Origin of the sequence: Amycolatopsis sp. lyj-90, assembly GCF_046549035.1 — a bacterium.
Classification (GTDB): domain Bacteria; phylum Actinomycetota; class Actinomycetes; order Mycobacteriales; family Pseudonocardiaceae; genus Amycolatopsis.
Genome location: NZ_JAJPWP010000009.1, coordinates 340,575 through 398,245, shown reverse-complemented (window position 1 = coordinate 398,245; position 57,671 = coordinate 340,575). Strand labels below are relative to the sequence as shown.

The window sequence follows — 57,671 nt, the reverse complement described above, 5'->3', positions numbered from 1 at the left end:
ACCTCCGCAACCAGATGTTCCGGCGGTCGTTCATGCTGCGCTGGATGCTGTGGGTGACCGACAGGTTCGCGACCGACATCGCCTTGGAGGACTACCCCGCACTCGCGTACCGTGCGTGACCATCTGACTTCGGCGTGCGCTGTCCGCTGTGACGTGGTCGGCTGGACCGGGTTTCCCGCGTGACGTTTCCGGGGAAGACGTGTCTTACGGGAGTCACCCGAGATGGTGGCGTGAAGGGAGCTTCGGATGGCGTCACTGCACAGGTGCGGTGGATGACGACGTCAGCGAGAGACGACGCACCGGCCGCCGGCGAGACGGTGCTGGACGACGCCACGCTGGTGGCGCGGGCCCGAGACGGTGAAATCCGCGCGTACGAGCAGCTCGTCCTGCGGTTCCAAGGGCCGATGTACCGGCTGGCGCTGCGGATGCTGGGGAACAAGGGGGATGCCGAGGACGTCGTCCAAGAGGTGTTCCTCCTCGCCTGGCGGCGGCTCGACCAGCTGCAGGAGGACGCGGCGTTCGTCGGCTGGCTCTACCGGATGACGACCAACCGGTGCCTCAACGTGATCCGCGCCAGGAAACCGGTGGCCGACGTCGAACTCGACCTGCGGGAGTCCGAAGGGTCGGCCGGACGGCCGGACCGCGCCGCGGAGACCAGCGCGCAGATGACGGCGCTGACCGGGGCACTGGACCAGCTGACCGCCGAGCAACGGGCCTGCTGGCTGTTGCGCGAGGTCCACGGCCGCTCCTACGAAGAGATCGCGAAGGCGATCGGGGCGACCACCACCGCGGTGCGGGGACGCATCGCGCGAGCACGAGCACAGTTGGCGGAGGTGATGGCGCCATGGCGATGAACCACGCGACTCAGGACTACTTGCTCCCGTGCGGCAGGGACGTCGAACAGGTCTGGGAACGACTCGACGAGGTCGACGCAGGCCGGGCGGACGCGCACGAACTCGACTGCCCGCACTGCCGGGCGACCCGCGAGAGCCTCCGGGTGCTGCGCGGGCTGACCAGGGAACTGGCCGACGACGACGCCGAGCCGTCGGCGGATCTCGCGGGCCGGATCATGTCCGCGGTCCGCGCCGAGGTGCGGCGCCGGGACCTGGTGCCGCTGGCCAGCCCCGAGCCGGGCGAGGTGCAGGTGAGCGATCAGGCGGTCGCGGCGGTGCTGCGGTTCGCCGCGGACTCCGTCGACGGCGTCCGCGCGCGGCACTGCCGGGTCCGTCGTTCGCCGGAAGACACCGACGCGCTGGCCGTGGACGTGGAACTGAACCTCGCGATCGCGCATGATTTCGACGGTGACTCGCTGGACGTGGTCCGGGAGCGGGTCACGGCGGCGGCGGGTGCCAGGATCGGTCTCCGCCTGGCGCGGCTCGATCTCGTGGTGGAGGACATCTATGACGCGTGAGCAGGCACCGGCCGGCCAACTGGTCGAAACGGTGATCTCCCCGCCGGTGATCGCGGCGGTCGCCGCGCATGCCGCGGCGAAGGTCCCCGGCGTGGTGCGCCTGGAACCCGGGTTGCGCGGACTGGCGGGCTCGCTGACCCGGATCGCGCGGCAACGGATCAAGGGCCTCGAACCGGCACCGACCGAAGGGGTCCGCGCCTTCCTCGACCACGATCCGCCCGGGGTGCGGGTGGAGATCGACGTTTCACTTTCCGGGCTGGACCAGGCGGCGGCGACCGCGCAGGCGGTGCAGCGTGCCGTCAGCCGGGCGGTCACCGAGGCGACCGGGCTCACTCCGTCGGCCGTCTCGGTGTCCATTTTGGACATCGAAATCCGTGGAGGACTGTTGTGACCGCACGTTCCGAACTGACCGCGTCGCTGCTGAGCACGCTCCGCGACATCCCCGGGTTGCGTGCGGCGACGCCGTCCACCACGGCCGCCGCTTCGGCGGTGCCGTGGGATCTCGACGTGATGGCCGTCGACATCTCCGAGCACGTCGTCGAGATCCGCGTCGTCGCGCTGGAGGTGCCGATCCCGCCGCTGACGGAGGTCGCCGGCGCCGCGTTGCGCGCCGTGCTGACCGGAACCCCTTGGGAGAACGCGAGTCTTCGGCTCGTGGTGACCGATGTGGACGCCGCCGCGCTCGTTCCCTGATCTTCCTGGCATACGACGATCGCGGTGGCCGCGCCCGAGGGCGTGGCCACCGCGATCGTGGTGTGGGGACCTTAGTTCTTGTTGGTGCCCGGGGTCATCACCTTGTCGATGACGAACACGGTGGCGTTCTTGGTGGGGATGTTGCCGCACAGGATCTTGGCGCCGTTGACGGTCATGTTGTCACCGGTACCCTCGATCTTGAGCGGGCCGCCCGCGGTGTTCAGGCTCTCCAGCGTCTTGGCCGACTCCAGGCCCTTGGCGTCGTAACGCTTGCCGACGACGTGGTACTGCAGGATCGGGGCCAGCTCGGCCGGCTTGCCCGCCAGCTCGTTGAACTTCGCGTCGCCGAGGGCGGCGAAGGCCGGGTCCGCCGGGGCGAACACGGTGATGGCCTGCTGGCTGTTGAGCGTGTCGACCAGGTCGGTGGCCTTGACCGCGGCGACCAGCTTGGTCAGCAGCGGGTTGGTCGAGGCGGCGCTGGCGACGGGCTGCGGGCCCATCGAGTCCAGCGAACCGGGCGAGCTGCCCTGCGGCAGCTGCGAACAGGCCGGGCCGAACACGTCGGCGTTGGTGGTGACGCCGTCACCGGAGGCGGCGCTGGACATCGGGGCGGACATCGAGCTCGAAGGCGCCGGGGCACTGCTGGAGCCGCCCGCCGAGGGGGTGTCGTTGCTGCTGCAGGCGGTCAGGGCCAGTGCGGCGACCGCGGTGAAACCGATTCCTGCGACGCGAAGCTTGCTCACGGAAAATCACTCCATTTGTTTTTCGGACTCTTACCGGGTATTCGGAACTGCTGCGGAATCGGATTGCCACTCTTTCGGGTGACGCCGATCACCGTGCGGTGAAACTGATGACGTGCCAGCCCGTCGCACCGTCCGGAACGGTTCCGGCGCGCGCGTCGGTCTGGGTGTAGCCGGATTTGTCGACCGCGCGGACGGTGACCTGGTGACTGCCCGCCGGAACGTCGAATTCGGTCCACCACATCCGCCAGGTGTTGAGACCCACCTCGCGGGAAAGCGTTGCGGGCTGCCAATTCCCGTTCGCGCTGAGCCGGACTTCGACCCGCTCGACACCGGTGCGCTGCGCCCAGGCGACACCCGAGATCCGGACCTTGCCTGCGGGTACCGTTTCGAATCCTTTCGGACTGTCGATCCTGGACTGCGTTTTGATCGGGGCCTGTTCGCCCCAGCCGCGATCGAGCCAGTACGCGCGGCGTGCTTTCCAGGTGGTGATCTCCAGGTCTTTGACCCATTTCGTCGCCGAAACATAGCCATAGAGACCCGGGATGACCATTCGGGCGGGAAAACCGTGTTCGACCGGCAGCGGTTCCCCGTTCATCCCGATCGCCAGCATCGCTCCCCGCTCCGGATCGAGCGCGGCCACGACCGGGCTGCCCGCCGTCCAGCCGTCGACGCTGGTGGAGAAGATCTGCTCGGCACCGGGCAGGACCTCGGCCTCCCGCAACAGATCCCCGAGGTCCACGCCGATGAAGTTCGCCGTGGAGACGTAGGTGCCGCCGACCTCGTTGGACACGCACGTCATGGTGATCGTGCGCTCGATCAGCGGGCGGTTGCGGATGTCGTCGTAGCTGAACCGCTTTTCGTTGCGCACCATCCCGTGCAGCCGGAGACTCCAGTCCTCGGCCCGGACCTGCGGGAGCGACAACGCGGTGTCGACGCGGTAGAAGTCACGGTTCGAGGTGAGGAAGGTCGGCGTGCCCAGTTTGGCGAAATCCGCGTCGGCCGGGATCGGCGGCGCCGCCTCGGCGGGCACGAGCCGCCCGATGGCGGCACGGGAAGACTCCGCGTCCCGCGTCCCGGAGATCAGCTGCCCACCGGCGCCCGCCGCACCCGCGGCCACGACAGCCCCGGCTCCGGCCAGCAACACCGACCGGCGGGACGGAGCCCCACCGGGGGTCTCGTCGGTGACGCGCGACCTGGCCGTGGCCAGCCGGTGCAGCCAGAAGAAAACGCCGACTCCGGCGATCAGACTGGCCAGCGGCGCGAGCAGGGCCACCGCGGTCAGGTCGGGCCGCTGCGACACGGCGAAACCGCCCAGCAACCCGAAGGCCGCGATCAGCACGATCCCCGGAACGGGTGACCGGCGCGAGGCGATCCCCGCCGCCGCGGCGGCGAGCACCATCACCACGGCCATCCCGCCGAGCAGCACGAGCTTGTCGTAGACCCCGAACGTCCGGACCGCGAAATCCTTCAATTCCACCGGGGTCAGGTCGATCGCCCCGTTGCCGACCGCCAGGTACGGCGAGGCGTTGAGGCTGATGAACCCGGCCACCAGATGTCCGGCCGCCAGTGCCGCGGCGAGGGCCACGACACCGATCAGCGCCGCCCCGAAGAAGGGGAGGCGTGGTTCCCGATCGGCTCGCGAAGTCTTCATGCCGGGTATTCGTGGCCACTGGCGCTTCGGACTGGTTTTCTTTTCCCATAAGGAAAATCGATCAATTCACAAAGGGCCTCGCCCAGTATTCGTGGCGGAGGCGCCCGCGGACAGGTCACAAAAGGGACACGGTCCCTGAAGTCCACAGTGGACGTACGCCCTGGAGGCATCAGGAGGGGTTGCCCGCCTGCCCATGTGCCTGCTTCGGGTGTCGCGAAAGCCACTTTCGGGACGTCTGATGTCCCGAAAGTGGCTTTCGCGACACCGCCACCCCGCCCAGTGCCGCCCGGAGGTGGCCCAGCCACGTTGCGAAAGCCACGTTCGCAACGTTGAAGGTTGCGAACGTGGCTTTCGCAGCACCTGCCGGAGGGACACGACCAGGAGGGCGTCGGTCCGACTGGTCGTGAGTGGCGATTCGGGTTAGAGCCAAAGGGGTCTTAGGTACCTGCCGGTTGCGGCTGGAGTTGGTCGCAGGTCCGTGAAGGCCTCCTTGCCTACCCTGAAGGTAGGGAAGGAGGCCTTCACGGACTACCTGCTCGCCCTCCGCAGCCTCGGGCGGCGGCGCCAGCCCGGCAGTCACGGGCGGCGGCGCGTGAAGGACCCCTTCCCCAAGTACATGAAGGCCCCCTTCCTGTACCTAGGCGCAAGGAAGGGGGCCTTCATGTACTGCGGGGGCGAGCCAGAGCGGCAGTGGCGTGGCGGGCCGAGTCGTCGCGAGGGCCGCGCCAGCCAGTCCGGGTGTCGCGAACTTGCGAACACTCGCACGCAAAATCCAGCAGGTACCCAGGGCGCCCTTGGCTAGAACCCGAATCGCCACTCACGACCACCGGGACCACCCACCAGAGTTGCCCTGCTCACCCCGGCTTGCATGGTCATACACTCCTATGCATATACTTCCATCATGTCCAAGGTACTCACCTCTCTGCCTGTCGGCGAACGCGTCGGGATCGCCTTCTCCGGCGGCCTCGACACCTCCGTAGCGGTCGCGTGGATGCGCGAGAAGGGTGCGGTGCCGTGCACCTACACCGCTGACATCGGCCAATACGACGAACCCGACATCGCGTCGGTCCCGGGCCGGGCGAAGGCCTACGGCGCCGAGATCGCGCGGGCCGTCGACTGCAAGGCCGCGCTGGTCGAGGAAGGGCTCGCGGCGCTGGCCTGCGGCGCCTTCCACATCCGCAACGGCGGCCGCACCTACTTCAACACCACCCCGCTCGGCCGCGCGGTCACCGGCACGCTGCTGGTGCGCGCGATGCTCGAGGACGACGTCCAGATCTGGGGCGACGGCTCCACCTTCAAGGGCAACGACATCGAGCGGTTCTACCGCTACGGCCTGCTCGCGAACCCGTCCCTGCGGATCTACAAGCCGTGGCTGGACGCCGCGTTCGTCAGCGAGCTCGGCGGCCGCAAGGAGATGTCCGAGTGGCTGCAGGGCCACGGGCTCCCCTACCGGGACAGCACCGAGAAGGCCTACTCGACGGACGCGAACATCTGGGGCGCGACCCACGAGGCCAAGTCGCTCGAACACCTCGACACCGGCATCGAGATCGTCAACCCGATCATGGGCGTCCGGTTCTGGGACTCCGAAGTCGAGATCGCGCCCGAGGACGTCACGATCGGCTTCGAGCAGGGCCGCCCGGTGACGATCAACGGCAAGGAGTTCGCCACCGCGGTCGACCTGGTCCTGGAGGCCAACGCCATCGGCGGACGGCACGGGCTCGGCATGTCCGACCAGATCGAGAACCGGATCATCGAGGCCAAGAGCCGCGGGATCTACGAGGCGCCGGGCATGGCGCTGCTGCACGCGGCGTACGAGCGGCTCGTCAACGCGATCCACAACGAGGACACCCTCGCCAGCTACCACAACGAAGGCCGTCGTCTCGGCAGGCTGATGTACGAAGGCCGCTGGCTGGACCCGCAGGCCATGATGCTGCGCGAGTCGCTGCAGCGCTGGGTCGGCGCGGCCGTCACCGGTGAGGTCACCCTGCGGCTGCGGCGCGGCGAGGACTACTCGATCCTCGACACCACCGGCCCGTTCTTCAGCTACCACCCGGACAAGCTGTCGATGGAGCGCACCGAGGACTCGGCGTTCGGCCCGGTGGACCGGATCGGCCAGCTCACCATGCGGAACCTCGACATCGCCGACTCGCGCGCCAAGCTCGAGCAGTACGCCGGGCTCGGCATGGTCGGCGGCGGGCACCCGACGCTGATCGGCGCCGCGCAGGCCGCGTCGACCGGGCTGATCGGGGCGATGGACGCGGGCGGCGCGCAGGTGATCGCGTCGCGCGGCAAGGCTTCGGGCGACGACGAACTGCTCGACCACGCCGCCATCGAATCCGGAACGGACTGAATCGACACGGACTGACCCGAACAGAAACGGGACGCGAAAGCGCCGGGCGCGCGGCATCGAAGCCGTTCGCCCGGCGCTGTTCTTTCAGCCGGTCAGGGATTGCGTCCCGAGCACGGTGAGCAGCGCGAGCCGCTCGGCGGCTTCGGAGCCGGGTTCGGCCGTGTAGACCATGATGTGCAGGTCGCAGCCTTCGACGGTCAGCACGTCGCAGTCGAGCTCGACCGGCCCGACCGAAGGATGGTCGATGATCTTGCGTGCGGACTCGTGCCGTCCGACGGCACCGGAATCCCACAGCCGCGCGAACCGCGGGCTCCCGTCGCGCAGTTCCGCGATCAGCCGGGTGAGCCGCTGATCGGCCGAGTAGCGGGCGGCCGCCGAGCGCAGGTCCGCGACGAGGACCGCTTCGAAGGTCCGCAAGGATTCCGGGGTGTGCCGGGCACGCGTGCCCTCGCCGAGGAAATGCCGCCAGACGGCGTTGCGCTCGAATCCGCGCGCCTGGGACGGATCACCCATCAGGGCGGCGTACGGCGGGTTCGCCGACAGGAACGTCCAGGTGGCGTCGAACACCGCGACGGGGATCCCGGTCATCCGGTCGATCAGCCGTTGGACACCGGGTGTGAGGTACGCGGAGGCGACGTCCGGTCCCGGCACCGCCAGCCCGGCGAGACCGAAAAGGTGGGCGCGTTCGGGTCCGGAGAGCCGGAGCGCCCTCGCCAGCGCCTCGACGACCTGATCGGACGGATGCGACGCGCGGCCTTGTTCCAGCCGGGTCACGTAGTCGACGGAAATCCCCGCCAGCATGGCCAGTTCCTCGCGGCGCAGGCCGGCCGCGCGCCGCTGACCGCCCTCGGGCAGGCCGACGTCCGACGGGGAGACGCGGTCGCGCCAGCGTCGTACCGCCCGCCCGAATTCCGTCGCCGCCATGACCGCCAGTCTGCCCCGATCCCCCGGAAGGTGCCTGGTACCGCGAGTCCCAGGAAGATCGGTCGACTGGCTGTCCTGGTCTCGCCGGGACGACGCTGATCCCATGACCACGACACTGATCACCGGGGCCAACAAGGGCCTCGGCCGCGAGACCGCCCGTCGCCTCATCGCCGACGGCCACACCGTCTACCTGGGCAGCCGCGACGCCGAACGCGGCCGCCGCGCCGCGGAAGAACTGGGCGCACGCCTGATCCTGCTCGACGTCACCGACGACGCCTCCGTCGAGGCGGCCGCGAAGACCATCGAAGCCGAGGGCGGGCTGGACGTCCTGGTCAACAACGCGGGTGTGGAAAACCGGCCCATGCTCGGCGCCGCCGACCTGACGGCGGACGAACTGCGCACGACCTTCGAGACCAACGTGTACGGCACCGCCCGGGTGACGCACGCGTTCCTTCCGCTGCTGCGGCGCTCCGCAGCACCCGTGGTGGTCAACGTCAGCAGCGGCCTGGCCTCCCTCACCGGGCTGACCATGCCCGACTCGCCGTCGTACGCCTATCCGGGAGTGGCGTACCCGGCGTCGAAGGCCGCGGTCAACGTGCTCACCATCCAGTACGCCAAGGCGTTCCCCGGGATGCGGATCAACGCCGTCGAGCCGGGCTACACCGCGACGGACCTCAATGGACGGTCCGGGCATCAGACCGTCGAGGAGGGCGCCGAGATCATCGTCCGGATGGCCTCGATCGGACCGGGCGGCCCGACCGGCGGCTACTTCGACGTCTCGGGGTCGCTCCCCTGGTGACTCCAAACCGCCTCGAAATCGGCGCAGACCACCACGATCGACCCGCCGATCAGCTGGATCTCGTGACGGCAGCCCCGCTCGTGCGGCAAGGTCTCGTCGAGCTGGACCGGCCCCTCGCCGGACTCGAGACGCAGTTCTCCGACCCGGTCGTAGGTGATGGTGAGGACCACGGGAGTGCCTTCGTGCCAGGAGAACCGGGCGGTGACCGTCAGTTCCCGGTTCTCCCGCGCGAAGTCGACCGAGACGAGGTGCAGATCCTTGACGCAGCGGTCGCCGAAGAAGCTGTAGTGGTCCGGGTCGGTGGCGAACCGGGCCGCACCCGGCGGCAGTTTCGCCGCCAGGTCCGGCAAGCGCTCCAGGTAGGCGGTGGGGTCGAGGAAGAACCCCGTCGGCTCCGGAACGATCTTGATGTACTCCATCCCGGCAGTTTCCCAGGTCACTTGCCGCCGAGCTTCGACCGCCGCTCCGTCAGCTCGTCGACGAGCCGGGTGATCTCGACCTGCCCGATCGCTTCGGCCACCACGGAAACCGACGCGATGCTCTCGATCCGGTACTGGACCGGCACCCCGCCCGAGGCCCGCGACTGCGCTTCCGCGTCCGCCTTCTTCTCCGCTTCGACGGACGCGAAGACCCCACCGGCCCCGCCGTTGACGCAGCTGATCGAGCCCGAGCCGTTCAGCGGCAGGGTCGCCGTGTTCCGGCAACTGCCCGCCGAGCGGCCGCCGATGGTCACGTTCGCGGTCATCGTGGCGTTGACCTGGCCGGTGACCTTCCCGCCGCTGTTCGCCGACGCGGAGTTGGACACGTTCGCGGTCACCGTGCAGCCCGAGGCGCCGCACTCGACCGTGGCCGCGCCGTCCATGTCGAACCGGACGCCGGTGTCGACGGCGTTGGACAGTTTCTTGGTGTTCGACGTCAGGTCTTCGTAGACGGCGTCGGTCTCTTCGGGCGACAAAGCGTCCACATCGGACTCACCGAGGGCGGCGCCGGAAGGCATCTGGGGCCGCGATTCCGCGTCGGGCATCGTCGGGAGCTTCGGAACCGACGGCGTCCCGCCGGGCACGCTCACGGAGTAGCGGAGAAGCCGATGCGGCGCTTCCTTCGAGACGTACAGGTCACCGGCGGGCGTGCTCGCCTTGATCGCCGGGACGTCTCGGACGGTCTCGTTCTGGTCGTCCTCGATCTCCTTCGCCCGTTCCAGCGCCTCGCGCAAGCGGCCGGCGAGTTTCTCCGGGGACTCGAACTGCTGCACGACCGGGCCGAACAACGCGTCCTCGCCGGTGATCCACCGGTCCTTGAGGTCCTCGGCTTCGGACGAGTCCGCTCGCGACCCGGGCAGCATGCCGTCGGGCGCCTTGAAGTAGACCTTGCCGCCGACGACCAGGATCTCGATCTTCCTGCCCTGGAAGGACATCGTGCCGGACGTCTCGCCGAACGCGGTGGTCTTGACGTCCGTCTTGATCATCCCGCCGACCGCGGAGGTGCTGTTCCGGACCGCCGGTGCCGAGGACAGCGCAGTCAGTGCCTGCTCGAAGGGCTCGCGACCGGCTTTCGAGGGCCACAGCAGCCAGGTGGTCAGTCCGGCGAGGAGCACCAGCACGAGCCCCGCGATCCCGCCGAACAGCAGCCACCGCCGGGGTTTCCGGACGGGCGGCGCCGGGGCCGGTTGGGGTACCCAGCCCTGCGGCGGCGGCCACTGCGCGCCTTGGGGTGGGAATGAGTGCTCCACGTCGCCTCCATCGCTGAATTCACCAGACGACCTCACGCTAAGGAGGGATGATGAAAACTTGATGAAACGCGATCAGGTGAAGCGGTAGGGCGCGGGAGCCGGGGCGCTCAGCGCGTACCGGACGGCTTCGGCGCGCGAGTGGAAGCCCGCTTTCGCGAACAGGTTGTTGATGTGGGTCTTGACGGTGGCCTCGCTGATCACCAGCCGCGCGGCGATCTCCGGATTGCGCAGGCCCTCGCCGATCAGCCCGAGGATCTCCGTCTCCCGCGAGGTGAACCCGAACCGGTCGCCCTCGTCCGCCGCGCGGACCCGGCGTGACGCGAGGGTGAGGAGCCGTCGCTGGACCTCCGGGGCGAGCACGACCTGCCCGTCGGCGGCGGTGCGCACGGCCTGTTCGATCTTCGCCCGGTCGGCTTCCTTGGTCAGGTACCCGCTCGCACCGGCTTCGAGCGCGGCGAGGATCGATTCGTCGTCGTCGAGACTGGTCAGCACCACGACCTGGACCTCCGGCGCCTCGGCCTTGATCCGTCCGGTCGCCTCGACGCCGTTCAGCACCGGCATGTGGAGGTCCATCAGCACGACGTCCGGCGTGTGCCGGGAGACCGCGGCGAGGGCCTCCTCGCCGTTGGTGGCCGTCGCGACGACGGTGAGGCCGTCGGCGAGGTCGAGCATCACCGCGAGGGCTTCCCGCACGGACGCCTGGTCGTCGACGACGACGAGCGAGACGGTCACCTCGGCACCTCCGATCAACGTCGGGTCATCCTGGCCTGCAGATCGTCGAGGAACGGAGACGTGGTGTGCGCCTTACCGTCCTCGCCCTTCTTCCAGACGATACGGCTGTCGGTGCGCATCGCCCTGGCGAGTACCACGACACCCTCCACGAGCATGCCCACGCCGATGGTCAGCATGACACTGTTGCCGCCGGAGGGGACTCCGGTGATCAGGCCCAGCAGCAGGTTCGCGCCGACCTTGGCGGCCACGTTCAGCGCCCACAGCACGATCGTGAGCCAGGTGTAGCGCATGTGCGCGACACCGTCTTGCCGGTAGAGCCGGATGCTCACGCCCCGCAGCACTCCGAACAGGACACTCACCGCGAGGGTGACGACCAGGAACACCACCGCGGTCGCGGATTTCACGCTGTCGTCCACATCGGACAGCCCGATCACGGCGAGGATCGCCGGCAGGAGCAGCATCCGCTTGGCCTCGGCGACGTCCCCGGCCAGCCGCCGGATCAGGATGTATCCGACGGCGGCGACGATCAGGACTATTTCGACAGGTGTGCTCACGTTTACCCCCTCGGGCCGGTTTTCGAAGACACTCCGACGCTAGGGCGGTGATCGCGGGAAGTCGTGCGGCGGCGGCCGTATCTTCGGGTGGAGAACCGTCTCCACCCAGGGAGCATCGATGACCGGAAGCGCGACGGTGCTACGCCGCGAATGGATCGCCGACAGGCTGATCCGGCCCGTCCTGATCACGGCGGCGATCGGGGTGACCGGGGTCAGGATCTTCACCCATGAAGTCCATTTCCGTCCTTGGACGACGGCGCTCTTCTTCGTCGTCGCGCTCTTCGCCGTGGTCTCGCTCATGCCCTGGAACCGGATTCCGGCGCGGACGCAGACCACCCTCGCGAGCGGATACGCCGTCTCCGCGGCCGTGCTCCTCGCCTTGGCCCCGCAGACCTTCGCGCCGATGTTCGCCTACCTCGCCGCCGCGGTCGCCGGGATCAAACTCGCCTCCCGCACCGCGGCGATCTGGATCGCGGTACTCGACGCCGTCTGCTGTGCCGTGGCGGTCGCCGTGGTCGGCGCGGTGACTCCGGCGGCAGACGACTGGCCGTGGTGGCTCGCGCTTTCGGTGGGCCTGCCGGTGCTGCTGGGCATCGCCCGCCGAGACCGGCGTAACGCGCTCTTCAACGCCGAACGCGCCGCCTCCGAAGCCCGGCGGGCCGCCGCCTCCGAGTCGCGGGAGGCCGCGCTGCTGGAACGGACGCGGATCGCGCGGGAACTGCACGACGTCCTCGGCCACTCGCTGACCGGGATCGCCCTGCAACTCGACATGGCCGACGCCCTCGGCACGAAGGGCAGGGACGCGGAAGCCGGCGAGGCCGTGCGCCGCGCGCGGTCACTGGCGGTGGACGGTATCGGGCGGATGCGGCAGGCGGTGCACGAACTGCGCGAGGGCGCCCTGCCGCTGGAGGAGACCCTGGCCGCGTTGTGCGCGGGCGAGCAGGTGCCGTTCGAGGTCGAAGGCTCCGCCGGACCGCTCGGCGGCGGCGTCGCGCACACCCTGGTCCGCGCGGCGCAGGAGGCGCTGACGAACGCGGCCAAACACGCGCCCGGCACCGGACGCGCGGTGAAACTCGTGTTCTCACCGGAAACGGTCACGCTCGTCGTCACGAACGGCCCCGCCGGACGACGCGCGGCGCCGGACACCGGCGGCGGGATGGGACTGGTCGGGATGCGGGAACGGGCGACCGCGCTGGGCGGGTCGGCGCAGGCGGGCCCGGCGCCGGACGGCGGTTGGACGGTCGAGGTCCGGCTGCCCCGCGCGGAGTGAGCCCTCGGCCGCGCCGGGCGGACGCGGCCGAGGACCGGGGTCAGCCCTTGCGCGCGAACGAGATCCGGTGCAGTCCACCGGGCGTTTCGTCGGCCAGGTACAGCTCGCCGTACTGGTCGGTGCCGAACGTGGTGGCGTCGAGCGGGAACTCGCCGATCCGGGCGCTTTCGTAGGTGCCGTCGGTCTTCTTGCGGACGGCCCACGCCGTGCCCTGGCAGAAGTCGGTGGCGATGTAGGTGCCGCCCGCCAGTGAGGCGTACTTCTTGCCGCGGTAGGCGTGCCCGCCGATCACCGCGCAGCCCTCCGCGCCGGAGATGTAGTGGAAGACCGGTTCGGTGAACGTCGCGCCCTCCTGGCACCGCGTCTGGTCGAACACGACCGGCCCCTCCTTGCAGGACCAGCCGAAGTTCGCGCCGCCCTTGCCCGCGGCGAGATGGTCGACCTCCTCGAACCGGCCCTGCCCGACGTCGCCGATCCACAGCGAGCCGTCGGCCGGGTCGAAGGAGAAGCGCCACGGGTTGCGCAGCCCGTACGACCAGATCTCCGCCCGCGCGCCCGCGACCCCGGCGAACGGGTTGCCCGCCGGGACGCAGTACCGCAGCGGACGGCACGCGCGGTTGACGTCGACGCGCAGGATCTTGCCCAGCAGCGTGTCCAGCCGCTGCCCGCTGGCCAGCGGATCGCCCCCGCCGCCGCCGTCGCCGATCCCCCAGTACAGATAGCCGTCGGGGCCGAACGCCAGCTGTCCGCCGTTGTGGTTGGGGAACTCGGAATGAGGCTGGGTGATCAGCTCGGTGAGCTCACCGGTGTCCGGCCGGACCCGCGACAGGGTCACCGCGCTGTCGGACTTGCGGGTGTACGCGACGTAAACCCGCTTGTCCTTGGCGATCGCCAGCCCGAGCAGTCCGCGTTCGACGTCCGCGCCGTTCACCTTGGCGCTGATGTCCAGGAACGGTTTGGCGGCGAGCCCGGTCCTGGGATGGTAGGCGCGGACGACGCCCCTCTTCTCCACGACGAGGATCCGGCCGCTCCCGTCGTTGAGCGCCGTGATCGCGGTGGGGTTCACCAGGCCGGACGCGACCTGGGTCGCCGTGGCGGTCAGCTCGCCGAGCGGAACACCCCGCGCTTCCCGGGTTTCCGCGCTGCTCGCGGCCGGGAGCAGCGCTCCGGCCAAGGCGAGCCCGGCCACCAGGGACAACCCCCGGCGTAGGTGCCGTCGCGTCATGTGGACTCCAATCACCGATGAATGGTCTGGTCCAATTCAACAGCGGCCGGAGCAGTGGCGGTACCTCCATCCGCGAGCTTTTCGTCGGTTTGTTTCCGCCACCTCCGAGCGATGGATTTGCGGCCGGGCACCACCGGAATGGACACCATGCGCCGCGCGAGTTCTCGGCGACATGCCGGTGAAGGGCAACACATTCGAGTGAAGTACACGGTCAGCGGTGTGAGACTGGGCGCCCATGCCTTTGTCTGGAGGATCGGGATGGAGCCTGGACGACCAGGATCCTCATGTCGGGCGACGATCGATCAGCTGTGCGGGCGGCGATGATCCGGTGACCGAGAACGACGACAGCGCTGGCGAACCAGCCGATTCCGAGGAGGACGGGGATTCCCCCGGTCCACGGGAAGCCGAGCTCGTTCGTCTCTACAACGACGGCGCGACGATTCACAGCCTGGCTCAGCGCTACGGGCTGAGTTACCAAAAGGTACGAACCACTCTGCTGGCCGCCGCCGTCGCCCTGCGACCTCCGAAGATCCAGCTACCGCCCACGCCGCCAGGTCTCGTCAACGCCTACCTGTCAGGCAGGAGCATCCGGCAGCTGGCGGACATCCATGGCATGAGCTACAACCAGACCCGCCGGATCCTGCTCGCGGAAGGCGTCGCCCTCCGCCCCCGAGGGCGACAGTAGTCACACCTCGCACCATGCCCAGGGCCGGCTCTCCGGGCCGCGCCACGCCCGGAGAGCCCAGATCCCTACGTACGGCGCATGACCTTGTCGGTCACGCTCCGTACACGATCCAAATGCTGGGTTCAATCACGGTCGACTGCGTCCTCTCATGTCGGGTATCGTGTGTCGACTCCGCAAGATCAGGTCGAATCTTTAAGGTTTCGAGGCGCTCTTTCATTTATTGAGCAGGGTTTGACCGATGTTCCTCAGAGTGACGGCGGCAGCCTACAAGCAACTCAGAGCGGGACTTTCAGCGCCCCATCACACGACCGTGCACCCAGGGTCAGCGACACGCCACTCGAAGGTTTGACATGCAGGTTCTCTTGCGTCCACGGAAGTTTCGACACCGGACGCCCGGTGACACGAGCCCTCACGATCGACCACTTGATCCCACATGACGCGCGCTCCCCCTGAATCTACTCTTCAGTAGTCACGGAAACGGCCTAATTCGCGAAAAATATTCATCACCAGAACGTGTCTTACTCAGTCCGAAGTCATCCCTGAGTAGTTTTCCACGGGAATGGATTCACACTTTTCAGCGGTTACCCACCGGTACCATCAGGTGCGATCCGCGCGGAGAATGCGGAGATGCGGAGACGGCATCGCCACCGTGTCCCCCGCGCTTTCGCGCGCCACCGGGACGAGCGGCCCGCGCGCGTCCAATTCGGCCAGCCGGGCTTCGATCGCGGCGACCCTCGCCATCCGCGCCCGTCCGCGGTAGAGCTCCGCGGCCTCCCGCCACAGCTTTCGCGCGTCGTCGGGATTGCCGTGGTCACAGACGATGTCCGCCAGGACGGACAGCGCCCGCGCCTGTCCCGTCGCGGTCTGAGACCTGTTCGCCAACTCGACCGCCTGGTTCGCGTGCCGCAACGCCGCCCGATCGTCTCCTTCGGCATGCCGCAACCTGGCGAGCGCCGTATTGAGTTTCATGACCGTCGGAAGGTCCTGACTGGCCTCGACCAAGACCGACCCGGCAGCACATTCCGCCGATGCTTCGGACAACCTGCCCAGCCGGACCAGCAGTTCCCCGAGTGCGACGTGCGTCCGCAGCAGTTCGGTGGCATCGCCGACCTCCCGACGGCGTCGCTTGGCTTCCCGATACAGACCGAGCGCCTCGTCGTCGTGGCCGCCCACGTCGACCAGCGCGTCGGCGAACCGGTGTTCCGCGTTGGCGCACAACGTCGGCTCGCCCAGTTCACGAACGGATGGGAGCACCTTCCGGTACTTCTCGACCGCTTCGGCCGCGCGACCGGCATGGAGATGCACGCGGGCGAGATTCAACCGGACCGTCGCGCTGCCGACCGCGATCCCGTGGGCGTCGACCAGTTCGAGTGCGCGCAGCAGACACTCCTCGGCCGCGTCGTCGGCGCCGATCAGCATGTGCACGACCGCCAAATCGTTCAGGCAAGAAGCCAACGAACCCACGTCGCTCTGCGCCGCCGCCGCGCGGACGGCGATGGTCAACCCCTCGACCGCGTCGGGAAAACACCCCTGCAGCATGAAGAATTCCGTTGTCATCGCGGGGAGAACGCACGAGATACCGTTCAGGACACCCTCTGACGCGGCGATGATCGCCATCAGTGAAGTTCTTTCCCTCAACACCCATTGCCGCGCTTCGGCGACGGTGGCGAATCCAGGCACCGGCGCCGCAGGCACCATCGGCGGCATTTCCAGCAGTTCTTTGTGCGGGAACTGCAGCCGGTACGCCTCGATGACCATTCGCAGGTAGAACTCGAACATCCTTCTCCGCGCAAGGTCCACATCGGACAGTCGAGTGGTCAGAGACGCGGCGTACAGATGCAAGAGATCATGGACGCGATATCTGTCGAGATCGCCAGGGTGTTCGATCAGATGCGCCGCGACCAGGACGTCGAGCGAGCGCCGCACCTCCGGCGCCGGGCGCCCGTCCGCGGCGGCGATCACCTCACTCGTCATCTCGGTACTCGGATGCAGGCCGATCAGCGCGAAGACGCGCTGCTCGGCAGGATCGAGATCCTGATGGGAAAGAGTGAAGACGGACCGCAGGCTCGTCCCCGGCCAGTCTCCCTCGTCGCCGAGGTCCAGCAGCATCTCGGCCGCGCGCAACTGGCTCGCCAAGGTCCGCATCCTGGTACCCGCGCGCGAGACCGCACGTTCGGCCACCAGCGTCAGCGCCAAGGGGTTGCCTCCGCACAACCGCACCAGCTCTTCGACGCCCTCCGCGTCGTCGCGCGCGCGGGGGCCGATTCGCCGGGCCAGCAGGGCCGAGGAATGCCTGTCCTCGAGGGGAGCGACCTTGATCACCGGCGGGGTCAGCTTCGCCGACAAGGACTTCAGCCGCCACCGCGAAATGATCAGCACCGTGCAAGACGACAGGACACCCAGCAGCGGGGCCACCTGATCGGTACTGCGCACGTTGTCGAGGATCACCAGCATCGAACGCCGGGCCAGCAGGGCGGCCAGTTTGGCCGCGCGTGCGATGGGGTTGACCACCTGATCGACCGGAAAGTCGAGCAACGACAAGAGAGTGTCGACGATCTCTCCCGCGCCGGCCCGCGCGGCCTGACCGTCACCGCGAAGATCCAGCATGACCGCACCGTGCCGATAGCGTCGTTCGGCGCGGTGAGCCCATTTGGCCGCCAAGGTCGTCTTCCCGACTCCGGGCCCTCCGTTCACCACCACGACGCCGCGCCGCGGCGCACCCGCCGAATCGGTCGTGCAAGCGTCGAGCAGGGCGATCAGGTCGGCTCTTCCCGCGATATCGTCGACGTCCGGGGGCAGATGCCGGATCACCTGGTCCGCGGGCTCGGCGGAATCGGGAATCGCCGGCCTCTGCCGCGGAATCATCCGGTCCGGCCGGATGAGTACTTCCTCGTTGACGGTTCGCAGTTCTTGCGCCGCCCTTGTCTCCCCCGCTTCCCGGTAGCGGGCATAAGCCGCCCGGAAGAAGTCGGCGGCTTCGGCAGGCTGGTCGGCCTCGGCCAGCGCGCGAATTCTCAATCTCGCGAAGCTCAGCTCCATCGGATGCGACTGCTCGAGTTCCGCCAGTTTCCGCACCGCGGCCTCCGCCTGCCCGGTCGCCAATTGTTCGGCGACGACGAACGCGTTGGCCGGGATCCAGTCGCTGCGGACCCATCGCGTGCGCCATCCGTCGGCACGCTCCGTCCGCAGATCGGCCAGGGCTTCGTCGCGGCACAATCGGACGGCCGCCAGCGCTTCGATCAGCGCGCGGTCGCGCTGACCGAGTCCACGGAAACGGCGGGCCTTGTCCATCATGGCCAGGAATCCGACGTGGTCGATCAGTCCGGGGTCGATTTCCAATAGACAGTGCCCTTTTCCCACAATCACCTTTGCGGGCACGGATTTTTCGTGGAACGCCTGGCGCAGCTTCGTCGCGTTCTGGTGAAGTGTGGAGAGGGCGTTCCGTGGTGGTCCCTCGTGTTCTTCCCAGACCCAGTCCACGACGACGTCCAGCGGCAGCCGCCGGTTCGGCGCGGTCAGCAGCGCGGTCAGCACCTGCTTCGGCCGCGGAGCCGCCCAGTTCACGTCCACATTCCCGTGCATAAGCATGGCCGTTTGCCCGAGAATTCCGAATGCGATTTCCACGAGTTCTCCCCTTCCCCATGGCGAACCCGGGTTCGCCACCCCTGTCCCGCCGGTCATTTTTCCATCCGGCGGCGCATAAGGCCAGGTCATCGACATAATTGTCAAACATGAGCGATCACCGTTGATCGATTGTCAATGAACCGAGAACGGCGCGAAGCCGTTTTCTTCACGTGCACTCCCACGCTGGCTACGGATACCGACGTTGCGGCGAGGGGAAATGTCATGACCGAGTTATCGTGGGTCCGTAGTCCGGTGGGAAGTCCCGACCGGCACTGGGCGACACGCAAGGGCGTCAAATCCGTGCTGGTGCTGATCCCGCACATCGTCGCCGGAAACCGGCTTCTCGATCTGCTCCCGCTCCTGGAAGCCGACCACCGGCTGCAGGTCGTCTTCACCCTGGCGGAACCGTGGGAGTCTTGGCGCGCCACCGACGACTTCGTGAACGCGCTCGGCGGGATCGTCCTGCCCTGGGCGCAGGCCCGGCGAGGCGAGTACGACCTCGTCCTCGCCGCCAGCCAGCGTGGCATCGACGAGGTCGCCGGGCCGGTACTGCTGATCCCGCACGGCGGCGGGTTCGGCCAGTACCGGCCGTGGCGGCCTCCAGGGGCCGGAAACGGCTGGAGTCCCCAGATCGGGCTCGAAGCGGGCCAACTGATGCGGGAAGGACGGGTGCGCGCCGACTCGATCGTGCTCGTCCACGACCGCGAGATGGACGTCCTCGCCGAGACCTGCCCCCGCGCCGTCCCCGCCGCCGTCGTCGCGGGTGACATCGCCCTGGACCGGCTCACCGCGAGTCTTCCGTTTCGCGATCACTACCGGCGATGCCTCGGAGTGCCCGACGACCGGCGTCTGGTGGTGGTCACCTCGACCTGGTCCGACCGCTCGGCCTTCGGGCGCCACCCCGACCTGTTCGAGCGGGTACTCGACGAACTCCCGCCCGACCGGTTCCGGGTCCTCGGGGTCCTTCACCCCCAGATCTGGTCGCACCACGGTGCTTGGCAGATTCGCTCGTGGCTGGCAGACAGCCTGCGGGCCGGGCTCACCCTCCTGCGCCCCGAAGGAAGCTGGCGGGCCGCCTTGATCGCCGCCGACCACGTCATCGGCGACTACGGCTCTGTGACCGGCTACGCGTCCGGCATCGGCAAACCGGTGCTCCTGGCCGTGGACGGCACTCAGCCGCTCCTGCCCGGCACCCCCAGCGCGGTCATCGCCGAGAAAGCCCCGAGGTGGGATCCCCACCTCCCCCTCGTTCCTCAGCTGGGCGAGGCGGAGTCCCCCGGCCTGGCCGACCGTGTCCGTGCGTCGCTTTCGTCCAGGCCGGGCCGCGCCGGATCGATTCTGCGCACCGAGATGTACCGGCTCCTCGGCTTGGCCGAACCCGCCCGGAAGGTGCCGGTGTCCCCGGTCCGGCTGGCGGAGGTACTGCCGTGCTGATCTCTGGTTCGCTTCACGGCGGCGTCGACGCCCGGGAGACCTCGTTCCTCTTGTCCACTGCCGGCGACGGCGTCCCAGCTTCTCTCGCCGACGTGCTGGTCCATTCCCGACAGCTCCGGGTCCCGACCGCCCGCACCGCGATCGCGAACGCTTTCGGCAGGCTGCCCGGTCTCACGGTCGTCGCTGTCGCGTGTTCGCACGGGCGCTGCGTTCTCGGTGACCGCACGGGAGACATCGTCGTCATCCGATGCGAATCCGCCGAACTGGCGGGCGCGGGCGCCTGTCTATGGGTGCTCGCCCGCCGCAGACTCCGGCTGCTGCGGTCGATCACGTTCGTTCAACACGTCCAGCCGGGCCTGCGTCCACTCGACCCTCAGTCCGCCGACCGGACGGCACAACTCCAACGCCTTGATCAGATGACGGCGAGCGGTGTCGGGATCACCTTCGAGTTCGGCGACTTCCGCGAAGGCCAGCAGCACGTCGGCTCGGTAGACGGCCGAGCCTGACTTGTCGAGCACCGCGGCGGCGCGTTCGAGCTGTTGCTTCGCCGCGGTGAACTCCCCTACCTGGGCGTCGAGCCGCGCCAGCAGGACAGTGACCTTGGCCTCGTCCTTCACGTCGCCGATCTCCAGGAACATCTCCCGTGCGAGGCGCAGGTGCCGAGCGGCGTCAGCGCCCCGGCCCGCCTGCAGCAGCGCTTCGCCGATCCGGCGATGACGCTGGGCGACGCCGCGATCGATCCCGAGTTCTCCTTCGATCACCAGGCTTTCGTTGAAGAACTCGACCGCCCGGCCGAAGTCACCGCGTCCCTGGGCCGCCATGCCCAATTGGTCCAGTGCCACGGACTCGTTGTGACGGCTTCCGGCCCCTCTCGCCAGCTCAGCCGCCTTCAGGCATTCGCTTTCCGCGGCCTCGAACCGGCCCAAATCCAGGTAGGCGCGAGCCAGTTGACAACGCAGCCGCGCTTCGGCCACCGCTTCACCGCACCGGCGTGCCGCGGCGACGCCTGTCTCGTGCGTCCGGATCCACAGCTGATAGTGCTTGCGATGGAGGAACAGTTCCCAGAGTGCTTCGCACAGTTGCCAGGTCAGTTCGTCGTGCCGCAGCGCGAATGCCTCTTCCAGCACCGCGACGATGTCCGGCAACCGGTCGTCCAGCCAGCGCAGGGCTTCAGCCCCCGTGGCGAACAGCGGCGGTGAATCCTCATACCGGGCGCGGACCGTGCTCACCCGCCAGCGCAGCGGGATCACCACCAGGTTCGCCCGGGTCATCCGGTGCAGATACCAGTCCGCGATCCGGGGGACGACTTCGAACCGTTCGTCGTCGGGCAGCGCCCGTGCGTGCAGCCGCACCAGATCGTGGAAGCGGTAGCCGTCCTCGCCGATCTCCTCGAGGAGACTGGCGTCCGCCAGCACCTGGAGCCCGTCCGCGGCCTCGTAGTCGGAAACCCGGACCGCGGCGGCGGCCGCTCCCACTTCGACCGTCAGTCCCGGATGCTCGCTTACGAGCCGGTAGAGCCGGGCGGCGTGGGGTGGCAGCGCCGAGTACGACGAATCGAAGGTGGCCGTCAACGACGCCTCGCCCACCGGCGACAGCCTCGTCAACCGCACTCGTTCGTCCCGGAGCTCCGCCACCATCCTGGCCACCGGCCACTTCGGCCGTGACGCCAATCTCGCACCGGCCACCCGGAGCGCGATCGGCAGCCGCCCGCACAACACGGCCAAGGTCGTGACGTCTAGCAGCTCGTCGGCCACCCTTGACTCCCCCACCGATCGCATCAGCAGCTCGACCGCGTGTTCCTGCGGCAGGGGCGCCATGTCGACGAACCTCGCGCCCTCCGCGTGCAGGCCGTCCAGCCTCAATCTGCTGGTGACCACCACGACGCAACCCGACGAGGCCGGGATCAACGGCCTGACCTGGGCGGCCGAGATCGCGTTGTCCACCACCAGCAGCAGGCGCATCCCCGCCGTGGTGGTCCGGAACAGTGCCGCCTGCTCGGCCAGCTCGACCGGCACCCGCTCGGGAGGGACGCCGAGGGCACGCAGGAACGCTCCGAGCGCGTCCTCGGGCGGGACGGCCGTCTCCGGGGAAAACCCACGCAGATCCGCGTACAGCTGCCCCTCCGGGAAACGTCCGGAGTTCCGGACCGCCCAGGTCACGGCGAGCGCGGTCTTGCCCACTCCCCCGGGGCCGACCACCACGGTCACCGCGGGCAGCTGATCGACCGAGTCGTCCTCCTCGCCGGCGGCGGCCGAGTCTAGCGCCGCGAGTTCGGCGGTCCTGCTGGTGAAATGCGCGGGGATCGGGGGCAGCTGCCGGGGGATCGGGGCACCGGGGGACGGTCTCTCGACAGCCGCCGCACCGAGATCATCTCCCATGGCCGTACCCCGACCGGTGGCGATTCGGACCCGAATTGTATCGCCGCAATTCTTCACGACCGATAAAGCAATTCCGTTTCAAGCGCAATCGTGAATTGATCGCCGAAGATCGCATGCTCGTGATTCCCCCGCACGGGCCTATTTTGTTGTGCACACAGTACCCGGACGCGGACCCACCTCGTGCCGAACTCTCACGCCTCATCCGAGAACTTCCGACAAATCCTCGAACCTCCCTGTCTACCTCGCTACCGGGAGCTTTCCCCTGCACGACAGGAAGATCTACCCGAAAGAACCAAAAATTCCGGCATGCGGAAGCGTCGGATACACCTGAACGCGGGAGGATGGGCAGCGTCACCACGTACTGTGACATCCGACACCGTCCCCCATCTTCGCCTGCCGCACTCACGAATACGCGGAATCCACGGATGCGGCGAGCCGGATGTCAATCGATAAAGAACGCTACCGTGACCGATTTCGAATCCATCGCGGGACATGCCGGGGCGGAGAATCAATTTCGAGTGATCTTCGGGCCGAATGCCCGAACGGCACCCTGCCCGCCGACCTGGCGCTGCGAGGTGCCCGCCCCGGAAGGTCATCTACTCGCCCAAGATCATTCTCGTGGCGTTCACTCTTCTTTCGGGGCAATTCGGACATCAGCCATACCCCGGAGTAGCCACATGTGTGGCCTCTGTATGCTCCGCTCTCGCTCGATGGGATTACTGATCCCCCATGTGGGCGAGCCGTTGCGGTCGGGGCCTGTGGTCGCACGCGGCACTGGCATTCGTGGTCCGTATCGGATGGGAGACACATGCACGGCAGGTCAGTTCTGGTTCGCGGCGGGATCGCGGTCGCTACCGCGGCCGTCGCGCTGACGATGGCCGCTCCGGCCGCACTCGCCGAGGACGGCGCGGCGCGGGGCCGGGTCATCGACAAGGCCGGCGAGAGGGGCTACAGCGTCAACTTCGGGGACCCCAAGCACTACGTCCCGGAGCTGTTCGAGCTGAAGCTCTCCGACGGCAGCAAGCTCAAGATGTACTGCGTCCAGATCGAAGTCAACATGCGCACCGATCAGGACATGATCGAGCGCCCGTGGAACAAGTACCCGGATGCTTCGTCGCCGTTCAACAAGAACAACTCGAAGATCAACTGGGTGCTGCACCACGGCTACCCGTCGGTCGGCGTGAAGGCCATCGAGAGCACGCTCGGCAAGAAGTCGGTCAAGTTCAACGACGGTCTGTCCACCGGCGAGGCCGTCACCGCGACTCAGGCGGCCGTCTGGCACTTCAGCGACGGCAAGGACTTCGACCGCGACAAGCCGCTGATGGACGGGGACGCCAAGGCGTCGGCCGACGTGCTCGCCCTCTACGACTACCTCACCGGCAAGGACAACGTCGGCATCAGCGCGCAGCCGAAGCCGACCCTCGACATCGGCCCGGCCAAGGCCTCCGGTGCGACCGGCAGCAAGATCGGCCCGTTCAGCGTCGCCACGACCGGTGACATCACCGAGCTGACCAGCAAGCTGCCTGAGGGTGTCAAGGTCGTCGACGCCGACGGCAAGGAGATCAAGGCCGCCGCCATCAAGGACGGCACCAAGGTCTTCATCGACGTTCCCAAGGACGCCAAGGACGGCAACGGCTCGTTCTCGCTGAAGGTCAGCGGCCACCTCGACACCGGCCGCCTGTTCGTGGGCGAGAACTACGACAAGGTCCCCGCCCAGTCGCTGATCGTCGCGGACTCCGAGAAGACCTCGGTCACCGCGAACGCCACCGCGAGCTGGAAGCAGGGCGGCGCGCCCGAGACCCCGGCCCCCACCACCACCCCCGGTGGCGCCGAGTCGGGTGGCGGTGACGAACTGGCGAACACCGGTGCTTCCGCGACCCTGCCGCTGGTCATCGGCGGCTCGCTCCTCGGCGCGGGTGTGCTGATGGTGCTGCTGGTCCGTCGTCGCCGCAGCCAGGCGTAAGAAACGAACCCGAAGCGGGGCCGGTCCATTGTGGACCGGCCCCGCTTTTTCGTGACCGACGGCGTTCGGGTCTCGTGAGTGGTAAGGACGGTTAGAACCGTCCTTACCACTCACGAGGCGTTTCGGTCACCGGTCGTAGTGCGTACCCGGCGTGTGCCCGAAGGCGCGCCGGAAGACGTCGATGAACGCGCTGGTGGACGACCAGCCGCAGGCATGCGCCACCGCGGTCACCGGAGTGTTCTCGGCCAGAAAGACCAGCGCGTGACAGAGCCGCAGCTGCGTGCGCCACTGCGGGAAGGTCATGCCGAGGTCGGCCTTGAAGAGCCGGGCCAGGGTGCGATCGCTCGCGCCGACCCGGGCACCGAGGGCGGCCAGGGTCCGGTTGTCGGCCGGATCGGCGCTCAGGATCTCGCACAGGGCGCGCAGCCGCGGGTCTTGCGGCGTCGGCAGGTGCAGAGGCTGCTGCGGTGAGGCGCGGAGCCGATCGAGCAGGACCGCACGCAGCCGACGGCGTTCCGGGCTGTCGTCGTGCGGCGGATCGGTGTAGGCGCGAATCAGCTCGCGCACGAGCGGGCCGACGGCCAGCACGCTCGGTTCGTGCAGCCTCAACGGGTTCTCGGTGGCCGGCAGGCCGACCAGACGGAGTTCGAGGTCGCCGTGCGCCTGATGGGCGTGCACGGTCCCTGCTGGCACCCAGATGGCCCTGGTGGCCGGAGCGACCCACGAGCCCTTGTCGGTGGTGATGGCCAGGACACCACGGGCCGCGTAGACGACCTGGTGCTCGTCGTGGCGGTGCGCGTCGATGACCGCGCCGGAGGCCAGGGACCGGACCTGGGTCGGCGCCGCGGGAAGGTGGCGGATTTCCGTCATCGGTTGTCAATTTATCGGAAGCGCGACACCGCCGCTCAAGGCGAGCATGACGGGGTGTCAAAGAACAAAGCGATCATCCTGTTGTCGGCAGGGCACGCGTGCGTGGACGTGTACCAGGGTTCGGTGGCCGCGCTCGTGCCCTTCTTCGCCGCCGAACGCGCCTATGGATACGCGGCGGTGTCGGGCATCGTGCTCGCCGCGTCGCTGCTCTCGTCGGTCGCGCAGCCGTTGTTCGGCGCGTTGACCGATCGATGGGCGATGCCCTGGCTGCTCCCGTCGAGCACGATCCTCGGCGGGCTGGGCATCGGACTCGGCGGGCTCGTCGACTCCTACGCGCTGACGCTCGTTTTCGTCGCCGTGTCGGGGATCGGGGTGGCCGCCTACCACCCCGAGGCGGCTCGGGTCGCGAGGATCGCCGGAGGCGGCAGGCATACGGCGATGGGCTGGTTCTCCCTCGGCGGGAACATCGGATTCGCCGCCGCCCCGGTGCTCGTCACCGCGGTCATGGCCCTCGGCGGGCTCCGTATGTCGCCACTGCTCGTCCTGCCCGCCCTGGTCGGTTCCGTGCTCTGCCTCCCCGTACTGCGCGCACTCGCCAGGACCGCCCGCACCGGCGGCCCGGCGGCGGACGTCGTGGGGGTCGACGACTGGAGGTCGTTCACCAAACTGTCGCTGGCCGTCGTCCTCCGTTCGATCGTGTTCGTCGGGCTGAGCACGTTCGTCTCGCTCTACGCCCAGCAGCGCACCGGCGGCGGCACGACGACGGGCAGTGCCGCGCTGTTCCTGCTCTATCTCGGCGGGGCCGGAGGCACCCTGCTGGGCAGCAGACTGGCCGGACGATGGGACCGCGTCACCGTGGTGCGCCGCTCGTACCTGGGCACCATCGCCGCCGTCGCCGGGGTCGTGCTGGTGCCGGGTCCGGCGTTCTTCCCGTTCGTCCTGCTGGCCGCCGTGGGCCTGTACATCCCGTTCTCCCTGCAGATCACGCTCGCCCAGGACTATCTCCCCCACCGGGTCGGCACCGCCAGCGGTGTCACCCTCGGCCTGACCGTCAGCATCGGCGGTCTCGCGAGCCCGGTCCTCGGCACGATCGCCGACCACACCTCGTTGCGGACGGCGTTGATCCCGTTGATCGCGCTGCCGTTTTTGTGCTGGATCACAACCAGGACCCTGTCGGAGCCGTGCTCCGTCCAAATCGGAACGTCTCGCCGGGAGGCGATATCAAAGTCGTGACAATAAATGGTGTACGCCTCTGTACATCATCAGTTACCGGCTGGTAGGTTCCGAACATCCAAAACGTGATCCACTTCATGATTCAAAGGGGAGTCATGACCCGAAAGCCCGCTCGCCTGCTGGCCGTCGCGATCGCTCTCGTCGTCACTTTCGCCGCCGCGCCCGCCGCCTCCGCCGCCCCCGCGACCGATCCGTTCTACAGCTACAGCGGCAGCGAACCGCTGTCGTCGTTCAGCCCCGGAACCGTCTTGAAGACCCGGACGCTGAATTACCACGTGATCGGCATTTCCACGCCGCTCAAGGTCACCCAGTTGCTCTACCGGACCACCGACGCGCTGGGGAAACCGTCCGCCAACGTCACTTCGGTGGTGCGCAGCCTCACCGGTGACAACACCAAAGCCGTTTCGTACCAATCGTTCTACGACTCGCTCAACCCCGAGCACGGCCCGTCGAGGGCGATCGCCGGCGACGTCTCGTTCGGCGGACTGATCGCCAACGCGGAGGCGCTGTTCGTCGCACCCGCGCTGCTGCTGGGCTACAACGTCGTCATTCCCGACACCGAGGGCCAGAAGGCGAACTTCGCGGCCGGTCCGGAATACGGGACGAACACCCTGGATTCGGTCCGCGCCGCGACGCGGGCACCGGAAACGGGAATGAACGACAAGACCAAGTTCGGTCTCATCGGCTATTCGGGTGGTGCCATCGCGACCGGCTGGGCCGCCGCGCTCGCGCCGACTTACGCGCCCGAGGTCAACAAGAATCTGGTCGGATTCACCGAAGGCGGAGTGCTCGTCAAACCGTCGCACAATCTCAAGTACGTCAACGGAAGCATCGCCTGGACCGGCGTCATTCCGATGGCTCTCATCGGGGTCTCGCGATCCTTCGAGATCGATCTCAAGCCGTACGCGAATTCTTACGGCCTGAAGGTGCTCAAGGACCTGGAGAAGGCGTCGATCGCCGACGCGCTCGGCCGCTATCCCGGGCTGACGTGGGAGAAGTTCGTCAAGCCCGAGTACACCAACCCGAACAAGGTGCTGCCGTACGTCGAGGCCGTGAACAAGATCAACCTCGGCTCCGCGCCGACACCCACCGTGCCCGGTTACATCGCGCAGGGCAACAACGGCGTCGTGGAAGGCACTTTCGGCAACCCGCCGGGGATCGGGACCGGTGACGGGGTGATGGTCGCCGGTGACGTGCGCTCGCTCGCCCGGCAGTACTGCGACACCGGCAACAAGTCGATCAAGTACGACCAGTACAACACGCTGAGCCACGTCGGGGCGGCGGTCGCCTGGGCGCCGCAGGCCATCGGCTGGCTCAACGACCGGTTCGCGGGCAAGCCCGCGCCGTCCACCTGCGGAAAGATCGCACCCGGCAACTCGCTCGCACCGGAGGTGCCGGTCAGCTAGAACGACGCTCCGTCCGTGAAGGCCTTCTTCGCTGCTCTGACAGTAGGGAAGGAGGCCTTCACGGTTGTCTGGACCGGTACCGTGCTGCACGTGACCGAGCACCGCAAGCTGCCGAAGGGGCCGCACAACCTCAGCCGTGACGAGGTCGCCGGAACCCAGCGGGCCCGGCTGATCGACGCGGTACTCGAGAACACCGGAACGCGCGGCTACGTCGGCACCACCGTCGGCCACATCACCGCCACCGCGGGCGTGTCCCGTACCTCGTTCTACCAGCAGTTCGCCGACAAACAGGACGCGTTCCTCGCCGCCTATCGCGAGATCACCACCGAGTTCATCGCGCAGGGGGTCGCCGCGGGCGCCGAGGCCGCGACCCCGCTGGACGCCGTCGCCGCCTGCTGCGACTTCCTCGTCGACTACGTGCACCGGCGGCCCACCGCCGTCCGGGCCGCCCTGCTGGAGATCTACGCGCTCGGCGACGCGGGGCTCGAAGCGCGAGAGAACACCTTGCGCGCCGGGGAAGCCGTCTTCGACCGGACGGCGAAATGGCTGCGTGCCACCGATCCCGCGCTGCCGCCACCGCCGCCGTTCACCGCGCGGACGGTCGTCGCCGCCACGATCGAACTGATCACGCAGGCCATCTGGAACGGCACCGAAGACGCCTACGGCCAGGCACGCGAAGCCGTCCGCTACACCTGGCTACTGGGCTTGTTCGGGCACCGGAGCGTCGACGCCTGATCACTTGCGGGCGAAACGCCGCCGTTCGAAGTCGACGATCAGCTTCGGGTAGAGCCGCGGGAGCAGCCGGACGAGCCTGTCGACCAGTTTCGCGTCGTTTCCGACCAGCACGCGCGCTTTCCCGGCCTCGACCCCGTCGACGATGATGCGGGCGGCCTGATCGGCCGGCATCTTCAGCAGCTTTTCGTTGTACAGCCGGACGCGTTCGAGCTGCTCGGCGGTGGGCTCGATACCGCGCGCCTGAGCTTCCTTCAACGCCGACGAGGCGATGCCGGTCTTGACCCCGCCCGGGTGAACGACCGTCACGCGCACCGGATGCCTGCCCGCGATCATCTCGGTGCGCAGGGCTTCGGTGAAGCCGCGGACACCGAACTTGCTGGCGCAGTAGGCACTGAGGGTCGGCTGGGCCATGAACCCGTTGAGGCTGGAGACGTTGACGACCTGGCCGTCGCCGGAGTCGATCAGGTGCGGCAGGAAGGCCTTGGTGCCGTTGATGACGCCGAAGAGGTTGACCGCCAGCGTGCGGTCGTAGAGCTCCCACTCGGCGTCGAGGACGGTCTGCCCGCCACCGGCGACGCCGGCGTTGTTGTAGATCTGGTGCACCACACCGAACTGCCCGGCGACCGTGGTCGCGTACTCCTGGACGGCCGCCCGGTCGCTGACGTCCAGCGTGGCGCCCTGCACTTCCGCGCCGAGGGCCTTGACCTCGGCGACCGTCTCGGCCAGCCCCGTTTCGTCCACATCGGACACGGCGAGCCGGGCGCCGCGTCGCGCGAGTTCCAGCGCGAGCTGACGGCCGATGCCGGAACCGGCACCGGTGACGACGGCGACCTTGCCGCGAACGCTGCTCATCGGGATTCTCCTGCCGGGTCGAGGGCCAGTTCGGCGGTGAGTTCGACGAGCCTGTCCACGAGGTCGGGGGCGATGTGGTGGCCCATGCCGGGGATTTCGACGTAGCGGGCGCCCTTCACGGCTTTCGAGGTCGCCCGTCCGCCGCTGTGGTGGACCATGCGGTCGGCGTTCCCGTGGACCACGACCGTCGGACAGGTGACGCGGCCGAGTTCGGCCGTCCGGTCGCCGCTGGCCTGGATCGCGCCGATCTGGCGGGCGATGCCGCTGCGGGCCCGCCTGCCTCCCGCCCGTTCCCACAGGCCGGTGGCCCAGGCCGTCTCGATGTCCTTGTCCAGCGGGAACTCGGCCGAGCCGAGGTGACCCATCATCGCCAGGTGGCCGACCACCGATTCCTCGACCGTCCGCGCCGGACGCCTCGCCATGCGCAGCAACGTCGACCGCGCCGGCTGCCCGACCCGGCGATGTCCGGTGGTGGAGAAGATCGACGTCAGCGACAGGACCCGGCCGGGATTCCTGGCGGCGACGGTCTGGGCGATCATGCCGCCCATCGACATACCGACCAGATGCGCTTGTCCGACGCCGAGGTGGTCCAGCAGGCCGACGGTGTCCGCCGCCATGTCCCCCAGGTCGTACGCGTCCGGCAGGGGCCGCGCCAGTAGTTGCCGCAGCTTGCCGGGATTCGGCGCCTTGATGCGATCGGAGCAGCCCGCGTCGCGGTTGTCGAACCGGATGACGCGGAAGCCGCGGCCGGTGAACCCCTCGATCATCGGCCGCGGCCACGACGTGAGGTCCAGGCCGAGCCCGGCGATCAGCACCAGCGGGACACCGTCGGCGGGCCCGTCCTCGCGATAGCAGATCCGCGGGCCGCCGGGCAGGTCGGCGAAGCTGTCGGTCACGAGCCCACCGCTTCCCGGACCTTCGCGTGGGAGAAGTGCAGCTCGGGATCGGTGATGTCGTCCGCGCGCAGCAGCTTGATGTCCGAGTGGTAGCTCATCGAGGTCAGCCACGGCATGCGGTCGCCCTGGCGCGGCAGCTGGCCGAGCGCACGCTGCACGTACCCGGCGGCGAAGTCCAGGAACGGCTTCGTGGGCATGTCCGGGTCGGCGAGGACGGGACGGCAGACGTCGTAGTCGTGGGTGTCCATATGCGCCAGCAGGCGGCAGAAATGCTCGCACAGCAGGCCGATCTTGAGCGTCCACGACGAGTTCGTGTAGCCGATCGCGAACGCGGCGTTCGGCACGTCCGAAAGCATCATTCCCTTGTACGCGACGGTTTCCGGCAGGATCACCGGCTTGCCGTCGACGCTGAGGGTGGCCCCGCCGAACACCTGGAGGTTCAGGCCGGTGGCGGTGATGACGACGTCCGCCTCCAGCTCACGCCCGGATTCGAGCAGGACTCCCTTTTCGGTGAAGGTCGCGATCTTGTCGGTGACGACGTCGGCCTTGCCCGTGCGGATGGCGGCGAACAGGTCGCCACCGGGCACCGCGCACAGCCGCTGGTCCCACGGGTCGTACGGCGGGTTGAAGTGCTCGTCGACCGGATAGCCCTTGGGAAGCTGCTTCTTGTTGACGTAGCGGATGAGCGAGCGGGCGAATTTGGGGAACTTCTGGCAGAACTGCCAGACCGCGAGGCCCTTGCGGATGTTCTTGCGGCGGGTGAGCGCGTACGCCCGCTCGTCACCGAGGATCTTGCGCAGGCCGTTGGCGAGCTTGTCCTCGCGCGGCACCGGCATCACGTAGGTGGGGGTGCGCTGCAACATCGTCACGTGCGCCGCCGTCGGCGCCATCGCCGGGATCAGGGTGACCGCGGTGGCGCCGCTGCCGATCACTAGGACGCGCTTGCCCGCGTAGTCGAGATCCTCCGGCCAGTGCTGCGGGTGCACGATCGTGCCGGTGAAGCGGTCCCGTCCTTCGAAGTGCGGGGTGAAGCCCTCGTCGTAGCGGTAGTAGCCGCCCGCGTTGAACATCCAGCCCGCGCTCAGCCGGGTGCGCTCACCGGTGTCGGTCCGCTCGATCTCGAGCAGCCACCGCGCCTCGTCACTCGACCAGGCGGCCGAGAGCAGCTTGTGGTGGTAGCGGATGCTGGGCTCGAGCCCGTTCTCGCTGACCGTCTCCCGCAGGTACGACAGGATGCGGGGCGCGTCGGCGATGGACTGCTTGTCCCGCCACGGCTTGAACTCGTAGCCGAAGGTGTGGAGGTCGGAGTCCGACCGGATGCCCGGGTAGCGGAACAGGTCCCAGGTGCCGCCGGACGCGCCGCGGGCCTCCAGGATGGCGAACTTCTTGCCCGGATGCTCGGTCTTGAGGTAGCGCGCGGCCCCGATCCCGGAAATCCCGGCACCGATGATGACCACGTCGAGGTGCTCGACGGGTGTGCTCGTCGTCATGCGGTACTCCAGCCTCGTCTCGGTTCCCCTCACCATGCGGGTCGGCCGGGGAATTGCGCTAGCACTATCTGCACCATCATCATGGACCCATGGTGCAAAGTGCCGCAGCGCGATGGCCGACGCTGTCCCCCGAAGCGCGCGATCTCTTCCGCCGTGGCGCGGAGATCGTCCTGCATCCGCGCGCCGAATGGATCGAGGAGCTGCACGAAGCCTCGCTCGGCGGCGACAGCATGCGCGCGGTCTCCGAGGACCCCGTCCTGACCGAAGGGACGAAGCGCGCGAATCTGGCGAATCTGCTGCACTGGGCGGCCGCCAACGTGCAGCATCCCGGCAGGCGGGTCTCGGCCAACCTGAACCAGGAAGTGCTCGACGGCGCCCGCGACATGGTGCGGCGGGGCTTCGACTCCGGCGGTCTCGACGCCTACCGGCGGGCGCAGGGGGTGGCCTGGCGCCGGTGGATCGAGATCTGCTTCGACCTCACGTCGGACCCGGTCCTGCTCCGCGAACTGCTGGACGTCTCGTCGCTGTCCATCACCACGTTCATCGAGGACACCGTCTCCGCGGTGTCCGAGCGGATGGCCGCCGAACGCACGGAACTGACCCGCGGCGCCCACGCCGAACGGCGGGCCACGGTCACCCTGCTGCTGGAAGGCGCCCCCATCAGCCGTTCGCGGGCCGAGGCGCAGCTGGGCTACCCGCTCGCCGGCCCGCATACGGCCGCGATCGTCTGGAGCGGCTCGGTCACGCCGTCGTCCCAGCAGCTCGAAACCGCCGCCGAAACGCTCATGCGGGCCAGCGACGCTTCGCACCGGCTGACCGTCGTCGCCAGCGCCGCCGCCCTGTGGGTCTGGCTGCCCGGCCGGACCCCGCCGCGAGCGGACCGGCTCGCCGAAGAGCTCGCGCCGCACCCCGACGTCCGGGTCGCCTTGGGACGTCCCGGCAGCGGCATCGACGGCTTCCGCCGCAGCCATCTGGACGCCGCCGCCACCCAGCGGATGCTCGCCCGGCTCACCTCACCGCAGCAGATCGCGCACTACCAGGACATCCAGCTGCTCGCCCTGCTCACCGGCGATCCCGCGCAGGCGAGCGAATTCGTCGCCGACACCCTCGGCGAACTCCGGCACGCAGACGCCGAAACCCGGGAGACCGTCCGGACCTACGTCCACGAACTGGGCAACACGACGCGGACCGCGGAGCGGCTCTACACCCACCGGAACACCGTCGTCCGGCGGTTGGCGCGGGCCGACGAGCTGCTTCCGCGACCGTTGGCGGAGAACGCGGTGGCGGTGGCCGTCGCGCTGGAGACGTTGCGGTGGCTGGGAAGCGGGGCTTGAGCCCGGGTCAGAACTGCTCGTTGGAGGAGGACGAAATCCGGAAGCCGCGCCCCGTCCGGTCATGGGCACAGCGCACCCCGTTCTCGGCGGACTGGCAGGTGTAGCCGAGAACGGAAAGTGAACTCCCGTAGGGAAGGACCTTCGGCTCGACCGCGAACCCGCTGCCGTAGAGGACACCGCCGGTGCAGATGAAGGCCGAATGGCCGGTGTCGTCGACGAACATCCCGCCACCCCAGGAAATGTTCTCGTCGCAGCTCGACGGCCGCGGCGGAACGGGGGTCGTCGGGCCGTGACAGCCCGAAGAAGTCGGTTCCGAGCCGACCTTCCCGAGGATTCCACAGTGGAACTTCCCGGACGGTGACTGGAAGTAGTAACGCTCGCTGCCCACTCCGTTCGCGAAGAGGTAGTCGCGAGGATTCACCTTCGCTCCGGCACCCGAGCCGGACAAGGTCAGCTGGATCGTGCGATCGGCGTCGCTCGTGCCGCTGTCGGCGGCCACCTGGCCGAGCGCTCCCACGAGCTTGGCGATCGTGTAGAACTTCAGGATCTTGCCCACCACCCGCAGGCCGTTGGCGACCTTGTCGACCTGGACCGCGAACCCCTTCTCGGACACCGCGATCGACTCCGAAATCCCGTTGAGCGCGGCGACCGCCGACGTCGCCGCGGCCGCCGCCCCGGCCGGGGTCGTCAGCGGGCCGAGACAGTCGATCAGCACCTGCAGTGCCGCGCCCAGCAGTTCCGGGCTTCCCAGCGACCGCAACGTCTGGTTCTGCGCCGCCGAGCATTTGGCCACGAAGGTCGCCAGGGCGAGCAAGGTCGAGGAGTCGTCCGCGCCCAGTGCTTCGGCCGCCACCCCGGGCAGCACCGACGTGGCACTGAACGCCGCCCGTACCGCGATTCTCGTTTCGCGGGCGGGTCTCGCCCAGTCCAGGACCAGTTCCTGTCCGGACAGCAGGAGTACCTTGTCCGGGCCCAGCAAGGAACCCAGCACCTGGCGGACCACTTCGGGCTGGCCGTCGACGGAAATCGCCGACGTCCCGGGTGGAACGGTCAGTTCCAGTGGCAGGCCACGGTTGTTGCGCACCCGCAGCCGGGCTTTGTCGCCCTCCGCGGTCAGGCAGGATGTCACCAGGTCGACCTTCGAAGCGGCCATCCGCGCCCACGGCGGCGCTCCCGCCGGGCAGGACGGCGGACCGCCGCGCCCCACCAGATGATCGGTGATCCAGCCGACTGCGTCGGTGATCCAGCCCAGCGCGAACGGCGACAGACTGGTCCGGTCCGCCGTCACCGGCTTCCCCGGATCACCGGCTTCGACCGGGTACCACCCGGTTCCCGGGTCGTGGTGCAGCACGACGGGTAGCGCGCCGGGCGGACCACCGGCGCCGTCGAACTCGAGCCGCACCGGCCTGGACAAGGGTGCGTCGACCGACACTTCCACCGGCGGGGACGCCAGGACGAAGCCCGGCCGCTCGGGCGGCGCGACGTCGGTGGGCACCACCGACAGTGTCGCCGGGCGGTCCACCGCTCCCTCGGGCACGCTGACCTTGAGATGGGGCGCGGTGTCCACGGTCGCCCCCGTCGACGGCGAGACCGGCTTCCGGTCCTCGCCGAACGCGCTCGCGACCGGCGCGCTCGTGCAGCCGCTCACCGCCAGGACCAGTGCCACCGCCACCACCGCGAAACGCTTCACCGGCACCTACTCTCCCTAGCCGCACCGAAGTCGCGGAAACGGGGGAATGTGTTACGGCGCCGGGGATTTCCTGCTGCTCACTCGACGTCCTCCGGACGGGCCAGCGGGAGATCCAGGTTCCGGAGCATGGCACGTTGTTCGCCGGTCAGGTCACCTTCGATCGTGATGGTGAACGGCGGTGTTTCCTTGCGGGAGTGGAGAAAATTTCCCCACGCGATGCCGAGGTTGGCCAATCCCGTGAGCGAGCCGATGGACATGCGAATGACCTCGAAGGCTCCCAGCTGACCCGAATCCGTCGAGCTGATCGTCGCGGACCGGCCCACGTCGTCGTCCTCACGAAGCCAGTCATGGAATTCTTTCAGCCCTTGTTCGTCGCCGCCGGCGTTGATCGTTAGCTCCACGAGACCTCCACTCGAACGTGCATCCCTACAGATCGCGGCGTGGGCTCCAGGCGTAACAGGAATTCTGTCCTGAGACCTGACCGGTGGTTCCCGTTGACCGGCCGGTGATCAAACCCGGATCATGAAAGCCATCCCAGATCCGGTGCTTGGCCGATCCCGAGGGCGGACAACGATGTCACCGCTGCTCCATCTCGCGCTTTCCCTGGTCCTGACAGCGATTCCCGTACCGGCGGCGGAACCGGTCACTTCCGCGGCGACGGTCTGCGTGCTCTCCTGCGACACACTCGACCCTTCTCACGCACGGCAAGACACGTTCCCGGTTCCGGACAAACTGCTCAACGGACGCCAGATTCGGCTGCACGTCTCCGATGCCGACGGGATGGCCTGGGGCAGCATCGATCGCGGCGCGACGGGCGACTCGGTCTGGCTCGACCGGTCTTGGGACGGGGGCGCGTCCTGGGAAGGATTGCTGGGCAAGGCGAGCATCCCCGGCTCGTGGACCGGCACGAGAACCTTGATGTACAACGTGACCGACCCCGGCGAGCACCGGCGCGGCCTGATCCGCGCGTGCGGGGACGCCGCCGGGGTCACCTGTACGGAATGGATTTACCCGAAGGTCTGCGATGTCGTCTGCGACGGCACGACCCAGGCGAACGGCGACACCCAGCCGGTTCCGCCGACGACGTTGTTCGGGCGCACGATCCGCCTGCACGTCGACCGGAACGCGATGGCTTGGGGCACCATCGAATCCGGCGCGCGGGGCGACGAGATCTGGCTGGATCGCTCCTGGGACGCGGGGGCGGGCTGGGCGGGTGGTTCGTCTCTCGGCCGGACGTCGGTCGCCGCGGGCGCGAGTACCGGTGTGACGGCGTTGTTCGCGACCCGCGATCCCCGTGGCCGTCACTACGGTGGCGCCGTCCGCGCTTGCGGCAGGGAAGCCGGGCACCAGGAAGGATCCTGTACGGCATGGGCGCGCCCGGCGCCGACGCGGGCACAGGCGGCGGCTGACGCGCTCTTGTACTCCTACGATCCGTATCCGGGCTGGTGGCCGAGCAGCTGGTGGAACTCGGCGGCGACGCTGACGGCGGTCATCGACCACGGGGATCGCCGCCACGACTGGATCATCGCGCGCACCTTCGAGCAGAACCGCGGCGTTTTCCCCGCCGGTGAGCGCAGTTCCGACGCCATCGAAGGGAATTTCGAGAGCCGCGCCATCGACGACAGCGCCTGGTGGGGCTTGGCGTGGGTGGCCGCCTACGACCACACCGGCGATCCCCGTTACCTCGCCATGGCGACCAGGATCGCCGCCTACGTGCACCAGTACTGGGACACGGGATCCTGCGGCGGCGGTGTCTGGTGGGACCGGGAACGGACCTACAAGAACGCCGTCACCAGTGGTCTGTACCTGCGGCTCGCGGCTTCCGTGCACCGCCGGACGCCGGGCGATTCGCTTTGGCTGCAACGATCCCGGACCGCCGCGGACTGGTACCTGGCCAGCGGGATGATCAACGCGGCCGGACTGGTCAACGACGGCCTGACCCGCGACTGCCGCAACAACGGCCAGACGGTCTGGACGTACAACCAGGGCCTCGGCGTCGGCGGTCTCGTCGAGGTCTGGCGCGCCACCGGTGAAACCCGCTGGCTCGACGCCGCCCGGCGACTGGCCGACGCCGCGGTGACCGGCCCGGTGCTGACCAAAAACGGCGTGCTCACCGAATCCTGCGACGTCGGGCAGAACTCCTGTGACGACAACCAAAAGCAGTTCAAGGGTATCTTCATGCGCTTCCTCGCCGACTTGGCGAACGCGACGAACTCCACGGTCTACCGGGACTTCGCGCGGCGGCAGGCCGACTCGCTGTGGATGTCCGATCGCGACCCGCTGAACCGGATCGGGCAGCGCTGGGCGGGCGGGACGCCGAACCAGGCCGACTGGCGGACCCAGGCGAGCGGGCTGGGGGCGCTCACCGCGGCTTCTTGAGTGCCGCGCGCGGTGAGGCTTGGGGCGGGTTGGTCGTGAGTCGCGCTTCGGGTTCTAGCCAAGGGTGCCTACTGGATTCTGCGTGCGCGCTTTCGCGAGTTCGTGCTGCCCAGGGGTCGTGTCGCGAAAGCCACTTTCGGGACATCAGACGTCGCGAAAGTGGCTTTCGCGGCACCCGGGCTGGCTGGCGCGGCCCTCGCAACGACTCGACCCACCACGCCACTGCCGCCCAGGCTCGCCCTGCGGTACATGAAGGCCCCCTTCCTTGCGCCTAGGTACAGGAAGGGGGCCTTCATGTACTTGGGGAAGGGGTCCTTCCCTACCTTCAGGGTAGGCAAGGAGGCCTTCACGGACCTGCGACCAACTCCAGCCACAAGCAGGTACCTAAGACCCCTTCGGCACTAACCCGAATCGCCACTCACGACCACCTGTACCGACCGCCCACCGCCGCATCCCCCGCCCACCCGCTCACAACCTCTAGATTGATGGCATGGTTTCCATCGCCGAGAAGGCCACCCGGCTGCAGGAGCTGCACGCCGCCCCCGAACTGCTGCTCGTCGTCAACGTCTGGGACGCGATCACCGCGAAGGTCGTCGCCGAAACACCCGGCACGCAAGCGCTCGCCACCCCGAGTCACGGCATCGCCGCCGCCCGCGGTTACCCCGACGGCGAGGTGATCCCCCGCGACGAAATGATCGCCGAGGTCGCCCTGATCGTCCGGACCGCGGGCGATCTGCCGGTCACCGCGGACCTGGAAGCGGGCTACGGCGACCCGGGCGGCACGGTCGCCCGGGCGATCGAGGTCGGCGCGGTCGGCTGCAACCTCGAAGACCAGATGAAGCCACTGGACGAGTCCGTCAAGGCCGTCGAGGCCGCGGTCGCCGCCGCTCAGTCCGCCGGTATCGACTTCGTGCTCAACGCCCGCACCGACGCCTTCCTCAGGGCGGGCGACCGTGACCCCGAGGAGGTGCTGGCCGACGCGATCACCCGGGGCCGCGCGTACCTGGACGCGGGCGCGTCGAACGTCTTCGTACCCGGCAAGCTCGACGAGACCCAGGTCGGCAGGCTGGTCGAGGCGCTGGGCGAGCGCAAGGTGAACCTGATCGGTGTCCCGGGCTCGATCTCGCTGGCGACCGCGCAGGAACTCGGCGTCTCCCGGGTGTCCTACGGGCCGTTCGCCCAGAACGTCGCGCTCACCGCGCTGGCAAAGCTCGCCGAGGACGTCTACGCCGGCGGCGGCCTGCCCGCCGACATGCGCAAGCTCAACTGACGTAACCGGGAAGATCGATGGCGTCCGAGGGCGGGTTGGTGAAGCGAGCCGCGACACGACCGGCCCTCGGACCCGCCGCGAGACCTGCGAGAGCGTGAAGCAGGCCGATACCGGCGCGACTCTTCGGAGCCGCCAGCCGCGGCGCGATCCACGGGACCTTCTGCGCCTGCGCCACGTACGGACGCATGATCGTCTCGTAGGAACGGAAGGCGTCACCGTGTCCGGCGTGACGGCCGAGTTCCCCGGCGAGCACGTACGCGCCGACGAGGGCGAGGCTGGTGCCCATGCCGCTGAGCGGCGAGGCACAGTAGGCGGCGTCCCCGACGACGGCGATCCGGCCGCGCGACCATTGTTCCAGGCGCATTTGGCCGACCGATTCGAAGAAGTAGTCGGGTGATTCGCCCAGCTCGTCGAGGACGCGCGGGGTCTCCCAGCCGACACCGGCGTAGTGACGGCGCAGGAATTCGTGCTGTGCTGGGATATCCAGCCGTTCGAGCCCGGGACGCGGGAGCAGGAACGACAGCGAGGCACGCGTGGTGCCCTGGTTGTCGGGGCGCAGAAGGACGACCCGGCGGCCGGGAGCGTTGTACCAGCGGGCCCACCGGCCGTCGGATTCCTCGCGCGGGACGGTGAAGTAGGCCGTGTAGAGGCCGAACGACCGGATGCGGGCGAGGTCGGCGAAAACGAGATCGCGGGTCCGTGACCGCAGGCCGTCGGCGAGGACGACGAGGTCGAAACGCCGTTCGAGACCGCTGCGGAAGGTGGCCTCTACGCCGTCGCCGGTGTCGGTCAGACCGCTGATCTCGTCGCCGAAGACGTACTCGGCGTCGTCGCGGGTGCTCTGGTGGAGCAGGTCGGCGAGTTCACCGCGCAGGAGTTCCAGTTCCGTGACGAACCCGTCGCCGTCGAGGGAATCCGTACCGAACGACGCCCGGACGCGGCCGCGACGGTCGATGAACCGCAGTCCCTCCTCGTGGGTGACGCGATCGCGGGCGGCTTGTTCGAGACCCATGCGTTCGACGACGGTGCGGCCCGCACCCCGCAGATCGACGGTCTGCCCGCCGAGACGTGGCTCCGGCGCGCGTTCGACCACGGTCGGGTTCATGCCGTGCCGCCGTAGCCAGAACGCGAGCGCGGGTCCGGCGATGCCCGCGCCGGAGATCAGGACGTTCCTCATCGCGCACCGGCCTGCGCCACGACGACGGCCTCGGTTTCCTCGGGCCGGGCCCGGCGCGGGAACAGCGGGGAGATCAGCAGGAACAGCCCGATGACCACCGTCTGGACCACGAGCGCGTCGCGGAACCCTTCGGTGGGATGGGTGATGTCGGCGAAGAACACCGTGCTGAACACCGCGACCCCGACCGAGCCCCCGATCGCCTGGACGGCGGTGAGCACTCCGGACGCGGAGCCGACCTCGTCGTCGGCGACGGCGCCGAGCACGGTGTTGAACACGGCCGCGATCACGATGCCCGCGCCGATCCCCGCGACGACGCCACCGGGCACGATCCGCCAGATCGTGAACTCACCGGTGCCGGACAAGGAGATCCACAGCCACGCGACACCGGCGAGCTGGACGACGGCCCCCGTCTGCAGGACAGTCCTGCCGAGTTTGGCGGCGAGCAGTCCCCCGCTGATGCCGCCGCCGACGGCGGTGCCGAGCGCGACCGGGAGGTTGCCCAGCCCGGCCTCTCCCGCGGTGAAGCCCTGGCCGATCTGCAGGAAGAACGTCAGCACCAGCTGGGTGCCGATCATCCCGCCGAAGAACAGCGCGACCGCGGCCAGTCCGACGGTGAAAGCCGGCTTGCCGAACAGGGCAGGGGTGACCAGCGGAGCCCGGCCGAAGCGCGCGATCCGGCGCTGCCACAACGCGAAAGCCACGTAGCCGAGCGCCGCGACCGTCAGGGAGAGCCAGGTCCACAGTGGCCATCCCGCCGCCTGTCCCTCGTTGAGCGGGAGGACCAGCAGCGCCGAGGCGGCCGCGACGAGCACGGCTCCGGCGATGTCCACGCGCAGCCCCGGCGTCCCGGTGCCGCGGGGAACCAGCCGCCGGGCCAGTACCAGCGCGACGAGCCCGACCGGAACGTTGACCAGGAACACCAGCCGCCAGCCGAGACCGAACAGATCCCAGTCGACCAGCGCGCCGCCCAGCACCGGCCCCAGCACACCGCCGAGCCCCAGCACCGGCCCGAAGACGGCGAGCGCCTTGGTGAGGTCGCGAGGGGCGAGGTTGTCCCGGAGGATGCCGAGTCCCTGCGGCAGCATCATCGCCCCCGCCACGCCCTGGACCAGTCGGAAGGCGATCAGCAGACCGGCGCTCGGCGCGATCGCGCACAGCAGGGACGCGAGGGTGAAGGCCACGAGCCCGAACAGGAACATCGGGCGGCGGCCGTAGCGGTCGCCGAGCCGCCCGCCCAGCACGAGGCCCGCGCCGAGGGTGAGGGCGTACCCGCCGATCACCCACTGCAGGCCGACCGGGCTCGTGCCCAGCGATCGTTCCAGCGACGGGCCGGCCACGTTGACGATCGTCGAGTCGAGCAGGTCCATCAATTCGACGACGAGCACCGTGGCCAGCAGCCACCAGACCGCTCGTGGAGACGTCTTTTCTTCGGGTACCGACATGGTTCGTTCACTCCGAATCCTGGCGCGTTCGTACGCCGGGGCGCACGGGCGCTCCGGTCTTGGGCGGGGAAGATCAGCTTTCGGGCAGGGAATCCGCGGTGCCGGTGTAGATCCGCACGACACCGGTCAGGAAGTTTTCGACGACGTCACGGTCTCCGGGGCTCAGTGCCTCGACGAGCCCTTCCACACCGCTGAGCAGCGGATGAAGCTGCTCGAAGATCCTGGTCATCGACTCCTGCACCGGTTCGACCAGCACCTTGCGGCGGTCGGTGGCGTGCGGCTTGCGGAGGACGTGCCCGGCTTTCTCGAGCCTGTCGACGATATGAGTGCTCGCCGCCGTCGAGACCCGCAGCCGATCCGCGAGTTCCTTCGCGGTCAGCGGTCCCTCGCTGGTGAGGTGTTCCATCGCCGACAGGTCGGTGGAGTTGATCCCCAGTGCCCCGCTCAGGCGCTTCTCGATCACCCGCGTGAGCGTCCCGACCTCCTGCAGGCGCTCCATCACGGAGTTGCCCACGCCGGGGGAATCGACCTGCCACGAGTCTGCTGACGTCATGCCAGGAAGCTTACTAGATAAGTCACTAACCAGGTTAGTGAAATACTGTGGCAGTCGACACCGCCTACCGCGCGGCTCCCCCGTACAGCGCGTCGATCTCGGCGGCGTAGGTCTTCGCGATCGCGGCCCGCTTGAGCTTCATCGTCGGAGTCAGTTCGACACCGCCCGGCTCCCAGCAGACCGGCAGGATGGTGAAGTCCTTGATCTGTTCGACGCGCGAAAGCCTGCCGTTGGCCTGCTCGACCACGGCGGCGACTTCCTGACGGAGAACCGCGTTCCCGGCGAGGGCTGCGGGATCGGTCGGAAGCCCGTGACGCTCGGCGAACGACGCGGCCGCGTCCGGGTCGAGGGTGATCAGGGCGACCACGCAGGGCCGCCGGTCGCCGATCGCGACGGCCGAGCCGATCAGCGCGCCCGCCGACTTGAGCATGTTCTCGATGTTGGACGGCGACATGTTCTTGCCCGCCGCGTTGATGATCAGCTCCTTCTTGCGATCCACGATGGACACGTAGCCGTCCGCGTCGATGGTGGCGATGTCGCCGGTGTGCAGCCAGCCGTCGGCGTCGATCGCCTCGGCGGTCCGCTCGGGGTCGTTCCGGTAGCCGCGCATCACCGCCGGACTGCGCATCAGCAGCTCACCGTCGTCGGCCAGCCGCAGTTCCGCGCCGTACTGGGCTTGACCGACCGTGCCCGGGCGAATGGCGTGCCGCGGGTTGATCGTGCCGTGCACCGAGGTCTCCGACATCGCCCAGCCCTCGCAGATCGGCAGGCCGACGGCCATCAGGAAGTCCAGCGTGTCCACCGCGATCGGGGCGGCGCCGCTGATCGGGATCACGCAGGCGTCCAGTCCCATCCTGGCGAGCACCCGGTCGAGGACGAGCCACCGCGCCAGCCGGTGCCGCCATCGCGAGCGCTTGCCCGGACTGTGCACTGTGGACAGTCCGACGGCGAGCGCCCAGTCCGCGATCGTCCGCCGGAGGCCGGTTTGCGCCGCGAGGGCCTGCTCGATCCCCGCCTTGATCTTGTACCAGAGCATGGGCACGCCGAGGAACACCGTCGGCCGGACGGCGGGCAGCGTGGCCACCACGGCCTTGGGGTCCGCGACACAGGTGACCGTCGCCGCCGAGACGATCGGGAAGTAGTGCGCGAAGTACCGGTTGGCCAGATGTGCGTCCGGCAGGAACGAAAGGACGCGTCCGCTGTGGACGGCGTCGGCGATGTCGGGTGACTCCAGTGCCGCGCCCATGCTGTAGGTGAGGTTGCGATGCGTGAGTTCGACGCCCTTCGGGGGCCCGGTGGTGCCCGAGGTGTAGATCAGCGTCAGCACGTCGTCCGGCTCGACGGCTTGCCACGCGGCCTCGAAGTCGAACTCCGGTGACTCGCTGTTTTCCAGCTCCACCAGGGAAATCGTGCCGCCGGGAGCGCCGTCCACACAAACGACGCGATCCACGTTCCGCACCCGCGGCAGAAACTGCTCCTCGCAGACCACGACGCGGTTGCCCGCGTTCGCGAACAGGTACTCGATCTGCTCGGCGGAACTGGTGTTGTAGACGGAGAACGGGATCGCGCCCAGGTGGATCGCCGCCACGTCGACGAGGTGGAACTCGGGCCGGTTGGTCAGCATCAGCGCCACAGTGTCCCCGCGCCGGACGCCGAGCGCGTGCAGCCCCTCGGCCAGCCGCCGCACTCTCGCGCCGTACTGCCGCCAGGTCAGCGACACCGCGTCGTCCGGCGTCCGCAGCGCGACGACGTCGCCGGACTCCGCGACCGTGCGCTGGAAGACCTGGCACAGGCTGGAGATCTCCCGCAGTTCGGCCGCGCCGACGCTCATCCGCTCTCCCCAAGATTAATACAAACGTATCAATTAAGAGTGAGACGTTAGTATCGGTTCGACCGAAGGGGAAGTCAATGACCGGTAGTCGCGGCAAGCAGCAGGCACGGAGCCGGGAGCGCCGGGAACTGCTGCTCCGGGCCGCGATGCGGCTGATCTGCGACAGCGGCGTCAAGGCGGTGACCCATCGCGCGGTCTCGGCCAGCGCCGGGCTGCCGCAGGCCGCGGCGGGCTACTACTTCGCGACCAGCGAGGAACTCATCGCCGAGGCCCTGCGGTTCCACATCCACGAGCGGATCGAGGTCGTGCGCGTCCTGCTCACCGACGTCCTGCGTGACGCGGAGTCCGTGCTGGAAGTCGGCGAACGGCTCACCCAGGCGCTGGTGGCGGGCAAGTTCGGCGTGACCGTCGCCCAGTACGAGCTGTACATGGAAGCCGCCAGGAACCCGGCCATGCGGGCCGTGGTCGACGAGGCGATGGGTGCTTTCGAAGCCTCCGCCGCTCCCCTGCTCGCCTCCCTCGGCATCGCCGATTCCCGGCGCGCGGCCAAGGCTTTCATGGCCCTGCTGGACGGCCTGGCACTGCACCGGCTGGCCAACCCGCAGCCGGCCGAAGAGGACGTCGAGCTCACGAAGCGCTCACTGCAAGGCCTCTTCCTCGCCTTCTCCATGGACGCCGCCGACCTGCGACGGCAGACCAGCGTCCCGCTCGCCGATTGACACGCTCCCCATAATTGATACACATGTACTAGTTCAGTCGATGGGGAGGCCTCTATGACCGGACGCGTTCGCGGCGTCATCGCCGCGACGATCGTGATGGCGGCGGCCTTCACCGCCCCGGTCGCGACAGCGGCGGCCGCGCCGGGCTGCACGCCGTGGCAGGTGCGCACCGTCGCGACGGGACTCGGCCTGCCACTGGAAAACCTCGCCTTCGACGGACGGGGCGGACTGCTCGTCTCGAAGACCCTGTTCGCGGGCAACGGATCCGTCGAACGCGTGACCCCGGACGGCGCGGTGAACACCCTGCTGCCGGTGTCCGGTCCGGGCGCGCTCACGGTGCGCGGCAACGAGTTGTACGTCAACACCGGGCACAAGACGCTCGACGGGACACTCGGTCTGAAGACCGGCACCATCGACATCTTCGACCTCGACACCGGCAAACGGCGGACCTGGGCCACCGGCCTCACGATGCCCGACGGCGGCACGGTGCTGCCGAACGGTGACGCCGTGATCAGCACCCTCATCGGCCCGAAACGCGGACTCTGGCTGGTACGCAAGGAGAATCCGTCGGCGCCGGAACGGTACGGACCCGATCTGCTCGGTCCCAACGGGATGGTCGTCAGCGACGACGGGCGCACCCTGTACGTGGCCAACACCGGCGGCCCGGACTTCCAGATCGCCGCGATCGACCTCGCGAACCCGTCCGCGCCCGCGAAGAAGATCCGGCTCCAGGCGCCGTGGCCGCTGAACATCATCGACGACCTGGCCCTCGGCACCGACGGTCGGCTCTACACCGCGGGCGAGCACGGCATCGTGTACCGCGTCGACCCGGACTCCGGCGCGACCTGCGCGATCGCCACGGGCGTCCACCTCGGCTCGTCCGTGCGGTTCGGCGCGGGACCGGGCTGGGACCCGGAAAGCCTGTACAGCACCGGATTCGACGGCGCTGTACGACGACTGGTCCCACCGGCCTGATAAGCGGTGGGTCTCGTGAGTGGTAAGGACGGTTATTGAGGGGTAAGGCAAACGTGTCGTGTTCGCGGGTGGGTCGTGCCGGACTGAAGGCTCCCTTCGCTGCGTCCGATGCCGAGCGGCCGTGTCTCGAAAGGCACTTTCGGGACGTCTGATGTCCCGGAAGTGGCTTTCGCGACGTCCCGGGAGGCTGGTGCGGCCCTCACCGTGGCGTTGTGGGCTGAACCCAAGGTGAGCGAAGGCGTGACTCGCGTGATCGGAGCCGGATCTCGCGTGATCAGAAGGCGAACTCCGTAAACGTCTCCCGATCACGCGAGATCCGGCTCCAAGCACACGTGATCCGTCTCTGATCACACGGCCGGCACTTCCAGCCCCGGCCAGGAACAGCGTCACCGAGGACAACAGGGTCGTGAAAGCCACGTTCCCAACCTTCACCGTTGCGAACGAGGCTTTCACAACACCCACCCCACGACCGACGCCAAAAACGGCATGGCGGCGGGTCTCGTGAGTGGTAAGGACGGTTAGAACCGTCCTTACCACTCACGAGGCTGACGAACCGGCGGCAGGGCGGACCCCGCTGTAGGGTTTTCCCATGGTGCGCGGAGTCGGCCGGACCGAAGGAATCCTGCTGGCCGGCGTGGTGCTCGCCGTTCTGGTGGCGACCGGGGTCCAGGCCAGGTCACCCGGCACGTGGCTGCTGGAAGTCGTCTGGGTGCTGATCGGGCTGCCGCTGGTTCTGGCGCTGCGCAAACGCTTCCCCCTGACCCGGTTGCTCTGCTGGCTGCTCGTGCTGCACGCGATCGTGCTGTGTTACGGCGGGCAGTACACCTACGCGGAAACGCCCGCCGGGGAATGGGTCCAGCAATTGATGGGCACGCAGCGGAACAACTACGACCGGTTCGCCCATGTCGTCCAGGGTTTCGTTCCCGCGATCGCCGTCCGCGAAGTGCTCCTGCGGCGGACGCCACTGCGGCCCGGCGGCTGGGTCGCCTTCCTGACGGTGTGCGTCTGCCTGGCGATCGCCGCCGGTTTCGAGTTCGTGGAATGGTTCAGCGCGCTCATCGCCGGGTCCGGCGCGGACGATTTCCTCGCCACCCAAGGAGATGTCTGGGACACGCAGTGGGACATGTTCCTCTGCCTGTGCGGCGCGGTGCTGTCCCTGCTGGTCTGGCGCCGGGTGCACGATCGGCAGCTCACCCCGGGTTAGAGTGGCTCGCGTGACTGGGGGAACCTTATGACGCCGCAGGTCGGCGAAGACTTCGGCGGCTTCCGGATCGACGGGATCATCGGCCGCGGCGGCATGGGCGTGGTCTATCGCGCGTGGCAGCACCGCATGCGGCGGCCGGTGGCGTTGAAGGTCCTGCCTCCCCACTACGCCGAGGACCCGGTCTATCGCGAGCGCTTCGGCCGCGAGGCGGCGGCACTGGCCCGGCTCGACTCGCCGCACGTCGTCGCGATCCACGACCACGGCGAGGTGGACGGCTGCCTGTACCTGGCGATGCAGCTGGTCGACGGGCCCGATCTGGCCAAGGTGCTCGAAACCGGGCCGATGAACCCGGACCGGGCGCTGGCGGTGGTGGACCAGGTGGTCTCCGCGCTCGGCGACGCGCACGCCATCGGCGTCGTGCACCGTGACGTCAAATCCGGCAACGTCCTGCTGCGGCCCCGGGCCGCGCACCACGATGAGGACTTCGCCTATCTGTGCGACTTCGGCATCGCGCGGTCGGCCGAGATCGACCAAGGCGCGGAGACCAGCGGGGTGATCGGCACCGTCGGTTACCTGGCGCCCGAACGCCTTCGCGGCGAGCCCGCCACCGCCGCTTCGGACGTCTACGCGGTGGGTTGCCTGCTGTGGGTGGCCTTGACCGGCGAACTCCCCTATCGCGGCAGTCAGCCCGAGGTGATCGTCGCGCACGACAGGGCGCCCATCCCGCAGCTCATGGCCGGCGATCCGCGCACCGCGGCGGTCAACGATCTGCTGAAGTCGTTGCTGGCCAAGGATCCTCGTGACCGCCCGACGGTGCGCGACGTGCGCGACCGCATCCGCGCGATCCGCGCCGACGCACCGGCGGCGGCGGCCGTCGCCGTCGAGCCGTCCCGCCGACGCCGGACCGGTTTGGTCGCGGGCCTGGTCGCCGGTGCCGCGCTGGTGGTCGCGATCGTCCTCGCCGCGATCTTCCTGGTGTCGCCGGGAGTGCCCGCCGCCGACCGGGTCGGCCGCAGTACCCCCACCGGGCTCACGTGCGCACCGGTGGCGGCCTCCGACGAGGCCGTCCGCGCGCAGGTCGTCTGCCCGACCGGCGGCGAGACCGGCGAGCTCAGGATCTCCGCGCTCGACGACGCCGACGCGGCCACCGCCTACCTGCGCACCGGCGCGGGAACGGATCCCGCCGGGCTCACCGCCGGGAAATGTCCCGGCGACCTGCCCGCGAAGCAGTCCTGGTCGCGTGACGGGCACCGGGGCACGCTCGTGTGCACGGTGCTCGGCACGACCACCCGGTACGCCTGGACCGACGACGAGCACGCGACCGTTTCGGTGCTCGACGGCCGGGTCGGCACGCCCTACCCCGCCGATCTGCGCGCCGTCGAGGATTTCTTCGCGGCGCTCCGCTTCGGCTGAGTCACCGCGAGCCGCGCTGCCAGCGCTCCAGCAGCGCTTCCGGAGAAGAACCCGGTGCGCCGAAGTAGTAGCCGTAGACCAGTTTCGCGTCGTCGTCGAAATAGAGGGACGGGCTGCGGTCGTCCGCCGTGACGAACCGGATGAACTGACCGATCACCGGGCCGCCGAGCCGGTTCCAGGTACTCACTTCGAGGGTGCCGGGCACCACCCCGCCGTTGGCGGAGTTCTCCGCGCGCAGGTCGATCAGCGCCTGGTGGTCGGACGCGGTGCTGAACACCAGCATCGCGCCGTCGGCCAGCGGGCATTTGACCGTCTCGGCCGTGCCGGTGGTGGCGGGCACCGACTTGCAGTCCGCCGACCGCTCGTTGAGGACGTGCGCCTGCGCGAGCTCCCACAGCTTGCCGGAGGAGAACGCGGCCCCGGGGACCTCGGGACGTTTCAGCACCCCGAACTGGCGCGCGTCGTAGAACTCCGCCAAGGCCGGGAGCCCCGTCTTGCGTGCGGTCAACGTCGCGCTGACCGCACGAGGGCTGTCGACGTCCCAGTAGATCGTCGATTCTCCGGAGGCCAGTTCCCGCATCGCGAACGCCGCGCCCGAGCCGGCGCTGCTCGCCGAGCGCAGCGCGCCGGCGGCGTCCGCGAGTTTCCGTGACTCGGTGAGTCTGCCCGGCACGTCGTAGGTGACCAGGGTGAGCGCGTACAGCCCGGCGTCGCAGTCGACTCTCTCCGTCTCGCCGGGCTTCGCGGGCTGCTGCGCGCAGCGGACCGCGCCGTCGAGCAACCGGGCGCCGAGTGCCCGGTAGCGGCCGGCGACCTGGTCGAGCGCGTACCGGTCCGGCGGCGGTGCCGCGGTCTCTTCCTTGCCCTGCAGGAAGAGCACCGCTCCGGCCGCGACCGCGGCCACCAGCAGGACCGCTCCGCCGACGAGCCACCACTTCCGCGCGCGCGAAGACATCTGCCGGGTCGGGCCGTTCTGACGGCCTTCCCAGGTGAGGCGGTTCTCCGCGAGCGTCGGGTTCAGCGGCGGCCCTGTCGGTTCGGGATCGTGAGGCAGAGCCGCTTCCAGTGTCCCCGAAGTTTCCAGCGCGGCTACGAGAGCGTCGATTTCGGCTGGGCTGAAGGAGTTTCCGGACTGCGCCAGCGCGGAGCGGAGCGCCACCGGATCGGTCAGCGCGTGGCGTCCGAAGCGGCGCGCGACTTCGGCGAGCCGGGGATCACGGTCGTCCATCACGCGTCCGGATCCGCCCAGAACTTGCGGAGCACCTGCTGATCGTCGGTGCCCGCCTGCATGTAGACGGCGACCCCGGTGGAGTCCTCGTCGAAGTAGAGCCGGGCGTAGCCGTTTTCCGGCTCCAGGAAACGGATCCGCGTGCCGTCGCCGGTACGCGGGGTGCCCACCGGGATACCGGCGCGGATTCCCGGCCGCCCCGGCACGTGCTCCCAGCGCAGCGTCCGGATCGAACCGGGCCGGGCGCCGTCGTTGTCGGTCTGCAGCACCTTGCGCAACGAGGTGAGCTGCTTCGGGAAGAACAGCACGCGGAAACTGGCGATGATGCCGGAGCCCAGGTCGCAGTTGACGGTTTCCCGGACACTCACGATGGATTCGGCTCGTTTGCACCGGACATCGGGGCGATCGAGATACGGCTTCGCCGCGGCGAGCAACTCGGGATCCTGGAAGGCTGCGATCGCTTCCTCGGGAACCGGCGCCGGGGACGGTTCCGCCTGCGGCGCCGATCCCAGCGGTCCCGCGGAGGGCGCGGACGAGGACGGCTGGGTGGCCGGTGGCCCGTCCGCGGCGAGCGGCTCGTCACCGCCGCTGAGCGCGAAAGTCACTCCTGTCGCGGCGACGGCGGCCACCACGACGACGGCACCCGCGATCACGGCGATCCGCTTGCCGCGCTTCGGCTTTTCCCCGGACAGCACGGTGGTCGACGCGGTGGTCGGCTCGTCGGCCCCGGTGTCCCTGGGGAGATAGCCGAGTGCCGCGCCGAGTTGACCGCACGCCCATTCCGCACCGGCGCCACAGGCCGCCGTCGCCGCCTGGAGGGCCTCGGCCGGGCTGCCGCCGCCTTCGAGGACTGCGCGCATCCGTTCGGCCGCGCCCGCACCGGCCGCCGCGGCGAGCGCGCCGATTTCGGCGTCGGGCGGCGGGTCGGGAAGACTGCGCAGAGCGCCGGTGAGCACGATCGGATCGGACAGCGCTTCGCGCCCGTGCCGGTCCACCACGTCCTCGAGTGCGGTCAATGTGGTCATGGCGGTCAGTTAAGCCCATCCCGCTTCAAGCTCGCTTCAAGCAACCGGAGGAACCTGGGATGATCGCCCCGTGACGGTGGAGGTGCGCTTGCTGGGGCCGGTGGAGCTGGCCGTCGACGGCGTGCCCGTCACCCCGGGAGGTCTGCGGCCTCGCGCGGTGCTCGCCGTACTGGCCGCCTCCGGCGGGGCCCCGGTGAACGCGGCCAAACTGGCGGAGGCGATCTACTCCGACACCGGCAGGCCCGCGTCCCGCGGCACCGTCCAGGTCCATGTGCACAACCTGCGGCAGATCCTCGGTCCGCACGGGGAATCGCTGCAGCACGGGACGGCGGGCTACCGGCTTCTCGGCGTCCGCGCCGACATCCGGGAGGCGGAGGACCGGATAGGCCGGGCGAGGGCCGCCGAACGGGCACGCGACACCGGGGGCGCCGCGGCCGGATACCGGCGGGCACTCGAACTGTGGCGGGGCCCGTTCTGCGCCGACCTGCCCGACCACACCGCTCTCGACCCCGCACGCTCCCTCTACGCGGAAATGCGCTGGGAGGCACTGGAGGCGCGGATCGCCGCGGACCTGCGCGCGGGCGACGTCCCGGGGCTGGTGCGCGAGCTGGAGGAACTCGTCGAGAATCATCCGCTGCGGGAACGGTTCTGGGGCCAGCTCATGGTCGCGCTCTACCGGGAAGGACGCCAAACGGAGGCGCTGGACCGCTTCCGGCAGGCGCGGCGGGTGCTGGCCGAGGAAGCGGGCGTCGACCCCGGGCCGGCGTTGCGGGAACTGGAACGGGCGGTCCTCGCCCACGCCGGAACGGCGACCCTGCTGCGGGTCGCGGCCCCCGGCGCCGCCGGATCCGGGCAACCGGCCTTGACCTGGGTCGACGGCGCCGGGCGGGCACGACTGCGTGAACTGCCCGCGCCGGGACGCCTGGTCATCGGCCGGGACGCGGGTGCCGACGTGGCACTGCGCCACGACGGGGCCGTGTCGCGCGAGCACGCCGAGATCACCGCCGGCGCGGGCGGGCCCGTCCTGAAGGATCTCGGTTCCCGCAACGGAACCTTCCACAACGGCGAGCGGATCGCCGGACCGGTCCCGCTCTCCCCCGGCGACCTCGTGCGCTGCGGTGACACGGTCCTGGCGGTGACGAACGGCGGCGCGCCGGTCAGCGCGGTGGACGGGACCACCCGCTCGTGAAGGGCTGCTCAGTGCTTCGGCCAACCGCTCTTCACCCTTGCGAAACTTGATCGTCCAAAGGGGTTAACGCACCTTTTCGAGCGTCCGGGATCACTGCGGGCCGTCCTTGAGCGGACACCGTCCGCATGGATAATTCCGGCATGACGAACGCGGCCTTGGGCAACGGTTCCACCACCTTCAAGGCACTTCTGCACCACTACCGCGTTCGTGCCGGACTCACCCAGGAGGAGCTCGCGGAAGGCTCCGGCGTCAGCGTCCGGGCGATCAGCGACATGGAGCGCGGCGTCGCCAAAAGCCCCCAACGTCGCACGATAGAAGCTCTCGCGGCCCCGCTGGCCCTGACCGACGACGAGCTGACCCATCTGCAGAAGGTCGCGAAGCAGGGCCGGGCCCGGGCGGCGGTGCCCGCGCCCGACGTCGCACCCGCTCCGCTCTACGGCCCGCCCTCGGCCGGTGTGCTGCCGCCCGACCTCGACGATCTGACCGGACGCGAGCACGATCTCGGCGCCCTGCGCGCGCTCGCCGGTGAACTGGACGGCGGCAAACGGCGATCCGGGCACGTGGCGGTGCTGAGCGGGCCTCCCGGCACCGGGAAGACGAGCCTCGCGGTGCGGACGGCCAACGATCTCGCCAGGCACTTCCCCGACGGCCTGCTCTTCCTGAAGCTGCGCGGGATGTCGTCCGAACCGGGCGAACCGGCGGACGTCCTGCATCTGGCGCTGCGGTCACTGGGTGTCGACGCGGTCCAGATCCCGGCCGAGCTCGACCATCGGGTGAGCCTGTGCCGAGCGTTGCTGAAGGAACGCGCCACGCTGATCGTCCTCGACGACGCGGCCGACGAAGCGCAGGTCCGTCCGCTGCTGGTCGGCGGGCGGCGCTGTCTCACGCTGATCACCAGCCGCCAGATGCTCGTCGGCCTCGAAGGGACCAGCCGGATCCCGCTCGCCGTGCTGGACCGGGAAGACGCCGTCGCGCTGCTGACCAGCATCATCGGGCAGGCACGGGTGGCGCGGGAGGGCGCCGCGGCGATCGAACTGGTCGAACTGTGCGGACGCCTGCCGCTCGCGCTCCGCATCGCGGGCAACCGGCTCGCGAGCCGTCCGGTGTGGCCGCTTTCCCGGCTCGTCGACCAACTGCGGGACCGGGGCAGGCGGCTGACCACGCTCACCGCGGGCGACCTCGACGTCCGCAGCGTGTTCGAACTGTCCTATCGCCAGCTCACCCCGACCGCGGCCAAGGTCTTCCGGCGGGTCTCCCTCGTCCCGGCCGCCGACTTCTCGGTCGGCGCCGCGAAGGAACTCGTCGACGCGCCGGACGAGGACGAGGCGGCGATCTTCCTGGAGGAACTGGCCGACGCCAGTCTGCTGCAGACGTCGTTCCACGACGGCCGGTACCAGTTCCACGACCTCCTCAGGGTCTTCGCGACGGAACGGCTCACCCGGGAGGAGCCGCCCGAAGCGGTGCAGGAGGCCGAGGACCGGCTCAACCGCTGGCTGGTGCGGACGGCGACGGCCGCGGGCCGCTACTTCCAGCCGTCCGACGAGATGAACGCGCCCGCGGTGTCGACCTCGTCGTTCGACGGCCACGCCGGCGCGGGCCGCTGGCTCGAGGTCGAAACGAAGAACTGGTCCGCCGCGCTGAAGAGCGTCGCCGCCCGCGGTGAACACCGGCAGGTCCTCGAACTGGCCGAGGCCATGCACTGGTACTCGGAGATCGGCGGCAACGCCGCCACCTGGCACGAGGTGTTCGGCCTCGCCCTGAAATCGGCGCTCGCGATCGGCAGCAAACGCGACGAAGCGGTGCAGCGCAACTATCTGGCCTGGGTGCTGTCCACCCTCATGGGGCACACGAACGACGCCGTCCGGATGGCCCAGCTCGCCTGGGAGGCCGCGGTGGACGCGGGCGACCTGCGTGAACAGGGCTGGGCGCGGGTCTATCTGGCGAACGCGCGACTTCAAGGCGGCAGCCCGCCGGAATCGCGGGGACCGTTCGACGAAGCCATCACGTTGTTCGCCGAGGCCGACTACCCGCTCGGGCTGCACGTGGCGCGGTCGATGCGGGCCACGTACCGGCACGCGAGCGGGGACTTCGACGAAGCGGCCACCGAGTTCGACCTCTGTGTCCGCTACTTCAGGCAGCCTCGAGAAAGCCCCCGCACGCCCGTCGACGACACCAACTACTCGTACCTTTTGTTGCGCTCGGCGAAGAACCTGGCCGCGCTCAACGCTTTCGGCACGGCGCTCGGCCAATGCGAAGAAGCACTCGAGCTGTTCCGCAGCCACGGCGCGATCATGGGTCAGGCACGCGCGCTCCAGGCCAGCGGCAGGCTTCTGCACCGACAGGGAGATCACGCGACCGCGCGTGACAGGCTAACCGAAGCCCTTTCGCTGTTCGAGCGCGTCGGCCAGCCACAGTCCCAAGTGGACACTCTCTGCGATCTGACGGCCCTGTCCGAGGAAGTGGGCGACCCGGCGTCCGCCCGCGACTCGCGGGCACACGCACTGTCCCTTTGCGACAGTCTTGGCCGCTCCGAAGCCGCCAAACTGCGCGAAAGGCTCGCCGGGCATCCCAACGCGTCGTGACCGAGCCCGGTCAGGCCGACGAACGGGTCAGTTCCTCCCAGGTGATGTTCCCGAGCAGCACGTCCTGGATGGTGTAACGGGGCGCGGGTTCGAATTCGGCGATGGTGGTCCGCTCCGGTCGGCCGGCGGCCGCGGCGATCCGGACGCCGAGCTCACTCGCGTCCATGCCGCGGATCTCTTCACGGGACACGTAAACGGCCACCATGTCCTCGTCCGCGCTGGCGGGGCGACCGGTGAGACCGTGGATTCGTAGCGACACGTCAACTCCTCTGGTTGAGCGGTTCAGGACAACGACCGGCAGAAGGACCGGAAGGAAGATCGGGGCTCAGCCCTGGCTCCACACCGGACGGCGCCCGGGTGACGGCGGTTCGAGCACGAACCCGGCGGCACGCTGGACGACCTCCGGCGCCACCCGGTCCGCCACCCGTCCCCGCGCCCGGATCCGGCTCAGCAACCCCGGATCGGGTGCCAGGCCGTGGTGCTCGAGGTAGTAGGTGACGGTGTCGGTCCAGATCCACTCGCCGTCGGTCAGGAAGTTCGCCGGGACGACCGCCGTCCGGGCCGGGTCGACGACGTCGTCCATCACCATCGGCGTGGCCAGGACGGGCGTACCGGCCGTCAGGTACTCGACCAGGGCGCGGCGTTCGTCCTCGTCGTCGACACGCGGGTGGCCGGGCGCGAAGGCGGGGCCGGTCTCGGGATCGACCAGGTCGAACACCCTGGCCAGGGTGAACTCCTCCGTTGTGGTCACCGGCTCCTCCTGCCGTGGGTGCGGATTCGACCTCATCAGCACACCGGATCGGGGCGCCGGGCACCATGCAGGAGGAGCGGCAGAACCTTCCGGCAGTTCCGGGCCGCGGGTCAGCGGCCCGACGGGACCAGCGCGCCGAACACGTCGTCGGAGCTGACCTCCTCCATACCGGACTCGCGGGGAGCTTCCTCCTCGTCCGGCGTGGTGTCCGGCCGGGGCCGGGAGCGCGATTCGTCCTCGACTGCGACGGCCTCGTCGAACAGGGCCGCCAGTTCCCGGTACTTCGTTTCGTACGGGAGCTTGCCGTTCCCACGGTCGGCGCTGGAGTACGCCAGCCGGTGCTCCTCGGGCACCAGCACATGCGCCTCGCCCACGACCTCCATGCCGATCAGCTTGTCGTAGCCGTTCCACACCTTGTTTTCACGGTCGTGGACGAACTTCGCTTGAGCGCTGTAGGACGAGAAGTCCGCTTGGTAGTACTGGTGGAACTCGCGGAACAGCTCCCGGACGTCGCGGGCGTCCGGGGCCGTGCCGTCGGGCCTTTTCGCCCAGTGCGCGAGATCCCGCACGAAGCGGTACACGGCGTGCTTGTCCATGGCCGTCTTGTCCTCGACGGCCTTGCCCCCGTCCTTCTTCTCCTTGCTCTTCTTCTCTTTGCCCTTCTTCTCGGCGCCGATTTCGCGGAAGTAGTAGCCGAACGGGTCGGAGTCGACGAACCGGCAGGCCAGGGCGAATTCGCGTTCGTCGGTCCAGAGGCCCTCGTGGCGGCGCATCTGTTCGATGGCGCCTCGGTGCTCCGGCTCCTTGTCGTGCCGGACCTGCGCGTCGCCGTACAGGTTCTTGGAGTTCACCTTTTCCATGTCGTGGAACAGGATCGCCTTGACGATCGCGCTCCTCGGCACGAAGCGGGCGCCGTCGTGATGGCCACCGGTGATCTTGAGGTACTGGTTGATCACCATCTGGGCGTGTTCGCCGAAGCTGTTCGGGGTGTCTTCGCCGTCGGCGCGGGCGGGACCGGCGCCCGCCTTGACCGTCTCGGCGAATTTGCGCGACAGCTTGGCGAACGGGTCGGTGACTTCCGCGTCCACCTTCGTGATGAGCAGGTCGAGGATCCTCTTGGCGGAACGGTCGTCCGGCCTCCTCAGTTCGGCGTCGATCGCCACGGCGAGCTCACCGCCGATCCGCTGGTGCGCGGCGAACAAGTCTCGATCGTGCTTTTGGGTGAAGCCGTCGTCCTGCCGCTCCAGCCAGTGGCCGTAGTCGTTCGAGAACGGATCACCTTCGATCCGGCCGTCTTCGAGCCGGGTTTGACGGGTGTTGAAGTCGACCTTGATCCGGCGTTCGTCGGTGGCGATGAGCGCACCGATCTCCGCCTGCGTCGCGTATTCCGGAAGCAGGTCCATGAACTCGTCGGCTTGTTCTTCGCTCACCTTGTCGAACGTCTTCTCGTCCAGTTCCAGCGTTCGCACCACCGGGGTGACCGAGGCCGAGACGGCGGCCCTGGACGCCGAACCGGCGAGTTTGCCGGCGTTCTTGCCCTTCATCTCCTTGGTCAGTTCGGTCGCGACCTCCCCCAGTCTGGCCTCGAAGAGCTTCTTCAGTTCTTTGGGCTCGAGACCGACCAGCTTGTTCTTGGTGACCGGGCGGATGGCCTTGGGCACGACGTTCTCGTTGAGCTGTGCCGCGAAGGCCTCCCGGGAAATCCGCAGCGCCGGGGCGGCGAACTGCGTTCTGAGGGTGACGCCGAGTCTGTCGACGACGCTCTTGGTGAACGCCTCACCGCGGGCACCGCTGAGATACCCGCGCTTCGCGGGTGCCACCGCGTCCAGTTGCTCGCCCCAGCCGGACGCCAACCGCACGAACTGGGTGTGCGCGGACTCCTGAACGGCGCCGAGGACCACTTGAGTGAACTCTTCCCCGATCGCCGCCTGTCCGAGATGGACCTCGAGGGTTTCTTCCACGGCCTTGGTCACGATTCCGGCCGCCCGCACCGGAATTTCCGGATGCTCGAGCAGCGCGTCACGGATCTTCTCCAGGTTTCCGGGTCGCATGGTGTCCCCCACCACGGCTTGCATCGCCTCGACCAGCACGTACTGCGGCACCTGCAAGGTGGCCTTGACCTGGTTCAGGACGGTTTCCTTGAACTCCGCCGGGCCCACGGCCACACCGTCGGGGGCGTGCCGTGTGACGGCGGCGTCGATCGCTTCGCCGATCTTCGACTTCAGCTGATCGACGGCCGCTTTGCCGGGACCTTGGGTGTTGAGGAAGACGTTCATCTCTTCCTCGCGGCGGGTCGCGTTGTCCGCGGTCTTGTCGGCCTCGGTCCCCGGGATGGCGTCGGCCGCCGGGCCGAAGAAGGCCTCGGGTGACTTGTTCCTCGTGTGGTAGTGATTGCCGAGCGTCCTCGCCAGGCTCCTCAAGGCGACCGGATCGTTGCGGAAGTACTTGCGGCCGTCCGCCGACCAGGTGAACCACGGGTCGTTCTTCCGGCCCAGCCGGTCGGACCGGAAGTCCGGGCGGAGACCGAGCCGGGAGTACAGGTCGGCGATGTCCTCCTGGCGGCCGGCGACCTCCGGCATCGCTTTCTCGGACGCGCCGTGCGTATAGGTGATGAGCGAGCCGTCGAGGGCGCGCTCCTTCAACCGGGCGAAGTCGACACCGCGCAACCCGAACTGGTTGGTGTCACCGTTCTGGTCGACGTTCATCGAGAGTTTGTTGCCCTCGGACTTCGACTCGACGGTGGCCTGGCGGCTGATTTCCAGGAAGGTGCCGAGCGGTACCAGGAACGACCGCAGAGCCGACGGCACGCCGGGCACGCGATGGGCGTCCGTCTCGTACTTGGAGATCCATTGCACCGCTCGGAGGGGCCGTCCGCCACCGACCCAGAAGACCTCTTTGTCGCCCTCGCGACCCTGACCGCTGAAAGGCTCGACCTTGCCTTCCCCGTCCTGGTGGACGTCCTTGAACTCCGTTCCCTTCCTGGCGGGCGCCAGAACCGCCGTGTAGAGGCGGACGTGATGCTCTCCCTTGACGGTCTCGACCTCGAATTCGCCGCGATGCACGACCTTGCGCTCGTCGCCGGTCACGAGCACCGAGGAGCCGGGGTACCTCACGTACGGCCGTCCGATGTGGACGTTCTCCCTGGTGCCGAGGTAAGCCTCCTCGCCGTCGATGTCCGCTCGCAGGACGTGCACGATCCGTCCGTCGTTCGCACCGTGGCTCGTCCACGTGCCGTCCGGGGCGAGAACGTGCACGTGGACCC

48 protein-coding genes (2 of these 48 cut by a window edge) are annotated in these 57,671 nt (G+C 68.9%); 23 read left to right on the top strand and 25 right to left on the bottom strand.

The window, feature by feature from the left end:
* The 5 genes from ACLJPX_RS32935 to ACLJPX_RS32915 all read left to right on the top strand — a co-directional run.
* Positions 1-119, top strand: the end of a protein-coding gene (locus ACLJPX_RS32935) for an FAD-dependent monooxygenase (RefSeq protein WP_410604333.1). 1,060 nt of this gene lie to the left of the window's left edge; the window shows 119 of its 1,179 coding nt (coding positions 1,061-1,179); its start codon lies beyond the left edge, outside the window; its stop codon occupies positions 117-119.
* A 153-nt stretch (positions 120-272) separates the two neighbouring features.
* Positions 273-854 (top strand): RNA polymerase sigma factor, encoded by a 582-nt coding sequence (locus ACLJPX_RS32930; protein WP_410604332.1) that lies wholly within the window; start codon positions 273-275, stop codon positions 852-854.
* Positions 845-1,411 (top strand): Asp23/Gls24 family envelope stress response protein, encoded by a 567-nt coding sequence (locus ACLJPX_RS32925; RefSeq protein ID WP_410604331.1) that lies wholly within the window; start codon positions 845-847, stop codon positions 1,409-1,411. Before ACLJPX_RS32930 ends, ACLJPX_RS32925 begins: the two co-directional genes overlap by 10 nt.
* Positions 1,401-1,802 (top strand): Asp23/Gls24 family envelope stress response protein, encoded by a 402-nt coding sequence (locus ACLJPX_RS32920; RefSeq protein WP_410604330.1) that lies wholly within the window; start codon positions 1,401-1,403, stop codon positions 1,800-1,802. The genes ACLJPX_RS32925 and ACLJPX_RS32920 overlap by 11 nt, the downstream gene beginning before the upstream one ends.
* Entirely contained in the window at positions 1,799-2,104 is a 306-nt protein-coding gene (locus ACLJPX_RS32915) for a hypothetical protein (protein ID WP_410604329.1), read from the top strand. Before ACLJPX_RS32920 ends, ACLJPX_RS32915 begins: the two co-directional genes overlap by 4 nt.
* A 71-nt stretch (positions 2,105-2,175) precedes the next feature.
* Here the strand turns inward: ACLJPX_RS32915 and ACLJPX_RS32910 are convergent, their stop codons facing one another.
* The gene (locus ACLJPX_RS32910; protein WP_101606175.1) at positions 2,176-2,847 is read right to left on the bottom strand and encodes a fasciclin domain-containing protein; all 672 of its coding nucleotides are present in this window, start codon (positions 2,845-2,847) and stop codon (positions 2,176-2,178) included.
* An 88-nt stretch (positions 2,848-2,935) separates the two neighbouring features.
* On the bottom strand, positions 2,936-4,498 hold the full coding sequence (locus ACLJPX_RS32905) for a molybdopterin-dependent oxidoreductase (RefSeq protein ID WP_410604328.1): 1,563 nt from the start codon (positions 4,496-4,498) through the stop codon (positions 2,936-2,938).
* 901 nt (positions 4,499-5,399) lie between these two features.
* On the opposite strand from ACLJPX_RS32905, the gene argG reads away from it, so the two are divergent.
* Positions 5,400-6,848 (top strand): argininosuccinate synthase, encoded by a 1,449-nt coding sequence (argG, locus tag ACLJPX_RS32900; protein WP_410604327.1) that lies wholly within the window; start codon positions 5,400-5,402, stop codon positions 6,846-6,848.
* 84 nt (positions 6,849-6,932) lie between these two features.
* Here the strand turns inward: argG and ACLJPX_RS32895 are convergent, their stop codons facing one another.
* Positions 6,933-7,772: a helix-turn-helix transcriptional regulator gene (locus ACLJPX_RS32895; RefSeq protein WP_410604326.1), complete on the bottom strand. Its 840-nt coding sequence runs from the start codon at positions 7,770-7,772 to the stop codon at positions 6,933-6,935.
* 103 nt (positions 7,773-7,875) lie between these two features.
* On the opposite strand from ACLJPX_RS32895, the gene ACLJPX_RS32890 reads away from it, so the two are divergent.
* Positions 7,876-8,571: an SDR family oxidoreductase gene (locus tag ACLJPX_RS32890; protein ID WP_410604325.1), complete on the top strand. Its 696-nt coding sequence runs from the start codon at positions 7,876-7,878 to the stop codon at positions 8,569-8,571.
* On the opposite strand, the gene ACLJPX_RS32885 is transcribed toward ACLJPX_RS32890, so the two are convergent.
* The 4 genes from ACLJPX_RS32885 to ACLJPX_RS32870 all read right to left on the bottom strand — a co-directional run bounded on the left by ACLJPX_RS32885 (position 8,538) and on the right by ACLJPX_RS32870 (position 11,586).
* Complete coding sequence (locus ACLJPX_RS32885) at positions 8,538-9,011, bottom strand: hypothetical protein (protein WP_410604324.1); 474 nt, start codon at positions 9,009-9,011, stop codon at positions 8,538-8,540. The genes ACLJPX_RS32890 and ACLJPX_RS32885 overlap by 34 nt on opposite strands.
* Complete coding sequence (locus ACLJPX_RS32880; protein ID WP_410604323.1) at positions 9,008-10,300, bottom strand: SON protein; 1,293 nt, start codon at positions 10,298-10,300, stop codon at positions 9,008-9,010. The genes ACLJPX_RS32885 and ACLJPX_RS32880 overlap by 4 nt, the downstream gene beginning before the upstream one ends.
* Positions 10,301-10,372: 72 nt before the next feature.
* A complete protein-coding gene (locus ACLJPX_RS32875; RefSeq protein ID WP_410604322.1) occupies positions 10,373-11,032 on the bottom strand; it encodes a response regulator in 660 nt (219 codons plus the stop codon).
* 14 nt (positions 11,033-11,046) lie between these two features.
* The gene (locus tag ACLJPX_RS32870; protein ID WP_101606168.1) at positions 11,047-11,586 is read right to left on the bottom strand and encodes a DUF1453 domain-containing protein; all 540 of its coding nucleotides are present in this window, start codon (positions 11,584-11,586) and stop codon (positions 11,047-11,049) included.
* A 118-nt stretch (positions 11,587-11,704) separates the two neighbouring features.
* Between ACLJPX_RS32870 and ACLJPX_RS32865 the strand changes: the two genes are divergently transcribed.
* A complete protein-coding gene (locus ACLJPX_RS32865) occupies positions 11,705-12,856 on the top strand; it encodes a sensor histidine kinase (protein WP_410604321.1) in 1,152 nt (383 codons plus the stop codon).
* Between the two features lie 40 nt (positions 12,857-12,896).
* Here ACLJPX_RS32865 and ACLJPX_RS32860 read toward each other — a convergent pair whose 3' ends face one another.
* On the bottom strand, positions 12,897-14,081 hold the full coding sequence (locus ACLJPX_RS32860; protein ID WP_410604320.1) for a PQQ-dependent sugar dehydrogenase: 1,185 nt from the start codon (positions 14,079-14,081) through the stop codon (positions 12,897-12,899).
* A gap of 328 nt (positions 14,082-14,409) precedes the next feature.
* Between ACLJPX_RS32860 and ACLJPX_RS32855 the strand changes: the two genes are divergently transcribed.
* On the top strand, positions 14,410-14,766 hold the full coding sequence (locus ACLJPX_RS32855) for a helix-turn-helix domain-containing protein (RefSeq protein WP_410604319.1): 357 nt from the start codon (positions 14,410-14,412) through the stop codon (positions 14,764-14,766).
* Positions 14,767-15,363: 597 nt separating this feature from the next.
* On the opposite strand, the gene ACLJPX_RS32850 is transcribed toward ACLJPX_RS32855, so the two are convergent.
* The gene (locus ACLJPX_RS32850; protein ID WP_410604318.1) at positions 15,364-18,390 is read right to left on the bottom strand and encodes an NB-ARC domain-containing protein; all 3,027 of its coding nucleotides are present in this window, start codon (positions 18,388-18,390) and stop codon (positions 15,364-15,366) included.
* 222 nt (positions 18,391-18,612) lie between these two features.
* Between ACLJPX_RS32850 and ACLJPX_RS32845 the strand changes: the two genes are divergently transcribed.
* On the top strand, positions 18,613-19,824 hold the full coding sequence (locus ACLJPX_RS32845) for a hypothetical protein (RefSeq protein WP_410604317.1): 1,212 nt from the start codon (positions 18,613-18,615) through the stop codon (positions 19,822-19,824).
* 284 nt (positions 19,825-20,108) lie between these two features.
* On the opposite strand, the gene ACLJPX_RS32840 is transcribed toward ACLJPX_RS32845, so the two are convergent.
* Entirely contained in the window at positions 20,109-22,202 is a 2,094-nt protein-coding gene (locus ACLJPX_RS32840) for a tetratricopeptide repeat protein (protein WP_410604316.1), read from the bottom strand.
* A gap of 808 nt (positions 22,203-23,010) precedes the next feature.
* On the opposite strand from ACLJPX_RS32840, the gene ACLJPX_RS32835 reads away from it, so the two are divergent.
* The gene (locus ACLJPX_RS32835; protein WP_410604315.1) at positions 23,011-24,165 is read left to right on the top strand and encodes a thioester domain-containing protein; all 1,155 of its coding nucleotides are present in this window, start codon (positions 23,011-23,013) and stop codon (positions 24,163-24,165) included.
* Between the two features lie 126 nt (positions 24,166-24,291).
* Here the strand turns inward: ACLJPX_RS32835 and ACLJPX_RS32830 are convergent, their stop codons facing one another.
* Positions 24,292-25,035: a helix-turn-helix domain-containing protein gene (locus ACLJPX_RS32830; RefSeq protein WP_410604314.1), complete on the bottom strand. Its 744-nt coding sequence runs from the start codon at positions 25,033-25,035 to the stop codon at positions 24,292-24,294.
* A gap of 54 nt (positions 25,036-25,089) precedes the next feature.
* Here ACLJPX_RS32830 and ACLJPX_RS32825 point away from each other — a divergent pair, with 54 nt between their 5' ends.
* From ACLJPX_RS32825 to ACLJPX_RS32815, 3 genes are all read left to right on the top strand, one after another.
* On the top strand, positions 25,090-26,268 hold the full coding sequence (locus tag ACLJPX_RS32825) for an MFS transporter (protein ID WP_410604313.1): 1,179 nt from the start codon (positions 25,090-25,092) through the stop codon (positions 26,266-26,268).
* Between the two features lie 95 nt (positions 26,269-26,363).
* Positions 26,364-27,674: a lipase family protein gene (locus ACLJPX_RS32820; protein ID WP_410604312.1), complete on the top strand. Its 1,311-nt coding sequence runs from the start codon at positions 26,364-26,366 to the stop codon at positions 27,672-27,674.
* A 90-nt stretch (positions 27,675-27,764) separates the two neighbouring features.
* Complete coding sequence (locus ACLJPX_RS32815) at positions 27,765-28,409, top strand: TetR/AcrR family transcriptional regulator (protein WP_410604311.1); 645 nt, start codon at positions 27,765-27,767, stop codon at positions 28,407-28,409.
* Here the strand turns inward: ACLJPX_RS32815 and ACLJPX_RS32810 are convergent, their stop codons facing one another.
* The 3 genes from ACLJPX_RS32810 to ACLJPX_RS32800 are packed head-to-tail and all read right to left on the bottom strand — an operon-like array spanning position 28,410 to position 31,647.
* On the bottom strand, positions 28,410-29,261 hold the full coding sequence (locus ACLJPX_RS32810) for an SDR family NAD(P)-dependent oxidoreductase (protein WP_410604310.1): 852 nt from the start codon (positions 29,259-29,261) through the stop codon (positions 28,410-28,412).
* On the bottom strand, positions 29,258-30,157 hold the full coding sequence (locus tag ACLJPX_RS32805) for an alpha/beta fold hydrolase (RefSeq protein ID WP_410604309.1): 900 nt from the start codon (positions 30,155-30,157) through the stop codon (positions 29,258-29,260). Before ACLJPX_RS32805 ends, ACLJPX_RS32810 begins: the two co-directional genes overlap by 4 nt.
* The gene (locus ACLJPX_RS32800) at positions 30,154-31,647 is read right to left on the bottom strand and encodes a flavin-containing monooxygenase (protein WP_410604308.1); all 1,494 of its coding nucleotides are present in this window, start codon (positions 31,645-31,647) and stop codon (positions 30,154-30,156) included. Before ACLJPX_RS32800 ends, ACLJPX_RS32805 begins: the two co-directional genes overlap by 4 nt.
* Positions 31,648-31,736: 89 nt before the next feature.
* Between ACLJPX_RS32800 and ACLJPX_RS32795 the strand changes: the two genes are divergently transcribed.
* On the top strand, positions 31,737-32,981 hold the full coding sequence (locus tag ACLJPX_RS32795; protein WP_101606155.1) for a PucR family transcriptional regulator: 1,245 nt from the start codon (positions 31,737-31,739) through the stop codon (positions 32,979-32,981).
* Between the two features lie 7 nt (positions 32,982-32,988).
* Here the strand turns inward: ACLJPX_RS32795 and ACLJPX_RS32790 are convergent, their stop codons facing one another.
* A complete protein-coding gene (locus ACLJPX_RS32790; protein ID WP_410604307.1) occupies positions 32,989-34,677 on the bottom strand; it encodes a hypothetical protein in 1,689 nt (562 codons plus the stop codon).
* 71 nt (positions 34,678-34,748) lie between these two features.
* Positions 34,749-35,072, bottom strand: a complete 324-nt coding sequence (locus tag ACLJPX_RS32785) for an effector-associated constant component EACC1 (RefSeq protein ID WP_101606153.1) — start codon at positions 35,070-35,072, stop codon at positions 34,749-34,751.
* 172 nt (positions 35,073-35,244) lie between these two features.
* Between ACLJPX_RS32785 and ACLJPX_RS32780 the strand changes: the two genes are divergently transcribed.
* Positions 35,245-37,050, top strand: a complete 1,806-nt coding sequence (locus ACLJPX_RS32780; protein WP_410604306.1) for a glycoside hydrolase family 76 protein — start codon at positions 35,245-35,247, stop codon at positions 37,048-37,050.
* 490 nt (positions 37,051-37,540) lie between these two features.
* The gene (locus tag ACLJPX_RS32775; RefSeq protein ID WP_410604305.1) at positions 37,541-38,320 is read left to right on the top strand and encodes an isocitrate lyase/phosphoenolpyruvate mutase family protein; all 780 of its coding nucleotides are present in this window, start codon (positions 37,541-37,543) and stop codon (positions 38,318-38,320) included.
* Here the strand turns inward: ACLJPX_RS32775 and ACLJPX_RS32770 are convergent.
* The 4 genes from ACLJPX_RS32770 to ACLJPX_RS32755 all read right to left on the bottom strand — a co-directional run bounded on the left by ACLJPX_RS32770 (position 38,313) and on the right by ACLJPX_RS32755 (position 43,323).
* Positions 38,313-39,497, bottom strand: a complete 1,185-nt coding sequence (locus ACLJPX_RS32770) for an FAD-dependent monooxygenase (protein WP_410604304.1) — start codon at positions 39,495-39,497, stop codon at positions 38,313-38,315. The genes ACLJPX_RS32775 and ACLJPX_RS32770 overlap by 8 nt on opposite strands.
* On the bottom strand, positions 39,494-40,939 hold the full coding sequence (locus ACLJPX_RS32765; protein ID WP_410604303.1) for an MFS transporter: 1,446 nt from the start codon (positions 40,937-40,939) through the stop codon (positions 39,494-39,496). Before ACLJPX_RS32765 ends, ACLJPX_RS32770 begins: the two co-directional genes overlap by 4 nt.
* Positions 40,940-41,012: 73 nt before the next feature.
* Positions 41,013-41,492, bottom strand: a complete 480-nt coding sequence (locus ACLJPX_RS32760) for a MarR family winged helix-turn-helix transcriptional regulator (protein WP_410604302.1) — start codon at positions 41,490-41,492, stop codon at positions 41,013-41,015.
* A gap of 64 nt (positions 41,493-41,556) precedes the next feature.
* Complete coding sequence (locus tag ACLJPX_RS32755) at positions 41,557-43,323, bottom strand: AMP-dependent synthetase/ligase (RefSeq protein ID WP_410604301.1); 1,767 nt, start codon at positions 43,321-43,323, stop codon at positions 41,557-41,559.
* A 77-nt stretch (positions 43,324-43,400) separates the two neighbouring features.
* Here ACLJPX_RS32755 and ACLJPX_RS32750 point away from each other — a divergent pair, with 77 nt between their 5' ends.
* The 4 genes from ACLJPX_RS32750 (at position 43,401) to ACLJPX_RS32735 (ending at position 47,634) form a co-directional block, all read left to right on the top strand.
* Positions 43,401-44,042 (top strand): TetR/AcrR family transcriptional regulator, encoded by a 642-nt coding sequence (locus tag ACLJPX_RS32750; RefSeq protein WP_410604300.1) that lies wholly within the window; start codon positions 43,401-43,403, stop codon positions 44,040-44,042.
* 54 nt (positions 44,043-44,096) lie between these two features.
* Positions 44,097-45,017 (top strand): SMP-30/gluconolactonase/LRE family protein, encoded by a 921-nt coding sequence (locus tag ACLJPX_RS32745; protein ID WP_410604299.1) that lies wholly within the window; start codon positions 44,097-44,099, stop codon positions 45,015-45,017.
* Positions 45,018-45,606: 589 nt separating this feature from the next.
* Positions 45,607-46,221, top strand: coding sequence for a DUF2238 domain-containing protein (locus ACLJPX_RS32740; protein WP_410604298.1), 615 nt, complete (start codon positions 45,607-45,609; stop codon positions 46,219-46,221).
* A gap of 27 nt (positions 46,222-46,248) precedes the next feature.
* The gene (locus ACLJPX_RS32735; protein WP_410604297.1) at positions 46,249-47,634 is read left to right on the top strand and encodes a serine/threonine-protein kinase; all 1,386 of its coding nucleotides are present in this window, start codon (positions 46,249-46,251) and stop codon (positions 47,632-47,634) included.
* 1 nt (position 47,635) lies between these two features.
* On the opposite strand, the gene ACLJPX_RS32730 is transcribed toward ACLJPX_RS32735, so the two are convergent.
* Together ACLJPX_RS32730 and ACLJPX_RS32725 are read right to left on the bottom strand one after the other, a co-directional pair.
* Positions 47,636-48,862: a hypothetical protein gene (locus ACLJPX_RS32730; RefSeq protein ID WP_410604296.1), complete on the bottom strand. Its 1,227-nt coding sequence runs from the start codon at positions 48,860-48,862 to the stop codon at positions 47,636-47,638.
* Entirely contained in the window at positions 48,862-49,887 is a 1,026-nt protein-coding gene (locus tag ACLJPX_RS32725; RefSeq protein WP_410604295.1) for a hypothetical protein, read from the bottom strand. The genes ACLJPX_RS32730 and ACLJPX_RS32725 overlap by 1 nt, the downstream gene beginning before the upstream one ends.
* Positions 49,888-49,957: 70 nt before the next feature.
* On the opposite strand from ACLJPX_RS32725, the gene ACLJPX_RS32720 reads away from it, so the two are divergent.
* Complete coding sequence (locus ACLJPX_RS32720; RefSeq protein WP_410604294.1) at positions 49,958-51,076, top strand: BTAD domain-containing putative transcriptional regulator; 1,119 nt, start codon at positions 49,958-49,960, stop codon at positions 51,074-51,076.
* A 140-nt stretch (positions 51,077-51,216) separates the two neighbouring features.
* Positions 51,217-53,658: an ATP-binding protein gene (locus ACLJPX_RS32715; RefSeq protein WP_410604293.1), complete on the top strand. Its 2,442-nt coding sequence runs from the start codon at positions 51,217-51,219 to the stop codon at positions 53,656-53,658.
* Positions 53,659-53,668: 10 nt separating this feature from the next.
* Here the strand turns inward: ACLJPX_RS32715 and ACLJPX_RS32710 are convergent, their stop codons facing one another.
* The 3 genes from ACLJPX_RS32710 to ACLJPX_RS32700 form a co-directional block, all read right to left on the bottom strand.
* Positions 53,669-53,917 (bottom strand): hypothetical protein, encoded by a 249-nt coding sequence (locus ACLJPX_RS32710; RefSeq protein ID WP_233224136.1) that lies wholly within the window; start codon positions 53,915-53,917, stop codon positions 53,669-53,671.
* 66 nt (positions 53,918-53,983) lie between these two features.
* Complete coding sequence (locus ACLJPX_RS32705) at positions 53,984-54,409, bottom strand: hypothetical protein (RefSeq protein WP_410604292.1); 426 nt, start codon at positions 54,407-54,409, stop codon at positions 53,984-53,986.
* Between the two features lie 110 nt (positions 54,410-54,519).
* A protein-coding gene (locus ACLJPX_RS32700; protein WP_410604291.1) for a hypothetical protein crosses the window boundary here: on the bottom strand, positions 54,520-57,671 show its end. It continues 11,389 nt past the right edge of the window; only the last 3,152 of its 14,541 coding nucleotides appear in the window; the start codon falls outside the window, past its right edge; it ends in the stop codon at positions 54,520-54,522.

Coding starts and splice junctions, on each gene's coding strand:
- ACLJPX_RS32795 (WP_101606155.1), top strand. CDS start 31,737: ATGGTGCAAAGTGCCGCAGCGCGATGGCCGACGCTGTCCCCCGAAGCG.
- ACLJPX_RS32840 (WP_410604316.1), bottom strand. CDS start 22,202: ATGGGAGATGATCTCGGTGCGGCGGCTGTCGAGAGACCGTCCCCCGGT.
- ACLJPX_RS32740 (WP_410604298.1), top strand. CDS start 45,607: ATGGTGCGCGGAGTCGGCCGGACCGAAGGAATCCTGCTGGCCGGCGTG.
- ACLJPX_RS32800 (WP_410604308.1), bottom strand. CDS start 31,647: ATGACGACGAGCACACCCGTCGAGCACCTCGACGTGGTCATCATCGGT.
- ACLJPX_RS32905 (WP_410604328.1), bottom strand. CDS start 4,498: ATGAAGACTTCGCGAGCCGATCGGGAACCACGCCTCCCCTTCTTCGGG.
- ACLJPX_RS32760 (WP_410604302.1), bottom strand. CDS start 41,492: ATGACGTCAGCAGACTCGTGGCAGGTCGATTCCCCCGGCGTGGGCAAC.
- ACLJPX_RS32890 (WP_410604325.1), top strand. CDS start 7,876: ATGACCACGACACTGATCACCGGGGCCAACAAGGGCCTCGGCCGCGAG.
- ACLJPX_RS32725 (WP_410604295.1), bottom strand. CDS start 49,887: ATGACCACATTGACCGCACTCGAGGACGTGGTGGACCGGCACGGGCGC.
- ACLJPX_RS32780 (WP_410604306.1), top strand. CDS start 35,245: ATGTCACCGCTGCTCCATCTCGCGCTTTCCCTGGTCCTGACAGCGATT.
- ACLJPX_RS32845 (WP_410604317.1), top strand. CDS start 18,613: ATGACCGAGTTATCGTGGGTCCGTAGTCCGGTGGGAAGTCCCGACCGG.
- ACLJPX_RS32820 (WP_410604312.1), top strand. CDS start 26,364: ATGACCCGAAAGCCCGCTCGCCTGCTGGCCGTCGCGATCGCTCTCGTC.
- ACLJPX_RS32750 (WP_410604300.1), top strand. CDS start 43,401: ATGACCGGTAGTCGCGGCAAGCAGCAGGCACGGAGCCGGGAGCGCCGG.
- ACLJPX_RS32930 (WP_410604332.1), top strand. CDS start 273: ATGACGACGTCAGCGAGAGACGACGCACCGGCCGCCGGCGAGACGGTG.
- ACLJPX_RS32730 (WP_410604296.1), bottom strand. CDS start 48,862: ATGGACGACCGTGATCCCCGGCTCGCCGAAGTCGCGCGCCGCTTCGGA.
- ACLJPX_RS32860 (WP_410604320.1), bottom strand. CDS start 14,081: ATGACGCGACGGCACCTACGCCGGGGGTTGTCCCTGGTGGCCGGGCTC.
- ACLJPX_RS32810 (WP_410604310.1), bottom strand. CDS start 29,261: ATGAGCAGCGTTCGCGGCAAGGTCGCCGTCGTCACCGGTGCCGGTTCC.
- ACLJPX_RS32745 (WP_410604299.1), top strand. CDS start 44,097: ATGACCGGACGCGTTCGCGGCGTCATCGCCGCGACGATCGTGATGGCG.
- ACLJPX_RS32765 (WP_410604303.1), bottom strand. CDS start 40,939: ATGTCGGTACCCGAAGAAAAGACGTCTCCACGAGCGGTCTGGTGGCTG.
- argG (WP_410604327.1), top strand. CDS start 5,400: ATGTCCAAGGTACTCACCTCTCTGCCTGTCGGCGAACGCGTCGGGATC.
- ACLJPX_RS32895 (WP_410604326.1), bottom strand. CDS start 7,772: ATGGCGGCGACGGAATTCGGGCGGGCGGTACGACGCTGGCGCGACCGC.
- ACLJPX_RS32775 (WP_410604305.1), top strand. CDS start 37,541: ATGGTTTCCATCGCCGAGAAGGCCACCCGGCTGCAGGAGCTGCACGCC.
- ACLJPX_RS32735 (WP_410604297.1), top strand. CDS start 46,249: ATGACGCCGCAGGTCGGCGAAGACTTCGGCGGCTTCCGGATCGACGGG.
- ACLJPX_RS32835 (WP_410604315.1), top strand. CDS start 23,011: ATGCACGGCAGGTCAGTTCTGGTTCGCGGCGGGATCGCGGTCGCTACC.
- ACLJPX_RS32925 (WP_410604331.1), top strand. CDS start 845: ATGGCGATGAACCACGCGACTCAGGACTACTTGCTCCCGTGCGGCAGG.
- ACLJPX_RS32830 (WP_410604314.1), bottom strand. CDS start 25,035: ATGACGGAAATCCGCCACCTTCCCGCGGCGCCGACCCAGGTCCGGTCC.
- ACLJPX_RS32755 (WP_410604301.1), bottom strand. CDS start 43,323: ATGAGCGTCGGCGCGGCCGAACTGCGGGAGATCTCCAGCCTGTGCCAG.
- ACLJPX_RS32715 (WP_410604293.1), top strand. CDS start 51,217: ATGACGAACGCGGCCTTGGGCAACGGTTCCACCACCTTCAAGGCACTT.
- ACLJPX_RS32770 (WP_410604304.1), bottom strand. CDS start 39,497: ATGAGGAACGTCCTGATCTCCGGCGCGGGCATCGCCGGACCCGCGCTC.
- ACLJPX_RS32920 (WP_410604330.1), top strand. CDS start 1,401: ATGACGCGTGAGCAGGCACCGGCCGGCCAACTGGTCGAAACGGTGATC.
- ACLJPX_RS32865 (WP_410604321.1), top strand. CDS start 11,705: ATGACCGGAAGCGCGACGGTGCTACGCCGCGAATGGATCGCCGACAGG.